At 68.5% G+C, this 57,671-nt stretch carries 42 protein-coding genes and 3 pseudogenes (2 of these 45 running past the window's edge); 22 read left to right on the top strand and 23 right to left on the bottom strand.

The features are described from left to right. The 3 genes and pseudogenes from HGB39_RS10595 to HGB39_RS10585 form a co-directional block, all read left to right on the top strand. A pseudogene (locus HGB39_RS10595) lies at positions 1-122 on the top strand (hypothetical protein) (its annotated part extends 1 nt beyond the left edge of the window); the annotation flags it as partial. A gap of 44 nt (positions 123-166) precedes the next feature. After that, entirely contained in the window at positions 167-4,678 is a 4,512-nt protein-coding gene (locus HGB39_RS10590) for a cation-translocating P-type ATPase (RefSeq protein WP_064080484.1), read from the top strand. A 32-nt stretch (positions 4,679-4,710) separates the two neighbouring features. Beyond that, positions 4,711-4,983, top strand: coding sequence for a hypothetical protein (locus tag HGB39_RS10585; protein ID WP_005253947.1), 273 nt, complete (start codon positions 4,711-4,713; stop codon positions 4,981-4,983). Positions 4,984-4,997: 14 nt separating this feature from the next. On the opposite strand, the gene HGB39_RS10580 is transcribed toward HGB39_RS10585, so the two are convergent. Together HGB39_RS10580 and HGB39_RS10575 are read right to left on the bottom strand one after the other, a co-directional pair. Next, positions 4,998-5,504: a WKL family lipoprotein gene (locus HGB39_RS10580; RefSeq protein ID WP_005253948.1), complete on the bottom strand. Its 507-nt coding sequence runs from the start codon at positions 5,502-5,504 to the stop codon at positions 4,998-5,000. Between the two features lie 113 nt (positions 5,505-5,617). Next, the gene (locus HGB39_RS10575) at positions 5,618-5,887 is read right to left on the bottom strand and encodes an ANTAR domain-containing protein (protein WP_005563493.1); all 270 of its coding nucleotides are present in this window, start codon (positions 5,885-5,887) and stop codon (positions 5,618-5,620) included. Between the two features lie 135 nt (positions 5,888-6,022). On the opposite strand from HGB39_RS10575, the gene HGB39_RS10570 reads away from it, so the two are divergent. From HGB39_RS10570 to recD, 4 genes are all read left to right on the top strand, one after another. After that, the gene (locus HGB39_RS10570) at positions 6,023-7,120 is read left to right on the top strand and encodes a GIY-YIG nuclease family protein (RefSeq protein ID WP_005563494.1); all 1,098 of its coding nucleotides are present in this window, start codon (positions 6,023-6,025) and stop codon (positions 7,118-7,120) included. A 118-nt stretch (positions 7,121-7,238) separates the two neighbouring features. Further along, complete coding sequence (gene recC, locus HGB39_RS10565; protein ID WP_005563495.1) at positions 7,239-10,499, top strand: exodeoxyribonuclease V subunit gamma; 3,261 nt, start codon at positions 7,239-7,241, stop codon at positions 10,497-10,499. Continuing rightward, on the top strand, positions 10,457-13,807 hold the full coding sequence (locus tag HGB39_RS10560; protein WP_005563497.1) for a UvrD-helicase domain-containing protein: 3,351 nt from the start codon (positions 10,457-10,459) through the stop codon (positions 13,805-13,807). Before recC ends, HGB39_RS10560 begins: the two co-directional genes overlap by 43 nt. After that, entirely contained in the window at positions 13,804-15,672 is a 1,869-nt protein-coding gene (gene recD, locus HGB39_RS10555) for an exodeoxyribonuclease V subunit alpha (RefSeq protein ID WP_054248544.1), read from the top strand. Before HGB39_RS10560 ends, recD begins: the two co-directional genes overlap by 4 nt. Here the strand turns inward: recD and HGB39_RS10550 are convergent. The 4 genes from HGB39_RS10550 to HGB39_RS10535 all read right to left on the bottom strand — a co-directional run bounded on the left by HGB39_RS10550 (position 15,590) and on the right by HGB39_RS10535 (position 17,876). Beyond that, positions 15,590-16,120 carry a DoxX family protein gene (locus HGB39_RS10550; protein WP_005573423.1) on the bottom strand — a complete coding sequence of 177 codons (531 nt, stop codon included), beginning with the start codon at positions 16,118-16,120 and terminating at the stop codon, positions 15,590-15,592. The genes recD and HGB39_RS10550 overlap by 83 nt on opposite strands. A 17-nt stretch (positions 16,121-16,137) precedes the next feature. Continuing rightward, positions 16,138-16,629 carry a DUF4188 domain-containing protein gene (locus tag HGB39_RS10545; protein WP_005573424.1) on the bottom strand — a complete coding sequence of 164 codons (492 nt, stop codon included), beginning with the start codon at positions 16,627-16,629 and terminating at the stop codon, positions 16,138-16,140. A 132-nt stretch (positions 16,630-16,761) separates the two neighbouring features. Then, positions 16,762-17,268 carry a pentapeptide repeat-containing protein gene (locus HGB39_RS10540; protein WP_005573425.1) on the bottom strand — a complete coding sequence of 169 codons (507 nt, stop codon included), beginning with the start codon at positions 17,266-17,268 and terminating at the stop codon, positions 16,762-16,764. 218 nt (positions 17,269-17,486) lie between these two features. Further along, positions 17,487-17,876 carry an excalibur calcium-binding domain-containing protein gene (locus HGB39_RS10535; protein ID WP_005253957.1) on the bottom strand — a complete coding sequence of 130 codons (390 nt, stop codon included), beginning with the start codon at positions 17,874-17,876 and terminating at the stop codon, positions 17,487-17,489. A 302-nt stretch (positions 17,877-18,178) separates the two neighbouring features. Between HGB39_RS10535 and HGB39_RS10530 the strand changes: the two genes are divergently transcribed. Further along, entirely contained in the window at positions 18,179-19,954 is a 1,776-nt protein-coding gene (locus HGB39_RS10530; RefSeq protein WP_054247217.1) for a TerD family protein, read from the top strand. Positions 19,955-19,961: 7 nt separating this feature from the next. On the opposite strand, the pseudogene HGB39_RS10525 reads toward HGB39_RS10530, so the two are convergent. Beyond that, a pseudogene (locus tag HGB39_RS10525) lies at positions 19,962-20,856 on the bottom strand (polysaccharide deacetylase family protein). Positions 20,857-21,174: 318 nt separating this feature from the next. Here HGB39_RS10525 and HGB39_RS38580 point away from each other — a divergent pair. The 6 genes and pseudogenes from HGB39_RS38580 to HGB39_RS10495 form a co-directional block, all read left to right on the top strand. Next, positions 21,175-21,342 (top strand): annotated as a pseudogene (locus HGB39_RS38580) (PucR family transcriptional regulator ligand-binding domain-containing protein); the annotation flags it as partial. A 493-nt stretch (positions 21,343-21,835) separates the two neighbouring features. Next, complete coding sequence (locus HGB39_RS38575; protein ID WP_240482889.1) at positions 21,836-22,630, top strand: PucR family transcriptional regulator; 795 nt, start codon at positions 21,836-21,838, stop codon at positions 22,628-22,630. A gap of 200 nt (positions 22,631-22,830) precedes the next feature. After that, positions 22,831-24,165, top strand: coding sequence for an MFS transporter (locus HGB39_RS10510; protein ID WP_005574211.1), 1,335 nt, complete (start codon positions 22,831-22,833; stop codon positions 24,163-24,165). A 64-nt stretch (positions 24,166-24,229) separates the two neighbouring features. Then, positions 24,230-25,450, top strand: coding sequence for a M24 family metallopeptidase (locus HGB39_RS10505; protein ID WP_005253963.1), 1,221 nt, complete (start codon positions 24,230-24,232; stop codon positions 25,448-25,450). A gap of 74 nt (positions 25,451-25,524) precedes the next feature. Further along, positions 25,525-26,352, top strand: a complete 828-nt coding sequence (locus tag HGB39_RS10500; RefSeq protein ID WP_005253964.1) for an IclR family transcriptional regulator — start codon at positions 25,525-25,527, stop codon at positions 26,350-26,352. Between the two features lie 75 nt (positions 26,353-26,427). Next, a complete protein-coding gene (locus HGB39_RS10495; RefSeq protein ID WP_064080483.1) occupies positions 26,428-29,856 on the top strand; it encodes a serine/threonine-protein kinase in 3,429 nt (1,142 codons plus the stop codon). Here HGB39_RS10495 and HGB39_RS10490 read toward each other — a convergent pair. The 10 genes from HGB39_RS10490 to glyA all read right to left on the bottom strand — a co-directional run bounded on the left by HGB39_RS10490 (position 29,802) and on the right by glyA (position 40,484). Beyond that, positions 29,802-30,530, bottom strand: a complete 729-nt coding sequence (locus HGB39_RS10490; protein ID WP_005572863.1) for a hypothetical protein — start codon at positions 30,528-30,530, stop codon at positions 29,802-29,804. The two genes, HGB39_RS10495 and HGB39_RS10490, sit on opposite strands and share 55 nt — an antisense overlap. 1 nt (position 30,531) lies before the next feature. Further along, positions 30,532-31,914 (bottom strand): L-serine ammonia-lyase, encoded by a 1,383-nt coding sequence (locus tag HGB39_RS10485; protein WP_005572862.1) that lies wholly within the window; start codon positions 31,912-31,914, stop codon positions 30,532-30,534. A gap of 4 nt (positions 31,915-31,918) precedes the next feature. Beyond that, positions 31,919-32,332 (bottom strand): glycine cleavage system protein H, encoded by a 414-nt coding sequence (locus HGB39_RS10480; RefSeq protein WP_005253968.1) that lies wholly within the window; start codon positions 32,330-32,332, stop codon positions 31,919-31,921. A gap of 153 nt (positions 32,333-32,485) precedes the next feature. Next, positions 32,486-33,187, bottom strand: coding sequence for an aminotransferase class IV (locus HGB39_RS10475; protein ID WP_005572861.1), 702 nt, complete (start codon positions 33,185-33,187; stop codon positions 32,486-32,488). Further along, positions 33,184-34,083, bottom strand: coding sequence for a dihydropteroate synthase (gene folP / locus HGB39_RS10470; protein WP_005572860.1), 900 nt, complete (start codon positions 34,081-34,083; stop codon positions 33,184-33,186). The genes HGB39_RS10475 and folP overlap by 4 nt, the downstream gene beginning before the upstream one ends. Before the next feature lie 81 nt (positions 34,084-34,164). Further along, a complete protein-coding gene (locus HGB39_RS10465; RefSeq protein ID WP_005572859.1) occupies positions 34,165-34,758 on the bottom strand; it encodes a sarcosine oxidase subunit gamma in 594 nt (197 codons plus the stop codon). Next, positions 34,751-37,615 carry a 2Fe-2S iron-sulfur cluster-binding protein gene (locus HGB39_RS10460; RefSeq protein WP_005572858.1) on the bottom strand — a complete coding sequence of 955 codons (2,865 nt, stop codon included), beginning with the start codon at positions 37,613-37,615 and terminating at the stop codon, positions 34,751-34,753. Before HGB39_RS10460 ends, HGB39_RS10465 begins: the two co-directional genes overlap by 8 nt. Next, complete coding sequence (locus tag HGB39_RS10455) at positions 37,612-37,890, bottom strand: sarcosine oxidase subunit delta (protein WP_005253973.1); 279 nt, start codon at positions 37,888-37,890, stop codon at positions 37,612-37,614. Before HGB39_RS10455 ends, HGB39_RS10460 begins: the two co-directional genes overlap by 4 nt. A 33-nt stretch (positions 37,891-37,923) precedes the next feature. Next, the gene (locus tag HGB39_RS10450; protein ID WP_005253974.1) at positions 37,924-39,159 is read right to left on the bottom strand and encodes a sarcosine oxidase subunit beta family protein; all 1,236 of its coding nucleotides are present in this window, start codon (positions 39,157-39,159) and stop codon (positions 37,924-37,926) included. Further along, a complete protein-coding gene (gene glyA / locus HGB39_RS10445; RefSeq protein ID WP_005572857.1) occupies positions 39,159-40,484 on the bottom strand; it encodes a serine hydroxymethyltransferase in 1,326 nt (441 codons plus the stop codon). Before glyA ends, HGB39_RS10450 begins: the two co-directional genes overlap by 1 nt. Positions 40,485-40,597: 113 nt before the next feature. Between glyA and HGB39_RS10440 the strand changes: the two genes are divergently transcribed. Further along, positions 40,598-41,269 (top strand): GntR family transcriptional regulator, encoded by a 672-nt coding sequence (locus HGB39_RS10440; protein WP_005253976.1) that lies wholly within the window; start codon positions 40,598-40,600, stop codon positions 41,267-41,269. Positions 41,270-41,334: 65 nt separating this feature from the next. Here HGB39_RS10440 and purU read toward each other — a convergent pair whose 3' ends face one another. The 4 genes from purU to HGB39_RS10420 all read right to left on the bottom strand — a co-directional run bounded on the left by purU (position 41,335) and on the right by HGB39_RS10420 (position 46,287). Continuing rightward, positions 41,335-42,183 carry a formyltetrahydrofolate deformylase gene (gene purU / locus HGB39_RS10435; protein ID WP_005572856.1) on the bottom strand — a complete coding sequence of 283 codons (849 nt, stop codon included), beginning with the start codon at positions 42,181-42,183 and terminating at the stop codon, positions 41,335-41,337. 128 nt (positions 42,184-42,311) lie between these two features. Then, the gene (locus HGB39_RS10430) at positions 42,312-43,205 is read right to left on the bottom strand and encodes a bifunctional 5,10-methylenetetrahydrofolate dehydrogenase/5,10-methenyltetrahydrofolate cyclohydrolase (protein ID WP_064080655.1); all 894 of its coding nucleotides are present in this window, start codon (positions 43,203-43,205) and stop codon (positions 42,312-42,314) included. Continuing rightward, positions 43,202-43,828, bottom strand: coding sequence for a cyclodeaminase/cyclohydrolase family protein (locus HGB39_RS10425; protein WP_064080654.1), 627 nt, complete (start codon positions 43,826-43,828; stop codon positions 43,202-43,204). The genes HGB39_RS10430 and HGB39_RS10425 overlap by 4 nt, the downstream gene beginning before the upstream one ends. Then, positions 43,825-46,287, bottom strand: coding sequence for a GcvT family protein (locus HGB39_RS10420; RefSeq protein ID WP_043793549.1), 2,463 nt, complete (start codon positions 46,285-46,287; stop codon positions 43,825-43,827). The genes HGB39_RS10425 and HGB39_RS10420 overlap by 4 nt, the downstream gene beginning before the upstream one ends. A 339-nt stretch (positions 46,288-46,626) precedes the next feature. Here HGB39_RS10420 and HGB39_RS10415 point away from each other — a divergent pair, with 339 nt between their 5' ends. Next, positions 46,627-47,427, top strand: coding sequence for an IclR family transcriptional regulator (locus HGB39_RS10415; RefSeq protein ID WP_043793547.1), 801 nt, complete (start codon positions 46,627-46,629; stop codon positions 47,425-47,427). Between the two features lie 8 nt (positions 47,428-47,435). On the opposite strand, the gene HGB39_RS10410 is transcribed toward HGB39_RS10415, so the two are convergent. Further along, positions 47,436-48,614 carry an NAD(P)/FAD-dependent oxidoreductase gene (locus tag HGB39_RS10410; protein ID WP_005573695.1) on the bottom strand — a complete coding sequence of 393 codons (1,179 nt, stop codon included), beginning with the start codon at positions 48,612-48,614 and terminating at the stop codon, positions 47,436-47,438. After that, on the bottom strand, positions 48,611-48,955 hold the full coding sequence (locus HGB39_RS10405; protein ID WP_005253983.1) for a bifunctional 3-phenylpropionate/cinnamic acid dioxygenase ferredoxin subunit: 345 nt from the start codon (positions 48,953-48,955) through the stop codon (positions 48,611-48,613). The genes HGB39_RS10410 and HGB39_RS10405 overlap by 4 nt, the downstream gene beginning before the upstream one ends. 198 nt (positions 48,956-49,153) lie before the next feature. On the opposite strand from HGB39_RS10405, the gene HGB39_RS10400 reads away from it, so the two are divergent. The 6 genes from HGB39_RS10400 to HGB39_RS10375 all read left to right on the top strand — a co-directional run. After that, complete coding sequence (locus tag HGB39_RS10400; protein ID WP_005573693.1) at positions 49,154-49,966, top strand: IclR family transcriptional regulator; 813 nt, start codon at positions 49,154-49,156, stop codon at positions 49,964-49,966. Positions 49,967-50,348: 382 nt separating this feature from the next. Continuing rightward, positions 50,349-51,521, top strand: coding sequence for an aromatic ring-hydroxylating oxygenase subunit alpha (locus tag HGB39_RS10395; RefSeq protein ID WP_005573691.1), 1,173 nt, complete (start codon positions 50,349-50,351; stop codon positions 51,519-51,521). Continuing rightward, positions 51,518-53,164, top strand: coding sequence for a BCCT family transporter (locus HGB39_RS10390; protein ID WP_005573689.1), 1,647 nt, complete (start codon positions 51,518-51,520; stop codon positions 53,162-53,164). The genes HGB39_RS10395 and HGB39_RS10390 overlap by 4 nt, the downstream gene beginning before the upstream one ends. After that, positions 53,161-54,681: an aldehyde dehydrogenase family protein gene (locus HGB39_RS10385; protein ID WP_005573687.1), complete on the top strand. Its 1,521-nt coding sequence runs from the start codon at positions 53,161-53,163 to the stop codon at positions 54,679-54,681. Before HGB39_RS10390 ends, HGB39_RS10385 begins: the two co-directional genes overlap by 4 nt. Before the next feature lie 55 nt (positions 54,682-54,736). Continuing rightward, positions 54,737-56,305 (top strand): APC family permease, encoded by a 1,569-nt coding sequence (locus tag HGB39_RS10380; protein WP_005253988.1) that lies wholly within the window; start codon positions 54,737-54,739, stop codon positions 56,303-56,305. Then, positions 56,302-57,671, top strand: the 5' portion of a protein-coding gene (locus HGB39_RS10375; protein WP_005573685.1) for a GMC family oxidoreductase. It continues 253 nt past the right edge of the window; only the first 1,370 of its 1,623 coding nucleotides appear in the window; its start codon is at positions 56,302-56,304; its stop codon lies off the right edge, out of view. Before HGB39_RS10380 ends, HGB39_RS10375 begins: the two co-directional genes overlap by 4 nt.

The following is a 57,671-nucleotide window of genomic DNA, read 5'->3' as shown; positions in this document are numbered from 1 at the left end:
TGCGAACCGTCGACGGCACAGTGCACGCCGTGTCAGGTGCTGCGAACGCGACGACCAGCGCGGTCGGTGCGGTCGGCGGCGCCGCGATCGGTGGTGTGGTCGGCGGAGTCCGCGGGGCGGCGCTCGTGCTGCGGCAGTTCGGCGTGGGTTCCAGGCAGTAGCTGCCGTGGGACTCGGTCGATACGTCCGTGCCGCTGCATCCCTGCCGGTGCGCGGCGCCGGTGTCGGACTCGGGGTGGCGTCTTACGGAGGCACGGTCGCAGCCGATCTGATATCCACCACCGCACGGACCGCGACGCAGATCGCCACCGAGGTGCTCGGGGGAACCCCGGCCCGCCGCACGAGTTCCGGACACGGCCGTGCCTGGATCGAGGTCCGCGGACTCGACGGACCTCGCGGGGACGACGTGGCCGCGACCGTTCTCGGCGCCGTCCGGGAAACCGCCGGTGTGGCGGGAGCCGAACTCAACCGCGCGCTGTCCCGGCTGGTGGTGACGGTCGACGAGCACGGACCGTCGGTGGCCGCGCTGTGTGCCGTGGTCGCGGGCGCGGAGGATGTCGCGCGACCGATCGCCCGCGGTGCCGTCCGCGACCGGCCCGGAGAACTTCCCGGCGACGACGTCGCACTCGCCGAACGCGCGCTCGCACTGGCCGCCGTCACGACGGGCCTGGTCGCGGCCGCCGGCGTTCGCCTGCTTCCGATGCCCGCCCTGCCGTCGGCGGTGCCAGCCGCCGCCGTCACGTTCGTCAACTATCAACCCCGATTGCGCAGCATGGTCGAGGACCGGCTCGGGCCGGACGCCGCCGAACTGCTGCTCGCCACCGCTCAGGCCGTCGGCGACGTGCTGCGGCGGGCACCTGCGTCACTCGCCGTGGACGTGGCATTGCGGTCGGCGATCACGGCGGAGGCGTGGTCGGGCCGGCGGGTGTGGCACCGCCGCGAACCCGAACTGGCCCGGGACCCCGCGGACGACACGGAGCGCCCCGCCCGCCCGCGCGGCGCATCGGGACCGGTGGAGCGGGACGTGGACCGGGCGGCGATCGCGCAGTGGGTGGGCGCGACCGCGGTGGGAGCGGCGACCCGAAGCGTCGCAGGCGCCGCGGACGCGGCCCTGGTCGCCGCGCCGAAGGCGGCGCGCACCGCACGCGAGGCCTTCGCCGCGACACTGGGCCGTGGACTGGCCGATCGCCACGCCGTGCTGGCCCTGCGTCCCGGCGCGCTCCGCTGCCTGGACCGGGTCGACGCGGTGGTCGTGGACCCGTCGGTGCTGCACACGGCCGAACTTCGGGTGAGGGGGATCCGTGCGGTTCGGGACGCCGACCGGACGAGAGTGTGGGAGGCCGCTCGATCTGCCGTGGAGGCCGGCGCCCTCGGGGTGGGCTGGCACGCGCTGACCGACCTTCCGGATGATGTCGCCGCGGCAGCCGTGGACGAAGATGCCGCCGTACTCGTGACCCCGGCGCACCATCCGAGCGCAGCGGCCGTGCTCGCGCAGGCGCGCTCGTCGGGCGCCCAGGTGGTGTCGGTGAACGTGGACACGCTCGGCGGACTCCGCTCGGCGTTCGACGATCTGCTGCCCTCGAGCGGGTCACTGGACGCGGACCTTCGCGACGCCGTCGCGCAGTTGCAGGCGAACGGCGCGACGGTCGCGGTGATCGCCGGCCGGGCGCCGCACGCCCTGTCGTCCGCCGACGTCGGGATCGGTGTCCTCGTCGACGACGCCCCGCCACCGTGGTGCGCGGACCTGCTGGTCGACGACCTCGTCGGAGTGTGGCGGGTGTTGCGGGCCCTGCCGGACGCGCGGACGGCGAGCCGGCGCGGCGTCGAGATCGCGACGGCGGCGTCGATGCTCGGTGCGCTCGTCATGCTGCCCGGAGTGCGTGGCCGCGGACCCGGACCCGTCACGGTCGGCGCGGCGGCAGGATTGTGGACGGGGCATTCCCTCGCGCGCAGTGTGCTGCGGGCCGAGGTTCCACCCGCCGCCCCGGTTCACGCCTGGCACGAGATGCCGGTGCCGGACGTGCGCCGCCTGCTGCCCCCGCGCGACGAAGAGGATGCCGCGGCGTCCCGGCGTCGCGCGGTGAATCTGGTGCTGACCCCGGTCGAGGCGATCGGGCGGCTCACGGCGTGGCCGGTCGGTCTGGCCTGGGATTTCGGCCGGGCGATGCGCACGGAACTGTCGGATCCGCTGACCCCCGTCCTCGCCACCGGATCGGCGGCGAGCGCCCTGCTGGGGTCGCCGATCGACGCGGTGCTCGTGGGGTCCGTGCTGGCGGGCAACGCCGCGCTGTCGGCCGTGCAACGCCTGCACGCGGAACGTCTGCTGAACCGGTTGCTGGCGGCGGGCGATCCGCCCGCGCATCGCGTCGCCGGGCCTCCGGAGCGCCGGGTGACCGAGCGGGTGGAGGCGTCGCGGTTGCGGCCGGGCGACGTGATCGAGATCGGTCCCGGCGAGGTGGTGCCCGCCGACGGCCGGCTCGTCGAGGCGTCGGGCGTCGAAGTCGACGAGTCCTCGCTCACCGGGGAATCGCTGCCGGTGAGCAAGCAGACGTCGCCGACTCCGGGCGCACCACTCAGTGACCGCGCCTGCATGGTGTTCGCGGGGACCACGATCCTCACCGGCACGGCGGCGGCGATCGTCACCGCGGTGGGCGACGCAACGGAAGCGGGACGCGCGGGTGCCCTCACCCCCGCGAGTGCGTCGCACGTGGGTCTGCAGGCGCAGCTCAGAAGCCTCACCGACCGGGTGCTGCCCGTCAGCGTGGGAGGCGGCGCGCTGGTCACCGCCGTCGGGTTCCTGCGCGGCACCGGACTGCGGCAGGCCGTCACGAGCGGCGTCGCGGTCGCGGTGGCGGCGGTTCCCGAGGGTCTACCGCTCGTCGCGACACTCGCGCAGCAGGCCGCCGCACGCAGACTGACGAGGTCGGGCGCACTGGTGCGGACGCCGCGGTCCGTCGAGGCGCTCGGCCGCGTCGACGTGGTGTGCTTCGACAAGACGGGCACCCTGAGCGAGAACCGACTGCGGGTCGTCACCGCCGTCCCGGAGGCGGGGTTCGATCGCGAGGACGTGCTCGTGTGCGCGGGCCGGAGCGCGGTGACCCCAGACGGCAGTCCGGCCGCACACGCCACCGACGCCGCGATCGCCGACGCGGCAGTGGACCTGCTACCGCAGGGGGAGGACCGGAGCAGTTACCTTCCGTTCCGGTCCGGACGGTCCTACTCCGCCTCGCTGTCCGGGACACACGTGTCGTTGAAGGGTGCGCCGGAGGTCGTGGTCGCGGCGTGCGCCGGAATCGACGCGGACGAGGTCCACGACACCGTTCTCGGCATGGCTGCCGACGGGTTACGCGTCATCGCCGTCGCCCGCCGGACCGTCACGCCCTTCCAGGCGCGTCGCGCGGCCGACGACACCGCGGTGCTCGACGATCTGTGCGGCAGTGGGCTGCAACTCGTCGGACTGCTCGGGCTGGCGGACACCCCGCGCCCCGAAGCGGCCGGACTGCTCCCGGCATTGGAAGGGCTACAGGTCGGGGTCCGGCTGATCACCGGCGACCATCCCGTCACGGCCACCGCCATCACGAAAGAGTTGGGACTGGCGGTGTCGTCCGAGCAGGTGATCAGCGGGACCGACTGGGACACCCTGTCGCACCGGGGGCAGGAGAATGCCGTCGAGAAGTGCGTCGTCTTCGCCCGGATGTCGCCGGAGAACAAGGTGCAGATCGTGCAGACCCTCGAGCGTGTCGGTCACGTCTGCGCGATGGTCGGCGACGGCGCCAACGACGCGGCCGCGATCCGGGCGGCCAGCGTGGGGATCGGTGTCAGCTCGCGCGGCAGCGACCCGGCCCGCAGCGCCGCGGACGTGGTGCTCCTCGACGGCCGCGTCGACGCGTTGCTCGACGCCCTCGACGAGGGCCGTCAGCTGTGGCGGCGGGTGCAGGCGGGAGTGTCGGTGCTGCTCGGCGGGAACGCAGGCGAGGTGGCGTTCGCCCTGATCGGCAGTGCGATCGCCGGACGGTCGCCGCTGACGGCGCGTCAGCTCCTGCTGGTGAACGTGCTCACGGACGCCCTGCCCGCGGCCGCGCTCGCGGTGAGTCCGCCCAACGAACAGGCCCGGGGAGAGGGTCGCGGCCCGGACAGTGCGGCGCTGTGGCGGACAGTCGCGATCCGCGGCGCCGCCACCGCGGCGGGCGCGACGACGGCGTGGGCGCTGGCGAGCGTGACGGGCAGGCAACGCCGGGCGTCGACGGTCGGGCTGGTGGCGCTGGTCGGCACACAGCTGGGTCAGACGCTCATCGATTCGCGGAGTCCGCTCGTGGTGCTCACCGCGGGCGGTTCACTCGCCGCACTTACCGTGATGGTCAGTACTCCCGGTGTCAGTCAGCTCCTCGGTTGCACCCCGCTCGGACCGGTCGGGTGGGCCCAGGCGCTGGGCTGTGCGGGTGCGGCGACCGCGGCGGCCGCGTTCGCACCGGGGCTGCTCGAAAAGCTTGTGGGCGATCAGTCGACGATCTCGATCACGCCCGCCCGCAGCAGCACGGCGTACACCTCCCGCAGCGGTGGGGTGAGCACGCGGGTGACCACCCCGGTCAACGGGTCCCCGGCTGCGGAGAAGACACCGGCAGCGGTCTGGGCGACGGAACTCAGCACAGCGGACACGGTCCGCGATCAAGGTGGCTGACCGGGAAACGGCACGGACAAGGGAGACGAACTATGGCCCAACGAACGTCGGAGGCGGAATCGCAGAGCGACGCCGTACAGCGGGTGCGGGAGGCCCACAGCTTCGCGGTGCAGCTACCGATCCTCGGCAGGGTGCCGCTGCCGCGTCCCGAGCAACTGGCATTCTTCGCGGCGATCGGCTTGCTCGCCGCAGTCGAGATCATCGAATGGCCGGTCGCCCTGACCATCGCGGCAGGGCACATCCTGATCACCGATCAGCACAACCGCGCCGTCCAGGAGATCGGGGAGGCCCTGGAAGGCGCGTGACGCGGAGGTCCGGATCAGGCGGGCGGACAGGCCGGTGACGTCAGCTGCGCGATCGCCACGATGGAACATGCCGTCGCCTTCGACAATCTCCACGTCCCGTTCTCGCCGGGCACGAAGATGGCGGGCAGGGTGTTCTGCTGCACCTGGCCGTTGATCGTCAGCTGCAGCTGCGCGCTGGCGCTGCCGTCACCGTTATCGATCACCGGGTCCAGTACCTGGACCTGCGCACCTGCCTGCTGGGCGGCGGCGGCGACCTGATTGAACAGGTTCGGGTCCTGCTCCGAACCCTCCACCATGGCGATCTTCTCCTCGAGGGGAGTGGCCGGGTCGAGGCCCTTCGCCAGCAGGGCGTTGAGGTCGGCCGCGGTCGGCAGTTCGAGTTCGGCGCTGGTCTCGGCGGCTGCAGTGGTCGTGGACGTGGTGGTCGCGCTCGGCCCGGAAGACTCGTCGGAACCACAAGCGGACATCGTGAGGGCTGCGGCGATCGCTACCGCGGCAACCGTGATTTTGCGGATCGTCAACTCAGTTACCTCTTCGTATCTCGGTGCGCTGGTCGTTCGGTCTCACATCGAGTCTGAAGGTTTGGGCAGCGTCGCGCCGTCGAAGCCAGAGAATTCTCAGACTTCGACCGAATTCAGGCCGCCGTGCCGAACGCGCCACGGTACGGAGTGGCGTGGCTCCACTGCAGAGCAGCAGCGGTGACGTCGGACGCGGGAAGGTCGTGGTGATGGGTCTGGATGAACGCGATCAGCGCGCGGGCGGTGCGGGCGAGGGCGACCTTGTGCCTGCGGGACGTCTCCGCGAGTTCGGTGAACGCGTCGTTCTCGGAACATCCGCGGTAAGCGATGAGGATGCCGACCGCGATGTCGACGGCCGTGCGGGTGGAGTAGCTGGGCGCTGTCATGAATGTTCTCCCAACCTGCGTCGCAATGGGTACAACTCCATCCTCCCGCACTCGGTAGGACGTCGAAAGGGTTCGAATCTCCTCGAGCCTTCCTCGTGCGAGTTCTTCACCCAGGTTTTCCCTTACGGTAGGGGCATGGCTACCGTCTGGACGATCCCGATCGACATCACTTCTCGCTGGCTCGACAATTCCGAGGTCCAGACTTTCCTCGCGTCCAACGACCTGGACAACGCGGCACCCGACCCCCGGGTGCGGTTCGCGCAGTTCGCGGACGTCACGAAGTCGCTGGAACGCCACATCGGGCACACCTTCTCCTCGGTGCAGGGCGCGGCCACCGCACTCTTCGACGGCATCGACGGCGGCGTCCCCGTCGCGTTGAAACTGGCGGCGCTGCGCCTAATCCTGAAAGAGGTGTATCAGACCCGTCACGCGCCGCAGCCGTTCCCGAAGCGGGTGGGCGAGGAACTCGGCACCTACGTCTACGCGCTCCTCGATCCCCGCAACAGGTCGGTGTTCTACGTCGGCGCCGGGCGGGGCACCCGGGTGTACGGCTACGTGTGGGAGGCGTTGGCCGAGAACGAGCACCGGCAGACGCTCGAGGATCCGGAGACCGACAGCGCCGAGGTGAAGGCCGCGACCATCGCCCGCATCCGCGAGATCTACGACTCCGGCCACGAGGTCGAGCACTACATCGTGGCGCATCGGATCGCCGACACCGGTGACGTCGCCGGCGCGGTGCGGGGCGGAATCGTAGGCGCGCTGGGGCTGAACGAGGGTGCGGTGCTCAGCAATCTCGCCGGTGGCGCGGGCGAGCATCGTGCGGTGCCCGTCGACGACCTCGTGTTGCAGTACGCAGCAGAACCCGTCCCGAACCTGCCGACTCCCTGCGTCGTCCTCGAGGTGCCCGCCACGTCCCGGCGCGGCGTGACGCCGGAGGAGGTATACGAACTGTCCCGCGGCGCGTGGGCGGCAGGCGCTGCCGTCCGCAACACCGACGACATCCCGGTGATCGTGTTCGCGGACAACATCGTTCGTGCCGCATACCGTGCCAAGTCCTGGTCCTCGGTCGCCCGACCGGGCGACGCGGCGCTGTGGCGGTTCACGGGCGAGCCCGACACCGAACTGGAGAGCCAATTCGTGAACAAGCGAATCGTCCCCGCCAAGGTCGGTCTGAAGAAGTGGCCCACCCACGGCTGGGTTCCGCACCTCACCCAGGCGCGCCCCGGCCGCTGACGTGAGTGGCGAAGCGTGCCCCGGCACACTTTGCCACTCACCTGCAGAGTGGGCCTCCCGAGTCGGTGGGTTGTGGTAAGTCTGAGCCGACCGGAGTTGGGGAGCGAAGGGAGGCCACGTGCTCGTACTGCATCGCGCCGAGCGTTCCACCACTCTCGCGTCGGCTCTCGGCGACGTGCTCGCGACCCCGCTGCCCGATCCGTTCGCCCGGGAGGTCGTCGCGGTCCCGGCGAAGGGGGTGGAGCGCTGGCTCACGCAGCGCCTCTCGACCGCGCTCGGTGCCCGGCCCGACGTCGGCGACGGGGTGGCCGCGAACATCGACTTCCCGTCCCCGACCCGGCTCGTCGACGAATGCCTCGCCGCCGCCACGGGGGTAACCGCCGACGACGACCCGTGGAATCCGTCCCGCGTGCTGTGGTCATTGCTCGGCGTCGTCGACGACTGCCTCGGTGAGCCCTGGTGTGCCGTCCTCGCGAAACACCTCGGCCACGGCCTCCCGGATCGCGACCCGGACGATCACCGGCCGGGCCGGCGCTACGCCACCGCCTCACACCTGACCGATCTGTTCCGCAGTTACGCCGCACAGCGGCCGGCGATGCTGGTCGACTGGGCCGGAGGCCGCGACACCGACGGTGCGGGTGGTCCACTCGACGACGACCTTCTCTGGCAGGCCGAACTGTGGCGGCGGCTGCGTGAGCGTGTCGGCAGCCCCGCTCCCGCCGAGCGGCTCGACTCCGCCTGCGCCCGGCTGCGCGAGGAACCGGACCTCGTCGAACTCCCCGCCCGACTGTCGCTGTTCGGTCCGACACGCCTCGCGACCGATCAGATCGAGGTCCTCGCCGCCCTCGCCGTCAATCGTGATGTGCACCTGTGGCTTCCGCATCCGAGTCCCGCGATGTGGTCGTCGCTGTCCACGGCAGCCAGCGTTCTCGCACGCGCCGACGACGACACCGCGCTGTCCGTCGCCCATCCGCTGCTGTCGAGCCTGGCGCGGGACGTCCGCGAACTCAAGTCGAGGCTGACCCGCCTCGACGTCGACGACCTCCACCACGAGGGACCTGCGCCCCGCGACTCCCTGCTGGGGTGCCTGCAGGCGGACGTCCGGGACGACCGGGCGCCCGCGCTCGCCGAGTGCACGGCCGACGCGTCCGTCCAGGTCCACGCGTGCCACGGCCCGGCCCGCCAGGTGGAGGTCCTGCGTGAATGCCTCCTGCATCTCTTCGAGGACGATCCGACTCTCGAACCGCGCGACGTGCTCGTCATGTGCCCCGACGTCGAGTCGTACGCCCCGCTGATCCGGGCCGCATTCGGGCAGGACGTGCTCGGGCATCCCGGCCATCGCCTCCGGGTCCGCCTTGCGGATCGTGCCCTGCACCAGACCAATCCGGTTCTCGCCGTGGTGTCGACGCTCCTCGAACTCGCCGACGCGAGGGTGACGGCGAGTCAGGTCCTGGACCTGTCGGCGGCCGCGCCGGTGCGCAGGCGGTTCCGGTTCGGCGACGACGACCTCGAACGGATCCGGGAGTGGGCGACCGCGACGGGCGCCCGCTGGGGAATCGGGCCGCGGCAGCGCGCCGCATTCGGTCTCGGCGAATTCCCCCAGAACACGTTCACCACCGCGCTCGACCGTATCCTGCTCGGCGCCGCGGCCGACGAGTCCGAAGGCGAATGGCTCGCCCTGGCCCTGCCGCTCGACGACGTCGACAGCAACGACATCGACCTCACCGGGCGGCTGGCCGAATTCGTCGACCGGCTCGACGTCGCGCTGCGCGGGCTCGGCGGGCCGCAATCGGTCGCGGAATGGTCGAGCGCGCTCACCCGCGCGCTCGACCTCCTCGTCGACGTCAGCGCCGCCGACACGTGGCAACTCGCGCAGGCGCGACGAGAACTCGGGGCGGCGATGGAACACGGTGGCGACGCGGTCCTGCGACTGTCGGACGTGCGCGCCATGCTGGCCACCCGGCTCGCGGGCCGCCCCACCCGCGCGAACTTCCGCACGGGCGAGCTGACGGTGTGCACGATGGTGCCGATGCGGTCGGTGCCGCACCGTGTGGTCGTTCTCCTCGGCCTCGACGACGAAGTGTTCCCGCGGGGTGTGAGCGTGGACGGCGACGACGTGCTGGCCCGTAATCCCCTTCTCGGTGAACGTGACCCGCGCAGCGAGGACCGGCAGTTGCTGCTCGACGCCGTGATGTCGGCGAGGGAGAAACTCCTGCTGTTCTACACGGGCGCCGACCCCGTCACCGGCATGTCGCGGCCGCCGGCGATCCCGCTGTCCGAGCTGCTGGACGCGGTGGCGGCCACCGTCGGGAGCGATGCCCTGCCCGGCATCGTGACCCGGCATCCGTTGCAGCCGTTCGATGCACGCAACTTCCGGCCCGGGCACCCGTTCAGTTTCGACCGGGCGGCGCTGGCCGGTGCCCGCGCCGCGCAGCACCCGCCCGAACCGGAGCCCGCGTTCCTGTCTGCGCCGTTGGTGCCGCCGCCGCTGGGGGACGTCGATCTCGCCGACCTCATCGCGTTTCTGGTCCACCCGACGCAGGCGTTTCTGCGGCAACGGCTCGGGTTACGGGTCCCCGATGTGGACGAGGACCTCGCCGACGCATTGGACGTGGCGCCCGATCCGCTGGCCCGGTGGGATCTCGGCCAGAGGATGCTCGTCGCGAGGCTGGCGGGAGTCGAACTGGCCGACTTCCGCGCCGCGGAGTGGCGCCGAGGGACGTTGCCGCCGTTCAAGTTGGGGGAGTCGGTGCTCGGGGGTATCGAGCACGCGGTCGAGTCGCTCGTCGCCGTCAGCGGGTCCGTGCACGTCGGGCGCGCGGAGACCGTGGACGTCGATGTCGATCTCGGCTCCGGACGGCGCCTCACCGGCACCGTCGGCGGTGTGCACGGGTCGGTGATCGCGAGCACCACGTATTCGAAGTTGGGGCCGAAACACCGTCTCGCCGCCTGGGCGCAGTTGCTGGCGGTCGCGGCGTCCGACAACGAGACCGAGTGGACTGCGGTCACGACCGGCCGCGGCGCGTACAGCCGTCCGGCGTGGCGGTCGACCCTCACCGCACCCGAGAACGCAGCGGAGGAGTTGGTGCGACTCGTCGAACTGCGCGATCTGGGGCTGCACGCGCCGTTGCCGATCGCCACGGGCGCGTCGGCGGCCTATGCCGAACGACGCCACGGCGGCAGCAGCATGGAGGACGCGATCGAGGCGGCCCGGAAGGAATGGAGCAGTGACTTCGGTGACTCACGCGACCGGCACATCACGTACGTGTACGGGGCTTCGCCCGGGCTCGACGTCCTCGGCGACACGGTGACCATCGAGAACTACGCCCGGCAGTTGTGGGCGCCGCTGCTCGCCGCCGAGACGTTGGCGCAGCCGTGACCGGCGCGCGAGGCTTCGACCTCCTCGGTCCGCTGCCGGAGGGCACGACGGTGCTCGAGGCGAGCGCCGGCACCGGCAAGACGTACGCGATCGTCGGTCTGGCCGCCCGCTTCGTCGCCGAGGGTGGCGTGGACCTGTCGCAGCTGTTGCTGGTGACGTTCAGCCGGGCGGCCACGCAGGAGCTGCGGGAACGCACCCGTGAGCGGTTCGGTTCCGCCGCAGCCGCATTGGCCGATCCCGCGGCGGCGCGACTGAGCGCGGATCAACTGATCCGGCATCTCGCCGAAGCCGACACCGACGAGGTGACGCTGCGCCGCCGACGCCTGCTGCAGGCACTGTCGGACTTCGACGCCGCCACCATCGTCACCACCCACAGCTTCTGCCAGCGCATGCTCGACGGGCTCGGCATCGCGGGCGAACGCGACCCCGACACGGTGCTGGTCGAGGCCGCCGACGACCTCACGACGGAGGTGATCGCCGACCTGTACCTGCGAGCCTACAGTCGGGTCGAGTCGGCGCCGTTCACTCCGGCGGAAGCCACCGCGGCCGCCCGGGCGGCCATCTTCGACCCGCAGGCCGTGCTCGCCCCGGAAGATGCGCGGGGCACCCCGGCGGGGGATCGGGTGGCGTTCGCCGAGGCGGTGCGCGCCGAAGTCGAGCGGCGCAAACGTGCGGTGGGTCTGCGTGACTTCGACGATCTCCCGATGCTGCTCCATCGCGTCCTCAGCGATCCCGAGCACGGTGCGGCGGCGTGCCGGCGAGTCCGCGAACGCTACGGCGTCGTGCTCGTCGACGAGTTTCAGGACACCGACCCGCTGCAGTGGGACATTCTGCGCCGAACGTTCCACGGCAGCGGAACTCTGGTCCTCGTCGGCGATCCGAAGCAGGCCATCTACGCGTTCCGTGGGGCGGAGGTGCTCAGCTATCTGGACGCGGTGCGGTCGGCGGACCGTCACCAGGAGTTGACCACCAACTGGCGCAGCGATCAGGAACTCCTCGACGGGCTCGAATATCTGCACGGCGGGGCCGCGCTCGGGCATCCCGAGATCGTGGTGCACCGCGTCGACGGTGCGAGACCGAAGTCGCGTCTGACGGGTGCCGTGCCGCTGCGGCTGCGGTATCTGCCGAGGACCGGCGCCGGGCCGATCAACAAGTCGGGATACCCCGCGGTGGGGCCGCTCCGTAAGCGGATCGCGGCAGATCTCGCCGCCGACATCGTCGCCCTCCTCGACGGTGGCGCGACACTCGACGTCGGGGGGAGCGCCCGACTCGTCGAACCGGGCGACATCGCCGTCCTGGTGCGCACCAACGCGCAGATCACACTGGTCCACGACGCCCTCGACCGGGCGGGTGTGCCGTCCGTGCTCGCCGGCGGGGCCAGCGTCTTCACGACTCCGGCTGCGCAGCACTGGCTCTGGATTCTGCAGGCCATCGAGCAACCGCATCGTTCCGACCGGGTGCGGCTGGCCGCGCTCACCCCGCTGCTCGGGCACACGGCCGAGGAACTCGACGCTCGCGGCGACGACATCGTCGCCGAGGTCGGCGGGCAGCTCCGTGAGCTCGGCGCGGTGTTCGCGCAGTCCGGTTTCGCGGCCCTGTTCGAACGACTGTCCGCGGTCGGCGCGCTGGAGGCGAGACTGCTTCGGGTGGCAGCGGGTGAGCGGGCACTGACCGATCTCCGGCACGTGGCGCAGTTGCTCAACAGTGCCGCCGTCGAGCAGTCGCTCGGTCTGACGGCCGTCACCCGCTGGCTCACCGAACGGATGAAGGATCCGTCCTCGGGTGGGGTGGACCGCAGCCGGCGACTCGACAGTGACGCCGCAGCGGTGCAGATCGCGACCGTCCACGCCAGCAAGGGCCTCGAATTCCCGCTCGTGTACCTGCCGTACGCCTGGGACGCCGCGAAGATCTCGAAACCGAGCAAACTGCTGCTGCACGACGACGACGGGCGACGCATCCTCGACGTCGGCGGTCCGGGCAGCCCCGGTTACGCGGATCGCAGGAACCGGCACGACGCGGAAGAGGCGGGGGAGGAGTTGCGGCTGCTGTACGTCGCCGTGACCCGGGCGATGTGCGGGCTCGTGGTGTGGTGGGCACCGGCGTTCACGACGGCGGGCGCACCGCTGCACCGGATGATCCTGGGGCGGCAGCCCGGGCAGCGGGAGGTCCCGCCGAAGGTCACCGTCCCCGAGGATCCGGTTGTCGCGGAACGGTTGTCCGCGTGGGGTACGGAAGCTCCGGAGACGGTGACCGTCGAGGCGGTGGGTTCCGACCCGATCGCGCGGGTCGGGTGGACACCACAGCGTGAGCCCAGCGGAGACCTGGAAGCCGCGCGCTTCCGGCGGCTGCTCGACACGCGCTGGCGTCGCACGTCGTATTCGGCGTTGACCGCGTCCGCGCACGACGCGCCCGCGGTGGGCAGTGAGGCCGAGGTCGAGGAGAAGACGGACGAACCGGCCGAACCTCCGTTGCAGGCGCCGGCCGACGTCACGGCGGGGGTGCCGTCGACGATGAACGAACTGCCCGGCGGCGCGACGTTCGGCACACTCGTGCACGCCGTCTTCGAGATCGTCGACACCGCGGCACCCGATCTGGAAGCAGAAGTCCTGCGGTGCTGCCGCGACGTGATCGCGTCGACGCTGTCGGACATCGACCCCGCCCAGCTGGGGACGGCGCTGCTGCCCGTGCTGCGGACTCCCCTCGGCGCGGGGGGCGAGCCGACTCTCGCCGACATCGCACCCGCAGACCTGCTGGCGGAGCTCGACTTCGAACTGCCGCTCGCCGGTGGCGACACACCCTCGCTCACCGTGATGCTCGACGGCGTCGGCAGGCTGCTGCGCACCCACCTTCCCGTCGACGATCCGCTGCGGTCGTACGCCGATGCCGTGCAGACACTCGAACCGACTCCGCTGCGCGGATACCTCACCGGCAGCATCGACGTCGTGCTGCGGTTGCCCGGACCGCGGTACGTCGTGGTCGACTACAAGACCAATCGCCTCGCGCAGGGCGACCTGACCACCGCGCACTACACCCGCGAGAGGATGGCCGCCGAAATGTTGCGGGCGCACTATCCGCTGCAGGCGTTGCTGTATTCCGTTGCGTTGCATCGCTACCTGCGCTGGCGGCAACCGGACTACGATCCGGCGGTGCACCTCGGTGGCGTCCGGTATCTGTTCGTTCGCGGAATGGTCGGCCCCGGCACCCCACCCGGCTGCGGAGTCTTCGACTGGGCGCCGCCCGCCGCGCTGATCACCGAGCTGTCCGATCTGCTGTCCGGGTCGGTCTCCGAGCGGGAGGGGACGCGATGACCGAGGTGCAGGTGGCGCAGCGCGGCAAGGGGATGCTGCGGGTGTTCAACGAGGCCGGTGTGCTGGCCGCCGCGGACGTGCACGTCGCGTTGCGGTTGTCGGCGCTCGGAGGCGAATCGTCGGAAGACGTCGTGCTGGCGACGGCGCTGGCGGTGCGGGCGGTGCGGTCCGGCTCGGTGTGCCTGGACCTGACGCGGATTCGTGAGGTGACCGTCGACGAGGAGTCCGAAGTCGATCTCGACGCACTGCCGTGGCCGGACGACGGCACCGTCGTCGAGGCACTGCGGCGGAGCCCGCTGGTCACGGGTGGTTCGGCGGGTCCGCTGCGACCGCTGCGGCTCGTCGACACGGCCGAGGGCGGGCTGCTCTACCTCGACCGGTACTTCCGGCAGGAAGCGACCATCCGGCGGGTACTCGACCACCGCGCTGTCGGGCATCCCCTCGTCGACGAGCAGTCGCTGCAGGAGGGGCTGGACGCGTTGTTCCGCGACCAGCACGACCACGGGGCGCCGGCCCCGGCTCCGGATCGGCAGCGGATCGCCGCCGCGGTCGCCGCCACACAGTGGACGTCGGTGGTGGTCGGCGGACCCGGAACAGGCAAGACGCACACCGTCGCCCGGGTGCTGGCGCTGCTGACCAGGCAGCCCGGGCCGGGCCTCCGGATCGCGCTCGCCGCACCCACCGGGAAGGCCGCGGCGCGGTTGCAGGAATCGGTGCGCGAGCAGTCCGACGCACTCGGGTTGCCGCCCGACCTGACCGCGATGACGCTGCATCGGCTGCTGGGCTGGCAGCGCGGACGTGGTAGCCGGTTCCGCTACAACGCGAACAATCACCTGCCCTACGACGCGATCGTGGTCGACGAGACGTCGATGGTGTCGCTGACGATGATGTGCCGTCTCCTCGAGGCCGTCCGCCCGGACACCCGCCTGGTGCTCGTCGGCGACCCCGATCAGCTGACGTCCGTCGACGCGGGCGCGGTCCTGGCCGATCTCGTGGCCCGGCCGGTGACGGGAACCGAGAATCCGGTGCTCGCCAGGATCGTCGGCGATGACCTGGAGGCAGCCGACGACCCGCTCGAAGCCGCCTTGAGTGCGGGAGAACGGGACAGATTGCGGGGCGGAGTGGTGCGGCTCAGCCGCGGGCGGCGGTTCGGCGGCGGCATCGCGCAGCTGGCCGTCGCGGTGCGGAAGGGCGAACCGGACGAGGTCATGGAGATCCTGTCGAGCGGCTTCCCCGAGGTGTCGTTCCACGGTCCCGAAGATCTGGACGCACTGCGGGCGGACGTGGTGGGGACGGCCGCCGCGGTCACCGGGTCTGCGGAATCCGGTGATGCCCTTGCTGCGCTGCGGCATTCGGAGGAGCACCGGCTGTTGTGCGCGCACCGCGAAGGTCCGTACGGCGTGCAGCGGTGGGCGCGGCAGGCGATGGAGTGGATAGGGGAGGCGACCGGGCAGCGACTGAACCCGGATCGCTGGTATCCGGGCCAGCCGCTGATGGTGACTGCCAATGATCACGAAACGAAGATCTACAACGGCGACACCGGGGTGATCGTGCGCCGCGACGACGACGAACTCGTCGCCGCATTCGTGCGGGGCAACGAACCGTTCCTGTTGCATCCGACGCATCTGTCCGCCGTGCAGACGGTGTACGCGATGACGATTCACCGCAGTCAGGGCAGTCAGTACGGCACGGTGTCCGTAGTTCTTCCCGGCGAGGCGTCGTCGCTGCTGACTCGCGAATTGCTGTACACCGCGATCACCCGGGCACGAAAGCACGTGCGGATCATCGGGTCCGAGGATGCAGTGCGGGCGGGAGTGCAACGTCGGGTGCTGAGGGCGAGTGGGCTTCGGAGGGCGATTCCGTAGCACGGCTCCGGAGGGAGGAGATCACGACGGCGAGAGTCGCGGACACGAAGACGACCTGCAGGAGTGTGCGGGGGATCAGCGCTTCGAACGGTCCCGTCGAGAGTCCCTCCACGGCGGCGCACACGTTCGCCGGGAACATCAGGATAAGCAGGGCGGTGAGGCAGCCCGCCGCCCACGGCGCGGTGCGTCGTATCAGCAGTCCCGCGGCGCCGGCCAGTTCGAGCAGGCCGGTCACGGTCACCAGTAGCTCGGGGTTCGGCAGCGACGGCGGGACCATGGCGACGAGTTCCGCACGCATCCCCACGAAGTGGGCCATGCCGGTCAGCGTGAACATGGCCGCGAGTCCGCCCCGCAGGGCAACAGGCCACGGCCGGAGCCGGCGCACACCCGCCGAACCTGCGACGAGGAGTGCCAGAGTGACGGCAACGAGGGCGATCAAGGGTTCCATGGTTTCTCCTGAATCGATCACTGTTCGTGGGCGTTGTTACTGCGGGACAGCCGGTCTCGGGCGCGGCTGAACTTCTGTGCGACGGGCACACGTGCGGTGGCGCGAGCCAGGCCCATCGCCGGCGTGCCGACGTAGATCGACTCGGCGCGGTCCACCGGATAGGTCTCGTGCCAGACGCCGACCGCACCGGGTGCCTTGCGGGCCCGCCGGTTGAATGCGGCCCAGGCCGGACGATGCTTCGCTTGGCTGTCACTGGCGTAGGCGTACAGCTTGTCGACGGAGTTCCAGTACTGGATCACTGTCGGGCCGCGGCCCTCGAACGTCAGGCGGTAGCCCATCAGACCCGAATCCGGGTCTTCGGACAGCTCACGCAGCATCCTCGGCATCGCGAGGAACGTGGGCAGCCACAGGTCCGGTCGCCAGGGTCGGTTGATGGTCATCCCGATCAGGAAGACCACCAATTCGCCGTCGTAGTGGTGCGTCGAACGGGTAGGGTCGATCGTCGTCATCGGATGCCTCCCAATGTTGGATACCGATACTATCTAATAGTGGATAGTGCGGGTATCCAATGTCAAGGGGTGTGGGCATACGAAAACCCGGACCGCGCAGTGCGCGGCCCGGGTGAATGGGTCAGGAGTGGTTTACGGAGCCGGAGCCGGAGCCGCAGGTGTCGGTGTCACCGGGACGACCGAGGCGAGTGCGCGCTCGTGGGCGTCGGTGGACCATTCGGGTTCGGTCGTGATGTTCATGTCCCCGACGATCGTGCCGAAGATGTCGATGTCCGTGCTGTACAGGATCACCGCGTTGCGCTGCGAATCCGTGAAGTTCGTTCCGGTGAGGTTCGCATCGCTCAGGTCGGCGTACGACAGATTCGCGGCGGCGAAGTTGGTGCCGGTGAGGTTCGCCCGTTTCATGTTCGCGCCCGACAGGTCGGCGAAGCTCAGGTTCAGGCCCGCCAGGTTCGCGGAACTCAGATCGGCGCCGGGGCAGGTCGTGCGATCGTCGGGATTAGGATTCGCCACAATCCTGCAGCCGTTGATCTCGGTGAGGACGTCCGCCGCGGCCGTTCCGGTGCCCGCAGTGAGTGCGGCACCCCCGGCCAGCGCGACCGCGCCCAGTGTCAGAGCCCTGAAATGTGTCCTGCTCATGCCGGACCGCCCCCTCGCGTAGAACCTCAACCGTCATCGCCGAACTTAGTGCCGAGCGCACTGCGCCGCACGGGGAATGGCGACACCTGCACGCAGGTGAGGCGTTGCGAGACATCGACGCACCCCTTCTCGGTGGACGCACCCGTTCCAGGGCTCGAAAAGGGGTGCGTGGGCGCAGAAGGGGTGCGTGTGTGGGAGGGCGGCGCGCCGGGGACGGACTACTCGCAGGCGATGCCGTCGTTGTCGCGGTCGAGGTGCGGCGCGTAGCCGTCCTGGCCGCGGTAGATCGGCGTCACGCCCGCATTGCGGGCCTCGGTGCAGTTCTTGTACCCCGCCCGCGGCGCGGGTGCCGGCGGTGCCGGAGCCACCTGCGGTGCGGGGGCTGCCTGCGGGGCCGGCGCGACCTGCGGCGCGGGTGCCGGTGCTGCCGGAGCGGCGGGCGCGGGCGGCAGGAGGGGGTTCACGGCGTCGGCCGAACCGCTCGGAATCAAGGACGCAATCTCCGGGGGGAGGAAATCGAAGATCGTCGCCGCCTGTGCGGAGGGCGCGGCCGCCATCGAAATGGCGGCGCAACCGAGGACGCTGAGAACTAACCGTCGAGCCTTCATGTTTACCTCGTTCAGGGGTGGGGTGGGGCTTCCACAGAATGGTCGAGAAATGCCACGACGGCCAATCCATCCGGTGTGACGAGGATAGTAGCCAATTGGTAACGGACTTCGAAAGCTGTTGAGGCGCAATGGACCTCTGTGTCATTCACTCGAATGACACAACCCTCGACCTGTACTTGAACAAAAAACTACCGAGAAATTCAGAATGGGCACGATATGTGCCGGATATTTCCGTGTCGTCGATCAGAACGGCGAGAACCGGGCTCTATAGTCGCTCTGTGCTGTCATCTGCCTCCTCGACCATGACCCGGCCGGCGCGATTGCCGACGGGGCACCGCTGGGTCGTCGTGGACGTCGAGACCTCCGGTCTTCGTTCGTCCACGCACAGAGTGCTCAGCGTCGCGGCGTTGGCGTTGCGTGAAGACGGTTCGGTGGAGCGTGAATTGGTGACTCTGCTCAACCCGGGCTGCGACCCGGGGCCGGTCCATATCCACAATCTCACGCCACAGCGTCTGGCGGGGGCGCCCCGTTTCGAAGAGGTCGCGAAAGATCTGCTCGAGCTTCTCGACGGTCGGACGCTGGTCGCGCACAATGCGTCATTCGATTACGGCTTCCTCGACGCCGAGGTACGGCGGGCGGGGATGACGATGCCGACACGGCAGAGGCTCTGCACCCTCGCCCTGTCGCGCCGCCTCGAGATCGACGTCCCCAATCACAAGTTGTCCACTCTGGCTGCGCACTGGAAGGTTCGTCAGAACCGGGCTCACGACGCTTACGACGACGCCCTCGTGCTGACGGAGGTCTTCGCGCACAGCGCCTCGCTGGCCGAGTCTCTCAGACTTCCTCTGCCGGTCGTCGGTTGCGCCGATCGGCGGGCGGTGTACCCCGATCGGGTTCCGCGCGTGGAGTCTCCGTGGCGGAATCCGGGTCGGCTGGATCCGGGGGCGGGACTGGTCCAGGGCATGAAACTGGTCATCAGCGGCAGTACGGATGTTCCCCGTCTTGCGCTCGCCGCACGGTTGACCGCCGCCGGCCTGGACGTCATGAATTCGGTCAGCCGTCAGACGAGTGTCGTCGTCTGCAACGACCCGCACTCGTCGAGTGCAAAGGTGCGCCGCGCGGTGGCCGACGGGATTCCTGTCCTGACCGAGCGGCAGCTCGGCGAGATGTTGCTGCACGTGACACCGGGTGAGCCGAAGGGGGCCGCGGCACCGTCCGAAGTTCAGTGGCCTCGACCTGCGACAACTGTTCCCTCCACGAAGCCTTGGCACGGAAGAAGAGTGCTCATCGTCGGTGGCTCGCATACGGACTCCGTTCTGATGCGCTCCCGCATCGTGCAGTTGGGTGCCAAGCCGTCGGTCAATCTCTCCGCAGGAGTCACCGATGTCCTCGTTCTCGACGGTGGTGAACTCGATCCCCGCATGGACCGAGTGTCGGCCCGTCAGTTGCCTCTGCTCACCGCCCCCGATGTGAACTCCGCACTCGAACCGGCGGCACCACCCGCGCGGGGGGCGCTCCGCGAGCCGATCCGACCGCCTTCTCAGTGGGTTGCGCCGTTGCTCGCTCGCGGAGAGGTGATCGACCTGCCACCACAGACGACATCGCTGACGGTCAACGCGTCTTGGCGCGCCCACACCGAGGACGATGCGTTCGACGTGGATGTGGTTGCGCTTCTTCTCGGCGAAGACGGCCGGGTCGGTTGCGACGAGGACTTCCTCTTCTACAACTCGCCGACGAGTTCGGACGGCACCGTGGAATTGTCCTGCGACGGCAGCAGCGAGCAAGGAGTGCGGATCGAACTGGCTGCCCTGCACTCCGACTACCAGTGCGTGTCCGTATCGGCGGCGATCGGCGGAGATCGCACCTTCGGTGAACTCGGTCCGATCTCGGTGACCGTCGACGCTCCGGACCACACAATCGCATCGTTCGTTCTGGACGCCGGCACGACCGAACGGACGATGCATTTCGCCGAGATCTACCGACGCGCCGGGCAGTGGCGTCTCCGCGCGGTGGGGCAGGGGTACGAATACGATCTCGCCACGCTCGCCACCGAGTACGGGGTGACGGTCGACGATTGAGGATCCCTCACCGTTCGGAACGAACAGTTTCGGGGGCCGGGGAAGTCCGCCGGAGCTGGACGTCGGGGAAGGTGGGGATTTCGAATCGGGTGTGTACGAAGGGTTCGGTGCAGACGCGCTGGGCGTGTGCCGCGATGTCCGCGAGGGTGGTCACCCACATCCCGTCCATCGCTTTGACGTTCTCGATGAGTCGTTCCAATGCGGCTGCCTTGGAGGGCGAAGCACCCGCCTTCGGCATGGTGGGCCTCCGCTTCGAGGGTCCACATCTCCAGGACCTTGGCGGGGCTTTCGATGACGCCGCTGCCGGTGACACCGGGGTAGAACGCATACTGTTCCCAGTCGTCGAGTGCCCAGTCGACGGGGATCTCGATCAGTGTTCGTTCCGACGCCGGGCTCGTCGCCATCAGGTAGGGCTTGTCGCCGTCGAGCAGGCTCGAGTCGTACAGAAACCCGCGATCGACGAGCAACTCGGGTGTGTGCCAGTTCATTTCCCACCAGGGTGCGCGATATCCGACGGGGCGGATGCCCGCGACCTCCTCGAGCGTGTCGAGCCCCCGGTCGAGGTAGCGTGCCTCGGTCGCAGGGTCGAGGCCCTTCATCGGTTCGTGTAGACACCCGTGGTGCCCCACCTCGTGACCGCCGTCGATGATGGCGCGGACCGTGTCGGGATAGCACTCGGCGGTGAATCCCGGCACGAAGAACGTTGCGCGAACGTCCTGACGTTCGAGTATTCGCAGAATGCGGGGGACACCGACGCGGGGCCCGTACGACTGGTGGCTCATCAGCGACATACAGTCCGCCGAAGTGGGATCGTGGGCGAGGACGCAGGATTCGGCGTCGACGTCGAAAGTGAAGGCGGCGGCTGCGGTGTGGCCCTGCGGCCAGGTGAAGTCGTTGTTCACGGTGTGCTCCTGGGGTGTCGGGAGGGTTCAGTTGCCGGCGAGGACGTCGGGGGAGTCGGTGGTCGCGGACGATCGTGTCGGGGGTTGGCCGGTGATGCGGTAGGGGCGGTGTGCTCGGGGGCCGAGGACTGAGTAGAGGGCGGCGGCAACTCCGCCACCGGCCAGCCAGGACAGGTCGAGCCCGCCGAGTGCGCGAGCCGCGAAGCCCTGGGTGAGGCTCGTGGCGCCGTACATGAACAGCCACGTTGCGGCGATTCCGGCGACGAAGCATCCCATCGTGGTCCAGTTGACGTCGCGCACCTTCTTCGCGGCGGCGAGTTGCTGCTGACCGGCGGGTTCGCACTCGCGTCTGCCGACCCGACCGGACTGCGGCGGTACGTGCGTGAACTGTCGGCCCGCCGTGTCGCCGGAGTGGCCATCGAGACCGGGTCGCAACTGCCGCTGATCCCGCCTGCGCTGGTCGAGGAGGGGTCGGAGGCGGGTTTGCCCGTCGTCGAACTGCGTGGTGTCGTTCCGTTCGTCGAGGTCGCCGAGGCGATCAACGGCCTGCTGGTCAACGAATCGGTGCAGCGACTGCGTCGTGGTGACGCGGTCGCGCACGCGTTGTCCGAGGAGTTGGCCCGCGGTGGCGGACCCGACGAGTTGCTCGAGGTGCTCGCGCGACTCTTGCCCGGTGACGTGACCCTGCTCGACGCGACCGGCGACGTGATCGCGGCCCTCGGGAACGAGATCACCGCCCCTGCCACCGGCTCGGGCGTGCTCGCCGTGCCGGTGTCCGTTCAGGGTGTCGGTGTGGCGACGCTCATGGTGTCTCCGGACGACCCGGCCGATCTCGTCACCGCAGAGGCGATCGTCGAGCGAGCACCGGCAGCGCTGGCGATCTCCCTCCTGCGATCGTTTCCTCCCTCGGCCGCGGTCCGCGGCTCGCAGGCCTTGCTGCGGATCGCCTGCCAGCCGAGTCCTGCCCCGGAGCGTCTCGTTGCGGCGGCGCGCGCGGCCGGGATGGCCGACGGAGCGTCATACGTCGGGGGTTGTCGGACGTTCGGTCGACGGTCCGGTATCGCTCGGCGCTGTCGATGCGGCACTGCACCGGTACGCGGCCGGAACGGTGTCGTCCATCGCCGGCGACGAGTTGCACGCAATCGTCGTGCTCCGGGCCGACGACCGAGTCGGTTCCTGCGCGTCGCTGGTCGAATCGCTGCGCGCGACACCGCAGGCGGAGTTGGCGCGGGTTGCGGTGGGTCCGGTGGTCATCGGTCTGATCGGGCTCCCCGAGACGCTGGCGGAGGCGCGGTTCGCGCTCGACCTCGCGGCCGATCTGGGTATCGCCGACACCATCGTGGACGCCGCGGAACTCGCTCTCGAACGCCTCGGCCGGCGAATCGGCGATCCGGCCCTGCTGACGTCGTTCGTCAGGGAACTGCTCGGGCCGCTTCTCGCGGTCGGGCCCGAACGTGCTCGCCGTCTGATCGACACGCTGGACGTCTACCTGCAGTGCGGGTGCAACAAGACCGAGGCGGCGGCCCGGCTGCATGTGCAGCGTCAGACGCTGTATCAGCGGCTCGATCAGATCTTCGCGCTACTCGGCGAGGATCCGACGGGTTCGCCGCGTCTCGCTGCCGTGCACCCCGCGACCCGCCTCTATCTCGGGCGGTGCGGTCGACGCGAGCGCGCTCTGACTTTCACGGGTGACCGGGAAAGCCACCTCCGAACTCAGCTGTTGCAACGGTGTTGCATTCCCGTGAACATCGCCGGGAACCGCGGATCGGGGTAGCGCAACTGCGCCCGTCCGTGTTTACTGCGGTGTCACCTTGGTTCACCCCTTGCAACCGCAGTCCGGTCATGAGAAGCAAAACATCGTTGACATGTGATGCTGAGCACAATATGGTCGGTGAACGAATTGTCGTTGCAATGAAAGCAACAAATGCCATTCGTCGCAGTCGGCAAGCGCCGACGCCCCGAGAAGGAGTGGGCATGGCCCAAAACCTCAATTCCCCCTCAGCCCCGCCGCAATCGGACGAGGACGGCGCGGTGAACCCCTCGCCCCGTGTTCTCCGGCGGGTCATCACGGCGAGCTTCATCGGCAACTTCGTCGAATGGTTCGACTACGCCGTATACGGCTATCTCGCAACGGTTATCGCGGTGGTCTTCTTCCCCGAGGCCGAGCCCACGACGGGTCTGCTGGCCACGTTCGCCGTGTTCGCCATCTCGTTCGTCATCCGCCCGATCGGCGGACTCGTCTGGGGGCACTTCGGTGACAAGATCGGACGTCGCACGGCGTTGTCACTGTCGATCCTCATCATGTCGGCGTCGACGTTCTGCATCGGCCTGATCCCCGGCTTCGATCAGATCGGCTACCTCGCACCGGTCCTGCTGCTGCTCGTCCGCATGGTGCAGGGATTCTCCGCCGCCGGCGAGTACGCGGGCGCCTCGGCGTTCCTCGCCGAGTACGCCCCGGACCGCAAGCGCGGGCTGTTCACGAGCGTCGTGCCCGCGTCCACGGCCGCCGGGCTGCTGTTCGGATCGTTGATCGCGGCACTGCTGACCGCGGTGCTGTCGACGGAACAGCTCGAGGGCTGGGGCTGGCGGCTGCCGTTCCTGCTCGCGGCGCCGATGGGCCTGATCGGCCGCTACATTCGGTTGAAGCTCGAGGACACCCCGAAGTTCCAGGAAATGGAACAGAAGGTGGAGTCCAACGCGCCGTTGTCGATCCTGTTCACCCACCATCGGCGCGCGATCGCCATCGCGTTCGGTGTCACCTGCCTCAATGCGGTCGGCTTCTACCTGATCCTCAGCTACATGCCGACGTATCTGTCGGAGGTGTTGAACGTCGGCCACACGGCCTCGTTCGTCGCCGCGTCGATCGCTCTCGCCTGCTACATCGTCTTCATCTTCGGGATGGGTGCGCTCTCGGACCGCTTCGGCCGCAAGCGAGTTCTCATTGCCGCGTCGGTCTGCTTCGCGGTGTTCACCGTCCCGCTGTTCAGTGCACTCGGCGCCGTCGGAATCGTCGGAATCGTCCTCATCCAGATCGTGCTGTGCGCGTTCCTCACCATGAACGACGGCACGCTTCCCACCTTCCTGGCCGAGATCTTCCCGACCCAGGTCCGCTACAGCGGTTTCGCGTTCAGCTTCAACACCGCCAATGCACTGTTCGGCGGCACCGCGCCGTTCGTCGCCACGTTGTTGATCGAGCTCACCGGCAGCACCCTCGCGCCCGCCTGGTATCTCGTCGCCGCGGCCCTCGTCGCCATGGGGGCCATGCTCATGGCCCGCGAAACCTCCCAGCGCCCCCTGGCCGACACCTGACCACCCGTAGATCCCACAGAAGTGCGGCATCACGCGATGCCGCCGGCAACTCGAAAGGAACATCATGAACTTGGAGCGCATCAAGAGCATCCCCAACGGCGAGAAGGTCGTTCCCACGTTCTCCCCGGTGGAAATGGACCGCAGGCTGGTCGCCCTGCGTAAGCACATGGCGGACAACGGGTTCGATGCCGTGCTCTTCACCAGCTACCACAACATCAACTACTACTCCGACTTCCTCTACACGGCGTTCGGGCGGCCGTACGCCCTGGTCGTCAGCCAGGACGGCTCGACCACCGTGTCCGCCAACATCGATGCCGGGATGCCGTGGCGGCGGTCGTTCGGCGAGAACGTCGTCTACACGGACTGGCGCCGCGACAACTTCGAGTACGCCGTGCAGCAGGTCTTGGCGAAGCAGGGCATCTCGCGCGGCACACTCGGTGTCGAGGACGACCACCTGACCCCCGACGTGCGGACCCGGATCGCGGCGGTTCTGCCCGGGATGACGTTCACCGACGTCGCGAAGGCCGCGATGTGCCAGCGCATGATCAAGTCGCCCGAGGAGATCGAACTGATCAAGCACGGGGCCCGGATCGGTGACCTCGGCGGCGAGGCGATCCGCGCGGCGATCACCGAGGGGGTCCCCGAATACGAGGTGGCGATCGCCGGCTCGAACGCGATGATCCGCGAGATCGCGGCCACCTTCCCGCACGCCGAACTGCGCGACACCTGGGTGTGGTTCCAATCAGGCATCAACACCGACGGCGCCCACAACTGGGCGACCAGCCGGCAGGTCGAGCGCGGAGACATCCTGTCGCTGAACTGTTTCCCGATGATCGCCGGCTACTACACCGCGCTCGAACGCACCCTCTTCTACGGGGAACCGTCGGCCGAGCACCTGCGCTTGTGGGAGGTCAACGTCGCGGTGCACCGCCGCGGACTCGAACTGATCAAGCCGGGCGCGGTCTGCAAGGACATCGCGGCCGAGCTGAACGAGATGTACGAGGCCGAGGGACTGCTGCCGAACCGCACGTTCGGGTACGGGCACTCGTTCGGCGTGCTCTCGCACTACTACGGGCGCGAGGCCGGACTCGAGCTGCGGGAGGACATCGACACGGTCCTCGAGCCCGGCATGGTGGTGTCGATGGAACCGATGATCATGGTGCCGGAGGGGCAGCCCGGCGCGGGCGGATACCGCGAACACGACATCCTGGTCGTCGGCGAGGCCAGCGCGGAGAACATCACCCGGTTCCCGTTCGGACCCGAGCACAACATCCTCGGCGTCTGACCGGGACACCGACCCTGCCACGGGTGTGGCAGGGTCGGCGGTGGTATAGGCGGAACCGAAGGAGCGCAACGATCATGAGTGTGGACGACGTCGATCGACTCGCGGACAACGGACCGGGCGAGCACGACGGTGACGCGAAACCGTCCCCGTCGGTCCTCCTCAACGGACTGCGGGTGCTCGAATCCTTCTCGATCGCGGAACCGGTCCTCGGCGTCACCGAGATCGCGCGCAAGGTCGATCTGCACAAGAGCAGCGTCTCCCGCATGCTCGCCACCCTCGAGAAAGCCGGCTACGTCGAGCGTGACGAGGGCACCGGACGCTACCGGCTCGGCCTCGGTCTCATCGCTCTCGCGGGGCCACTGCTGGCCAACCTCGACGTCCGCCGCGTGGCGCAGCCGGAACTGGAGGAACTCACCCGCCGCACCGGCGAGACCAGCGCGCTCATGGTGTGGAACGGGCACGAATCCGTCGTCGTCGAACAGATTCCCAGTCCCAAGCAGGTCAAGCACACCGCCGCGGTGGGCACCCGCTACGACACCTATGCGAGTTCGTCCGTCCAGGTGTTCCTCTCCGAGATGCCGCAGGCGGAGACCGAGCGGCTGTTCGACCGGCGTCTGCTCGTCGGACCCGACGAGCAGGAGTCACGCGGCGAGTACTTCGACGAGCTGAGTGACACCCGCGACCGCGGATACGCCGTCAACGACGGACGCACGTCGATCGAGGAGGTCGGCATCTCGGCGCCGGTCCGCGATCATCGCGGCGTACTGGTCGCGGCCGTCATGTTGTCCGCCCCACGGTTCCGGGTCCCCGAGTCCATGCTCGAGTCGCTCGGGCGGGCGGTCGCGGAATCCGGCAGGCGGGTGTCGGCACGACTCGGGGCACCCGTCGCGACCCGCGACTGACCGCATCGCCTCCGCTCGTCGGATGGACTCCGCGGACTATTCTGGGTGGAGCGTGTCAGAGGTGGTGCAGGGCCGATGACGAACGACGATCCGTGGGCAACCCAGCGCCAGCCGGAGATCACGACCGAGCTGGCCGCGGCAGGGTTCGACGATGCCGTGGAGATCGGCCGCGGCGGGTTCGGGGTCGTCTACCGCTGCCTGCAGGAGGACCTCGACCGCACGGTGGCCGTCAAGGTCCTGACGTCGAACCTCGACCCCGACAACGTGACGAGGTTCGTGCGCGAGCAACGGGCGATGGGCCGGACGTCCGGGCACCCGAACATCGTCGCCGTCTACCAGGTCGGTGTCACCCGGAGCAGGCGGCCGTTCCTCGTCATGCCGTACCACTCGTTCGGTTCCCTCGATGCGCAGATCCGTCGGTCGGGTCCCCTCGGGTGGCAGGAGGTGCTGCGGCTCGGGATCAAGATGTCCGGCGCCCTCGAGACCGCGCATCGCGGTGGGATGCTCCACCGCGACGTCAAACCCGCGAACATCCTGCTCACCGAATACGACGAGCCGCAATTGACCGACTTCGGCATCGCCCGCGTCTCCGGCGGATTCGAGACGACGGCAGGCTCGATCACCGGGTCCCCGGCGTTCACCGCGCCGGAGGTGCTCGAAGGAAGGCCACCGACGGTGGAGTCGGACGTCTACAGTCTCGGGTCCACCCTGTTCTGCGCGTTGACCGGGCATGCGGCGTACGAGCGCCGGAGCGGTGAGCAGGTCGTCGGGCAGTTCCTGCGGATCTCCAGGCAGGCGGTCCCCGACCTGCGGGATGCCGGAATCCCCGACGACGTGTGCAGCGCAGTCGAACATGCCATGGCCCGCGCGGTCGAGGACAGGCCGGGCGGCGCCGCCGACTTCGGCAACGAGCTCCGGGCGGTCGAGCGACGCAACGGTGTCGTCGTCGACGACATGTACATCCCGGTTCGGCGGGCACCCGAGCAGCTGCACGGTCGTGCCGGCGAATCCACCCGGTCCGGGGGCCCCGGGCTCCCGTACAACGTGCGGACGCCGCCGACCCCGCCCGCGCCGGTGACGAAGTTCCGCCCGCCCACCACCACCCGGCAGCTCGTGCCGCGCCGGCGGCTCCTCGCCGTCCTCCGCGCGGGCCGGGACCGCAGGCTGACGCTCGTCCACGCGCCGGCCGGGTTCGGCAAGAGCAGTCTGGTCGCCCAGTGGCGCGACGACCTGGTCGACGGCGGGACGGCGGTCGCGTGGCTGACCGTGGACCGGGACGACAACAACGTGATGTGGTTTCTCACCCACCTCGTCGAGGCGATCAGGCGGGTACGCCCGGAGGTCGTCACCGATCTGGGCCAGTCGCTCGAGGAGCACGGGGACGCGGTCGAACGGTTCGTCCTCACGTCCCTGATCAACCGGCTTCACGACAGCGGGGAGGCCCTCGTCGTCGTGATCGACGACTGGCACCGCATCACTGGCACCGGGCCGATCGACTCGATGAAGTTCCTGCTCGACAACGGCTGCCACCACTTGAAGATCGTCGTGGCGAGCCGGAGCCGGTCGGGGCTGCCGCTGAGCCGGATGCGGGTGCTCGACGAACTCAACGAAATAGCGTCCGACGACCTGTGTTTCGATTTCGGCGAATCGCAGAACTTCCTGTCGGACCGGGTGCAGGTTCCCCTGAAGGACACCGAGATCGAACAACTCCGCGAATCGACCGACGGCTGGATCGCGGCACTGCAGTTGGCCTCGTTGTCGTTGCGCCAAGCCGGAACTCCGGAGAACCTGATCGAACAGCTCCGGACGGGGACCGACGCGATCGGCGAGTATCTCGCCGAGAACGTGCTCGACGCCCTCGAACCCGACATGCTCGATTTCATGCTCGCCACGTCCGTCCCCGACAAGGTGTGCGGCGATCTGGCGTCGGCGCTGGGCGGCGTGCAGGACGGGCAAGCGAAACTCGAGCAGGTCGTTGCCCGTGACCTGTTCCTCGGCAGGACGGGCGACGACCGCCAGTGGTATCGCTATCACCACCTGTTCGCGCAGATCCTCCATCAGCGTCTCGAACGGGACCACCCCGGGCGCATCACCGATCTGCACCGCCGGGCCTACGACTGGTTCCGGAAACGGCACCTGCTGGGCGAGGCCGTCGACCACATCCTCGCGGCCGGTGAACCGCAGCGAGCGGTGGAACTGCTCGAGGAGGACGACCTCTACCTCCTCGATCGGTCACAGATGTCGACGCTGCTCTGCCTGATCGGGAAGCTGCCCGCCGACCTGGTGGACGCAAGCCCGCGGCTGCAGCTCACCATCGGATGGGCGAACTGCGAACTCCAGCGACTCGAACTCGCGCAAACCGCCCGAACCCGCGCGCTCGAGCAGATCGACAGCGGCGAGATGCCCGAGCGTCGCGCCGCCCAGCTCCGGGTGGAAGCGGATGTCCTGCAAGGCGACATCGAGGTGACCGCCGACCGCATCGAGGGGGTGCGAGAGCTCGTCACCGAATGCCTCGCCCATCCCACGGAATACCACCCCTTCGTGGTGTCGATGGCCGCTCTCATCGAGACGTTCGTGGACACGTGTGAATTCCGGTTCGAGGACGCCCACCGCAGGCAGAGCTGGGCGGCCCCGTACCACCGGCAGAACACGGGACCGTACTCCGTCGCCTACGGGTACTGTTTCGCCGGACTCGCGAAGTTCGAGCAGCTCGACGTCGGCGGTGCGATGGAGCTGTACCGCAAGGCATTCCAGCTTGTCCGGGAGGCGGAGAACACGCAGTCGCAACATGCGCGACTCACCCGCGCACTACTCGCCGAGGTCCATTACGAGCAGGGCCGGGTCGATGAAGCGGACGAGCTGCTCAACGAGACGTTCGACGCGGCCGCGCTCGGTGGCGCACCGGATTTCATGATCCGGCACTACTGCCTCAGGGCGCGGATCATGGCGGTGCGCGGCGATCGCGACGGCGCGGCACGACAACTCGACGAGGGGGTGCGGACGGCCGAGACGTTCTCCCTGCCCCGGCTGCGGGCCGCCGTCGACAATGAGCGGGTGCGGATCGGGCTGCCCCCGGCACCCGGGTTCGTGCCCGTCACACGCGAGACCCGGCGCACCCCGGCGAACGGCCTCGACCTGGCGACGGCACAACTCGAGGAAGAGGCGGCCATCACGTTGCTCGCGGCGCGGGGCGATCCGGCGGACGCGGATCTCGCGTGCGAATGGGCGAACGACTGGGTTCGGCAACTCGACGGGACCGGGCGGCACCGGGCCTGCCTGCAGGCGGTCCGGTTGCTCGTGTCGTGCCTGTGGGCGGCCGGACGCCGCGACGAGGCGCAGGCGATGCTGCTGCCGGCGGCGGTGGAGTGCGCCCGGCACGGGCTGAACCGGTTCCTACCCGACGGCGGCCCGAACGTCGTCGCGGCGCTGTCGGCGCTGCGGGAGAACGGTCATCCCGACCTGCCGCGGACGTTCGTCGACACTGTGCTCGCGGCCGCGCAGTAGTCATCCCGCGGGAGCAGGTGCGCGGCGGCCGTCCGCCACGGGGCGAGCAGTGTGTCGAAGTGTGCGCTGGTGAAATCGTGCCGCCCGACGAGATCCGACACGGCGTGCGCTGCTGCCGCGTCGCGCACCGCGGTCGCGATGTCCGCGCACAGTTGCTCGTCCTCGCGCACTGTCGCCTCGTCCATGAAGTGTCGTTCCCACGCGGCGTCCTGGGCGCGGTACCAGGATTTGATGCGGCCCGCTTCCCAGGCCGCATCGCGTGCGCAGGCCCAGGCGCCGAGCCGCCTGCGGCTGTCGGCGACGCTTGTCGTCCGCGTCAGTGCTCCGAAGTGCCCGTGCAGGAGGGCTGCCGCTTCCACGGCGTGTCGCACGACGTCCTGCCAGTTCGGGCCGAAACTCTGCTCGCATTCGTACTCGGTGACGGCGAACGTGTCGAGGGCGGACAGCGCGTCGTCCACGACGTCGACGTGGAGAAGGTACGAGCCGGGCAGCTCGCGCCGGCTGAGGAGCTGGAAGGCCACGAACGCGTCGCCGCGGACCGGTGCGCAGTGCACGAGGACGTCGAGCACCGACAGCCGGGTCTCGGGTGCGAAGTCGCCGCGCTTCGGAACCGGGTGCCGCCGGATGAAGTGCGCGGCGCGGGCGGGGAGAAGGCGAAGTTCGTCGGTGATCATGTCAGCACTCGACATAGTTGACCGGGACGTTGACGGCCAGACCACCGGTCGACGTTTCCTTGTACTTCGACAGCATGTCTGCGCCGGTCGAGCGCATCGTCTCGATCACCTGGTCGAGGCTGACCCGGTGGGTGCCGTCGCCGCGCAGGGCCATGCGAGCGGCGTTGATGGCCTTGCCCGCCGAGATCGCGTTGCGTTCGATGCACGGAATCTGCACCAGTCCTTCGATGGGGTCGCAGGTGAGTCCGAGGCTGTGCTCCATCGCGATCTCCGCGGCATTCTCCACCTGTTCGATTGTGCCGCCGAGGATCTCCGCAAGCCCGGCAGCGGCCATGGACGCCGCGGAACCCACCTCGCCCTGGCAGCCGACCTCGGCTCCGGAGATCGACGCGCGTTCCTTGTACAGCGATCCGACGGCGCCGGCGGCGAGGAGGAAGCGGATCGCGGTGTCGTCGGGATCCGACTTCCCGGCCGGGGTGTAGTGAACGGCGTAGTGCAGCACCGCGGGGATGATGCCCGCGGCCCCGTTGGTCGGCGCGGTGACGATCCGGCCACCGGATGCGTTCTCCTCGTTGACGGCCAGCGCGACGAGGTTGACCCAGTCCTCGGCGAATGCGGGATCACGGTGCGGGTCTTCCTTATTCAGGCGCAGGTACCAGTCCCGTGCGCGCCGGCGCACGCGCAGAGCGCCGGGAAGAATTCCGTCGCGCGCGATCCCGCGCTTCTCGCATTCCACCATGACGTCGCGGATATGCAGGAGCCGCTCGTAGATCTCCACGGTCGACCGCGTTTCGCGTTCGAACTGGAGCATCACGTCACTGATGGCGTAGCCGTGGCGGGCCGCGACGTCGAGGAGTTCCTTGGCGGACCCGAACGACAGACCGCCGGTGGCGGTGGCCGGCGGCTCCGCGCTCTCCGCTTCGGTGACGACGAAGCCGCCGCCGATGGAAAAGTAGGTTTCGCTGTGGATCTCGACGCCGGTGGCGGTGGACGCGGTTATTTTCATCCCGTTCGGGTGCAGCGGCAGGATGGTCAGCGGATGGAGGACGATCTCGTCCTCGGCGAGCGCGACCTCGTGGGATCCGCCGACCCTGATGTGCCGGGTACTGCGCATCTCCTCGAGACGTCGTTCCATCTCCTCGGTCTCGATCTTCTCGGGAAAGTACCCCTCGAGTCCGAGCAGCACCGCGGACATCGTTCCGTGGCCCGCTCCCGTGGCTGCGAGCGACCCGTACAGGTCGACGCGGATGTCCGCGACTGCGGGCAGGGCGTCGAGAGCGCGGAGGTCGGAGACGAACCGTGCGGCGGCGCGCATCGGTCCGACGGTGTGCGAACTCGAGGGGCCGATGCCGACGGAGAACAGGTCGAACACGCTGATGGTCATGGGATTACACCGCCTCACTGAGTTCGTGTGTGTATTGCGCGGGGGTGAGAAGTCCGTAGGCGGACGACGTCGGTGAGGGGAGGACGGCGAACAGCCAGCCGCGATGGAACGGGTCGTCGGCGACGAGTTGCGGGTTCGCGAGGGCGTCGTCATTCGTCATCGTGACGAGTCCGCTGATCGGCGCAAACACCGTGACGACGGTCCGCGCGGACGTCCAGACGAGCGCGCAGGGTGCGCCCGCTTCGATCGTGCTGCGCACTGCCGGAAGTTCAAGCCCGACCACCTCGATCTCGTCGAGTGCCGTGTCCGTGACCCCGGCCCGGAGCGGGTAGTCGGAGAAGCTCTGTCCCGGTGCGAGGGCCAACCAGCTGTGTGTCGCCGTGAACCGTCGATCCGAGGGAATCTTTCCAGCTCTCATGCCTTTTCCTTTGACAGTCGGGCGTTGTGGTCGCGGAGTCGCGCGTGTGATCCAATAGGTCTGATATTGATATATCAGTGTGTGCGATAACAGTAGGTCAGGTGCGGAGGCGGGTCAAGAGGTGGTGTGCACTACATCCGGAAACGACGCAGGCTACGGCCGGAGGGTCGCGGGCAGCACGCCTTTGAGTGAGCTCGTCACGGCGAGCGCCTCGGCGGCCAGGAGATCGCCCGGCGTGAGAATGCGTTCGCGCATCAGCCCGCGGTCGAGCTGCCAGGACCGCTCGACACCCGGCAGGCACCCCGACGCCAATGGTGGCGTCCACCAGACGCCGTCGATCCGGGCGGCGAGATTCGCGATCGTGGTCTCGGTGACGTGCCCGAGTTCGTTGACCAGCACGACGTCGCCGGCCCCGGGATGGCGGTGTCGTCTGCGGTCGTATCGCTCGCGCAACGTCGTCTTGTGTCCGAGGAGGACGTCCCGGGAGTCGACGGGCTCGTCGTCGAGCACGAGAGACACCGACGCGGGTGCGACCGGCGGCCCGAAGACGTCGACGTCCACACCGCCGTCGCGGTGCAGGCGCACGCGGACCCGAGCCGGCCCGACGCCGGACAGCCGCTGGGTGAGTCGGCGCCGGACGTCACGTTCCCGGAACTCGTACCCGAGCACGGCCGCGGAACGGGCCAGACGCCGCAGGTGACGCTCCGCGTGCCGCAGGCCGGTCCGCGGATCGTGAAACATCGTCTCCATCAGCTGGGCACCGGCACCGATCAGCTGTGCCTCAGCACTACCGATCGGCTGGACCCCAGCGGTATCGATGGTCGCGAGACCGGCGGCGGACACGGAGCTGTTCACAGTGCGGAGGCTCGATTCGACGCGGGACTGGAGTTTGCGCGACCAGGATATACGAGCGCGCGGAGCACGGACATCGCGTCCACGGTGGCGGCCACGTCGTGCACCCGGAGTACAGCTGCCCCGTTCTGTGCGGCGATCAGCGCAGCGGCCACCGAGGCGGCCTGACGGTGGTGGACGCTGCGACCGGTGATCGTGCCCAGCATGCCTTTCCGGGACAGTCCGGCCATCACGGGAACACCGAGATCCGTCATCTGCCGAAGTTCGGACAACAGTGCAAGGTTGTGGGCGAGGGTCTTGCCGAAGCCGAAACCCGGGTCGACCATGAGGTGCTCGAGGGGAATTCCCACTCCCCGGCAGGCGCCGACACGGTCGACGAGGAACCGGCGCACCTCGGACACGACGTCGCCGTACTCCGGCGACGTCTGCATCGTTTCGGGCTCGCCGCGCATGTGCATCAGGCACACGGGCACGTCGAGATCGGCGGCAGCCCGCAGCGCACCCGGAAGTCGGAGGGCACGAACGTCGTTGATCATCGACGCGCCGGCGGCGACCGCCTCCCGCATGACGTCCGGTCTCGAGGTGTCGACCGAGATCGGGACCGACGTCGACATCGCGAGTGCCGCGACTACCGGCACCACGCGCGCGATCTCCTCCGCGACGGACGGCGGGCGGGACCCGGGACGGGTCGACTCGCCCCCGACGTCGAGGAGGTCGGCGCCCTCCGCGACCAGAGACAGGGCGTGCTCGACCGCGGCCTCGGTGTCGAGGTATCGGCCACCGTCGGAGAACGAATCCGGGGTCACGTTGACGATGCCGCAGACCAGGGGAACATCGCGTGCGAGAGCCTCGAGCAGTCGGCCGGGGCCGGTGGCGGTGAGCGTCGGGAACGGAACCATTCGGGCGCACCTCCTTCCAGAAGGGGGGGGGGATCGGTCCGGTGGACGACGCCGTGCCGTCCACCGAACCGGCGCTGTCGCTTACACGGGGTCGACGCCGAACTCCTCGGCGGCGTCGATCAGCCACTCCGCGAGATACCGGGCGAACGACGACCGCACGAGGATCCGGTAGTCGGTTCCCCGGTCGTCGAGCGCGATCAGGATCACGCCCGCGAGGCCGAGCATGGTCTGCGCCGCAGTGCTGCGGACGAACACCGTGGGATGCAGATCCAGTGAGCAACCCTTCTCGAGGACGTCGCGGGCGTGAGTGCCGCGCAGCCGCAGGGTGGTTCGCTGTCCGGAGACGTCGATCGCGGCACCGCCGTGGGGGGCCGCCGCCGCCCGCAGGTCCGATTCGAGCGCGGGCGCCGGCTGTGACCGCGTGGTGACCAGCCACTCCTCGGGACCGAGCCAGACCGCGGTCATCGCGTCGGTGCCGGCGGACGTCGACGCCGCGGTGGGGAGGTCGAACCCGAGGACCGCCGCGGCGGCCGCGGCTCCCGGTCCGGCCGGGTCGACCCACAGGTCGACCATCGCGACGAACGGTTCCTCGGTGATGGTCACCGACTCGGGGAGTTCGGAGAATTTCTGGTCCCAACCGTGCAGGGGGCTGAGGGGGACGAGGGTGTCAGCCATCGCGGCGTGCTCCTTCGGGATCGACGAGGACGGAACCGGTGACCTCGACGGCGACCAGGGTTCCGTCCACCGGGACGTGCAGGGTGTCGCCGAGCCGGGCCCGGCCGCCCTTGACGAGGGCGAGCCCGAACGGGCGGCCGAGTTCGGCGCTGAGGTAGCTCGACGTGACGTGCCCGAGCATCGGCACCGGTGCGGGCGGCAGGATGCCGTCCAACGCCTCTTCGATGATCTGTGCGCCCTCGGGCAGCACGGTCTGCTTGTCGAGGGGCAGCAGCCCGACGAACTGTTTGCGCAGCGGGTTCTGGTTTTCGGCCCGGGTGAAGGAGCGCTTCCCGATGAAGTCGCGCTTCTTCTTCGACACGGCCCAGCTCATCCCGAGGTCCTGCGGGGTGACCGTGCCGTCGGTGTCCTGACCGATGATCGGGTAGCCCTTTTCGGCGCGGAGGACGTGCATGGTCTCGGTGCCGTACGGGGTGATGTCGAACTTCTCGCCCGCGGCGATCAGGCGCGCCCAGACCGCGGGAGCGTGCCAGCCGTCGACGTTGACCTCGAACGCGAGTTCGCCGGAGAAGCTGATCCGCGCGACCCGTACGTGGACGCCGCCGAGGGAGGTCTCGCGCCACGCCATGAACGGGAACGCGTCGTTGCTGACGTCGAGGTCGGGGAAGACCTCACCGATCACGTCGCGGGAGCGCGGCCCGACGACGGGGAACGTGGCCCACTGTTCGGTGACCGAGGTGAGCCGCACCCTCAGGTGCGGCCATTCGGTCTGCAGCCATTCCTCCATCCAGTCGAGGATCTTCGCGGCGCCGCCGGTGGTCGTGAAGACCTGGAATCGGTCGTCGTCCAGGCGCATCACGGTGCCGTCGTCGATGACCATGCCGTCGACACCGCACATGACGCCGTAGCGGACCATGCCGACCTTCAGGGTGCTCATCATGTTCGTGTAGATCATGTCGAGCAGCACCCCGGCGTCGGGGCCCTGGACGTCGATCTTGCCGAGGGTGGAGCCGTCGAGGATGCCGATGCTGCGGCGCACGGCGGCGCATTCGCGCAGCACGGCGGCGTCCATGTCCTCCCCGGGGAGGGGGTAGAAGCGGGGACGCTTCCACTGGCCGACGTCCTCGAACACCGCGCCGCGGCCGACGTGCCAATCGTGCAGTGCCGTCACCCGTTCGGGGTCGAAGAGGGCGCCGCGGCTGCGGCCGGCGAGGGCGGCGAACGCGACCGGGGTGTAGGGCGGCCGGAACGTGGTGGTGCCCAGTGTCTCGATCGGCCTGCCCAGCAGTTCGGCGGTGATGCCGGAGGAGATCACCCCGGACGTCTTGCCCTGGTCGTGCGCGGTGCCGATGGTGGTGTAGCGCTTGATGTGCTCCATCGACGTCATCCCGGCGCCGACCGCGCGGGCGAGGTCGGCGACCGTCGCGTCGCGCTGCACGTCGACGAACTGGGTGTCCTCACCGGCGACGTCCCGCACCCGCCAGAGCACCAGCGGAGTGGACTGTTCGATCGCGGGTGCAGGTTCCGGGTCGATCGTGCGTTCGGGAACGGTGAAGCCGAGATCGCGCATGATCGACTGGCCGGCGGTCTGCCCGTCGCGCAGGCACCCGTCCAGGTCGAACACACCGTTCGCGGACCCGGCGACGGAGACTCCGTCGAGGTCCTCGCCGGGTACGAAGGCACCGAGGTTCTCGTCGTAGCGGAGCTTGCCGCGGGCCTGGGAGAACAGGTGAACGGCCGGGTTCCAGCCGCCGCTGACCAGCAGGACGTCGCAGGCGAGGGGGACGCGGAACCGGTGATCGGTGTCCGTGCGGTGCGACACGACGGCGTGGCTGATCCGGCCGTTGCCGCGGGTGCCGGACACTACCGACGCCGTACGGATGGTGATGCCTCGCTCGTCGCACTCACGCTGCCAGCGGGCGGGTGCCTCGTCGCGGGCCTCGACGATCGCGTTGATGCGGACCCCGGCGTCGTGCAGGTCGATCGCGGCTTCGTACGCGCTGTCGTTGGTGGTGAACACGACGGCCTGCTCGCCCACCTTGACACCGTAGCGGTGCAGGAAGGTGCGGGCGCCGTGCGCGAGCATGATGCCTGGGCGGTCGTTGTCGGTGAAGACGACGGGACGCTCGTGCGCACCGGCGGCGACGAGAATGTGCCGGGCGCGGATCCGCCAGACCCGTTGGCGGCTCAGCGCCGCGGGAGCCTCGACACCGAGATGGTCGGTGCGACGCTGCAGCGCGAGGACGAAGCCGTCGTCGTAGTTGCCGAACGCGGTGGTGCGCTGCAGGTGCAGCACATCCGGGTAGGTCGCGAGTTCGGCGACCGCGGCCGCGACCCAGTCGAGGGCGGGGGCGCCGTCGATGAGGTCCGTGCTACCGAGCAGGTCTCCGCCGGCTTCGCTCTGCTCGTCGACGAGCACCACCCGCGCACCTGCCCGAGCCGCGGTGAGAGCGGCGGCGAGACCGGCCGGTCCGGCGCCGGCGACGAGGAGGTCGGTGTGGACGTGCTTGGCGTCGTACTTCGCCGAATCAGCGATCTCGGCGAGCCGTCCCTGACCGGGGATGCCGCGGGCGACGAGACCGTCGAACAACTCGATCGTGGTGGCGAGCAGCATCGGCTCGGGGAACGGCTCCTCGATCTGGACGAGGCCGCCGGTGTCCTCGGCCCAGGCCGCGGTGATGCCGCGGGGCCGGCCGAGTTTGATGCTGGTGGTGATCTGGTGGACGCCGTTCGCGAGCAGGGCCGAACCGAGGGTGTCACCGGGGTGACCGGTCAGTTCCCGGCCGTCGAACGTGAAGGTGTAGGAGGTGTCGCGGTCGAGGCGACCGCCCTGGCGGGTGCGGAAGGGTGCGTTCACGATATCGTCGGCTTCTGCTCGTCCAAGCGGTAGACGCTGTGGAATCGGTAGGTGGCGGTGTCGCGTACGGCGTTGAACCAGCGCCGGCAGCCGGCGCTGTGGTTCCACCGTTCCGCGAAAAGACCTTTCGGGTTCGCGCGGAAGAACACGAAATGTGCCCATTGTTCGTCCGTCAGCGATTCGGGGTCTTCGGGATACAGGACGTGGGCTTCGCCGCCGTAGTGGAACTCGGTTTCCTCACGGGACCCGCACCATGGGCATTCGATGAGTTGCATTGTGGCTCCTGAATTTCAGTGCGCGACGGGGGATCAGTGGGCGACGGCCGCGGCGCCGTGCTCGTCGACGAGGGCACCGGTGACGAACCGGTCGAGGCTGAACGGTGCGATGAACTCGTGCGGTTCGTCGTTCGCGATGGTGTCCGCCAGACACCAGCCCAACCCCGGGGTGGCCTTGAAACCGCCGGTGCCCCAACCACAGTTGAGATACACGTTGTCGTACGGGGTGCGTCCGACGATCGGGGAGGCGTCGGGGCACACATCGACGATGCCGCCCCAGGTGCGCAGCAGATGCGCGCGGGCGAACACCGGGAACAACTCCACCGCGGCCGCCATCTGCCGTTCGATGATGTGGAACGCGCCGCGCTGGCCGTACCCGTTGTAGGAGTCGACACCGGCGCCCATCACCAATTCACCCTTGTGCGCCTGCGAGACGTAGACGTGGATGGCGTTGGACATCACGATCGTCGGGTGCACCGGCTCGAGCAGTTCGGAGACCAGCGCCTGCAGCGGGTGGGACTGCACGGGGGTGGCGATGCCGAGCATGTCGGTGAGCGTCGAGGTGTGCCCGGCCGCGCACAGCGCGACCTGACCGGTGGCGATGTCGCCGCGGGTGGTGCGCACCCCGGTCACCTTGTTGCCGTCCGTGACGAACCCGGTGACCTCACAGTTCTGGATGATGTCGATGCCCGCCTCGTCGGCGCGGCGCGCGAAACCCCACGCCACGTAGTCGTGCTTGGCGATCCCGGCCCGCGGCTGATACGTCGCGCCGAGGACGGGGTAGCGGATGTCGCTCGAGATGTTCACCAGCGGGCACAGCTTCTTGACCTCGTCGGGTCCGACCCACTCGGCGTCGATGCCGTTGAGCTTGTTCGCCTCCACCCGGCGGACGCTGTCGCGGACGTCCTGCAGGCTGTGCGCGAGATTGAGGACGCCGCGCTGGCTGAACAGGATCGGGTAATCGAGATCGTCCTCGAGGCCCTCCCACAACTTCAGGGCGTGCTCGTAGATCTTGGCGCTCTCGTCCCACAGATAGTTCGACCGGATCAGCGTGGTGTTGCGGGCCATGTTGCCGCCCGCGAGCCAGCCCTTCTCCAACACCGCGACATTGGTGATGCCGTGATTCTTCGCCAGGTAGTGCGCGGTGGCGAGGCCGTGCCCGCCGCCGCCGACGATGACGACGTCGTACGACTTCTTCGGTTCCGGGTTGCGCCACAGGAAGTCGGGGTGGTCGGGCAGGTGCGCGCCGGGGGGCTGGGTGGCACTCATCAGTTCGCCTCCGTCAGGTCGGGGTAGAGCGGGAAACGCAGCGCGAGCGCGTCGACGCGGCTGCGGAGTTCGTCGAGCCCGGCCTCGTCGGTGGCCGGCCGCAGCGCGTAGCTGATGATGTCGGCGACCTCGGTGAACGCGTCCAGGTCGAAACCGCGGGTCGCGAGCGCGGGAGTACCGATCCGCACCCCGGAGCTGACCATCGGCGGACGCGGGTCGAACGGGACCGCGTTGCGGTTCACTGTGATTCCCACCCGGTGCAACCGGTCCTCGGCCTGCTTACCGTCGAGCTCGGACTTGCGCAGATCCACCAGCACCAGATGCACGTCGGTGCCGCCGGACACGACGTTGATGCCCGCCTCCCGCGAATCGTCCTGCAGCAGGCGGTCGGCGAGGATCTTCGCACCGGCGAGCGTGCGCTCCTGACGCTCCCGGAACTCGGGCTCGGCGGCGAGCTTGAACGAGACGGCCTTGCCGGCGATCACGTGCTCGAGCGGACCACCCTGCTGACCGGGAAACACCGAGGAGTTGAACTTCTTCGCCAATGCCTCGTCGTTGGTGAGAATGACACCGCCGCGCGGACCGCCGAGCGTCTTGTGCGTCGTCGACGTGACCACGTGGGCGTGCGGGACGGGGGAGGGATGCAGTCCGGCGGCGACGAGTCCGGCGAAGTGCGCCATGTCGACCATGAGGTACGCGCCGACCTCGTCGGCGATGCGACGGAACGCGGCGAAGTCGAGCTGGCGTGTGTAGGCGGACCAGCCGGCGAGGATCAGCTTCGGGCGGTGCTCCCGGGCCAGACGCTCCACCTCGTCCATGTCGACGAGATGGTCGTCCTCGCGGACGTGGTACGCGGCGACGTCGTAGAGCTTGCCGGAGAAGTTCAGCTTCATTCCGTGCGTGAGGTGACCGCCGTGCGCGAGGTCCAGGCCGAGGATGCCGTCGCCGGGCTTCAGCAGTGCCGACATCGCGGCGGCGTTGGCCTGCGCTCCGGAGTGCGGTTGCACGTTGGCGAATTTCGCACCGAACAGTGCGGTGAGGCGGTCGATGGCGAGCTGCTCGATGACGTCGACGTGCTCGCATCCGCCGTAGTAGCGGCGTCCGGGGTAGCCCTCGGCGTACTTGTTCGTCAGTACCGACCCCTGCGCCTGCATCACCGCGAGCGGGGCGAAGTTCTCGCTGGCAATCATTTCCAGGGTGCCCTGCTGTCGCTCGAGCTCGGCCGCGATCGCCTGGTGCACGGCGGGGTCGAGATCGGCGAGCGAATGAGTCAGCGTCGGGTTCGCTGCTGCCACCTCGGTGAGGTGTGCGGTGTCCACGGTCATGGTTCGCCTTTCTGGAAGGTCAGTTGACTTCGAACTGATATATCAACTGGAAAGTAGAGTAAGGTCAGCACCGGACAAAGGTCAATAGCTCCGGAAAATCAGGGAGACGGAACATGAGCCTGGCGCATTCATCGGTCGCGGACACGGCGTCGAACGGCGGCACCAACGCCGACCGCGCGTACGAGATCGTGCGCGAACGCCTGGTCATGCTGGACATCCGGCCCGGCGAACCGATCAACGACGACCGTCTCGCCGAGGAACTCGGATTCGGCCGGACACCGGTACGGGAAGCGCTCAAGCGCCTCGAGCGGGAACGCCTCGTCGTCGCCTACCCGCGTCGCGGCACGTTCGCCACCGCCGTCGACATGACCGACCTCGCCGACATCTCCGAGATCCGCAAGCAACTCGAACCCACCGCGGCGGCCCGGGCGGCCCGGACGGCGTCCCCGGACGCGCGAGCCCGGCTGACCGCGCTCGCCGACGAGATCGCCGAGATAGACGACAGCGAAGATCCGCGCGAAGTCCTGCGCAAGGACGTGCGCGTCCACCGCGAGATCTACCGGGCGTCCGGGAACCCTCACCTCGAGGACATCCTCGTCAGCCTCGACGCGCATGCCACCCGCATCTGGTGCCTCTTCCTCGACCGGCTGCCCGACGTCGCCAGCCACGTCCGCGAGCATGTGTCCCTGCTCCGGGCCATCGTCGACGGCGACGAGAGCACTGCCTCGTCCCTCACCCTCGCCCACGTCGCCGGTTTCGAGAAGGCCATCCGCGACCTGCTGTAGGCCTCCGGCCCGTGCGCCTTTCTGGTAGCGGGAGCTACCAAAAAGGCGCACGGGCGCGAAGCGCCTCAGCTGAAGACGACCGTCCGATGACCGTGCAGCAGGACGCGGTTCTCGCAGTGCCAGCGCACGGCCCGCGACAGCGCGAGGGCCTCGGCGTCCTGCCCGACCGTGGCGAGTCGCGCCGGGTCGAAGGAGTGGTCGATGCGGATGACTTCCTGCTCGATGATGGGACCCTCGTCCAGATCGGGTGTCACGTAGTGGGCGGTGGCCCCCACCTGCTTGACGCCGCGATCGAACGCCTGGTGGTAGGGCTTGGCGCCCTTGAAACCGGGCAGGAACGAGTGGTGGATGTTGATGGCCCGTCCGCGTAGCGCGCGGCACGCGTCGTCCGACAGCACCTGCATGTACCGGGCGAGGACCACGAGATCCGCGTCGAACTCCTCGACGAGTTCGAGCAGCCGGGCCTCGGCCTGCGGCTTGGTGGTCGGTGTGACCGGGACGTGGACGAACGGCAGCCCGGCGGCCTCGGCCATCGGTCGCAGCACCTCGTGATTGGAGACGACGGCGACGAGTTCGGCGCCGAGGTTGCCTGCTCGCCAGCGGAAGATGAGGTCGTTGAGGCAGTGACCCATCTTGGAGACCATCACGATCACCCGGGGCAGGTCGCTGCCGTTGAAGTTGAACGTCATGCCGAATTTCGCGGCGACGCTCCCGAATTCCGCCGTGAGGCGCTCGATGTCGACATCTTCCGCCGACACGAACGACGTGCGGAGGAAGAATGCGTCGCTCCGGGTGTCGTCGAACTGCTGATGCTCGGCGATATCGCAGTTCTGCTCGAAGAGAAAGGAGCTGACTGCGTGAACGATCCCGGGACGCTGAGCGCAGCTGAGCGTCAGGGTGAAGGTCTGGGTCATGTGGGTCTCCTCGATGCCGGACTGGTTATGGTGTCACTACTTAAGGTGTCAGTCCGAGCGAACTGATATATCAGAATGGGCCCATGCTATTTCAGGCTGGACGAGCGGGTCAAGGGGTGGAGACGGAGTCAGACGCTGCTACGGAACCCGGCGAGCAGGGAGTCCGATCGAGTCTGGGCGTACTGGGTCGCGGCGGCGTCGACCGTGTGATTGAGCAGCAACGCCGTGGTCACCGGTCCCACCCCGCCGGGGACCGGGGTCAGCGCGTCCGCCCGGCCGTCGACGGCCGCGGCGTCGACGTCACCGAGCAGTCGGCCGTCCGCGGTCGCGGTGGTCCCGACATCGATGACGACGGCGCCGTCGGCGACGTGGTCGGCGGTGATCAGTCCGGGAATGCCGACGGCGACGACGAGGATGTCGGCGTCACGGGTGCCGGCGGCGAGGTCGGTGGTGTGCCGGTGGCAGACGGTCACCGTCGCGTTGCGCTGCACGAGCAGATGCGCGACGGGACTTCCGACGACCGTCGATCTGCCGACCACCGCGGCCGTCCTGCCGTGCGGGGAGATTCCGTGGTGATCGAGGAGGGCGATCACGGCCTGTGCGGTGGCGGGCGCGAACGCGGGCAGACGCGCGACGAGGCGGCCGAGGCTGACCGGGTTCGCGCCGTCGACGTCCTTGGCGGGGTTGATCGCCTCCCGGAGGGCGTCGAGGTCGGTTCCGTCCGGCAGGGGTGTCTGCAGGATGATTCCGTGGACGTCCGGGTCGTGGCCGAGTTCGACGAGCGTGCTGCGGATCTGCTCGGTCGACGCCGCGGCGCCGAGATCGACGATGTCGCAGAGGATTCCGGTGCGTTTCGCGGCCGACGCGATGGAACGCACGTACCAGGCGGTCGATTCGTCGTCGGTGGCCTGCACGACCGCCAGCTTGGGCCGGACCCCGATTTCGGCGAGGGCTGCGGCGGCGACGGACGCGTCGTTGCGGATGGAGGTGGCGAGTTCGGCGCCACCGAGGCTTCTGGTCATGAACTCAGCTGCTTTCGTACTCGTGTCGTGACTGCGTCGGCACGCTCGACGATCGCGTCGACGCCGGACAGGCACTCGGTGAGGGCCCGGCGGGTGTCCGGATCGGTGATACCCGGCAGGTTCACCTCGATGTTCACCCGGGCGGTGGTGGCGGCTGCGCGGGCAGCCTCGGCGGCGGCCGCGACGTCGCTGACGACGGTGCGGTTCGCCACCGGCAGCAGGACGTCGGCGAGTGCGACGACGTCGCCTGCCGCGACCACCACCTCGGCGGGGACCGCGGCGGCGCCGGCGAGGGCGGTCGCGATCGCCGACGTGCGGGCACCCGTTTCGTCGTCCGTGTCCTGGGGGAGGCGGTAGGCGTCGATGACGGCCGTGAAAGCCGCCATGTCGTCATCGGCGAACTGCAGTGCCTTCTCGCGGAACGCATCTGCTGAGGCGCAGATGCGTTCGACGAGCATCCCGTGGTCGGCGTACCTCTTGCCGGTGGTGTAGCGGGCGACCATCGAGACCAGCGCGGCTGCCTGGCCGAGGTGGAGCGCACCGGTCGCGCCGCCGCCGGGCGCGGGGGTCCGAGCGGCGAGCGAGTCCAGGAATCCGGCGATCGTGTCGTCTCGGAGGGTCATGACCGGATCTTCTTCATCTCGGGGTCGACGAGCGGCTCGGCCACGACCGTTGCCGGGATGCGGCGTCCGAAGTACTCGATCTCCACCGCGGTGTCGACGGTCGCGTTCGCGGGAAGCCAGGCGTAGGCGATCGGCGCCCCCACCGTGTGACCGAACGCGGCGCTCGTGACGTACCCGGCGGGCTGTCCGTCGACGAACACCGGCTCGTGGCCGAGGACCACCGACGTGCGGTCGTCGATCATGAGGCACGCCAGGCGCCGCTCCACCGTCTCGTCGGAGACGCCGTCGAGCGCGTCACGCCCACGGAAGTCGCCCTTCTGCAGTCGGACCGCGAAACCGAGACCGGCCTCGTAGGGGTTGTGCTCGGTGGTCATGTCACTGCCCCACGAGCGGTAACCCTTCTCCATCCGCAGGCTGTTGAACGCGGCGCGGCCCGCGGCGATGACGTCGTACTTCTGCCCCTCCGCCCACAGCAGATCCCACAGTCGCAGACCGTTGTCGGCGGACGTGTACAGCTCCCAGCCGAGTTCGCCGACGTACGACAGACGCATCGCCGTGACGGGAACACCGCCGATGCGGACCTGCTTCGCGCGGAAGTACTTGAAGTTCTCGTTCGTGAAGTCGTCGGAGCTCAGCGCCTGCACCAGATCCCGGGCTCGCGGACCCCACAACCCGATCCCGCACGTGCCGCCGGTGATGTCCCGGATCTGCACACTGCCGTCGTCCGGAGATTGGCGGCGGAAGTAGTCGAGATCGAGGTTGCCGTTGGCGCCGACCTGGAAGACGGTGTCGGACAGTCGTGTGACGGTGAGGTCGCTGCGGACGCCACCGGTCTCGTCGAGCGCGAGCGTGTACGTGACGGACCCGACGGACTTGTCCATCTTGCCGGTCGTCAGCCGGTCGAGCAGGGCCAGCGCGCCGGGACCGCTGATCTCGAGCCGCTTCAGCGGTGTCATGTCGTACATCGCCACCGACGTGCGGGTGCGCCAGGCCTCGGCCGCGGCGATGGGGGAGTGGAACATCGCCGCCCACGGTTCCCGGGCCGGCGGCTGCCATTCGGCCGGAAGGTCCTGCACCAGATGGGCGTTGGATTCGAACCAGTGCGGGCGCTCCCAGCCGGAGCTCTCCAGGAACACGGCGCCGAGTTCCTTCTGGCGAGCGTGGAAGGGACTGACTCGCAGGTCGCGGGGAGACTCCTTGGGCTGCAGCGGGTGCAGCACGTCGTAGATCTCGACGAAGTTCTGCTGCGACGTCTCGCTGACGTAGTCGGGTGCGAGCTGGATCTCCTCGAAGCGGTGCACGTCGCAGCCGTGCAGTTCGACCTCGGAGCGGCCGTCGACGAGCAGTTGCGCGACCGCCCGGCCGACACCGGCGGAGTGTGTCACCCACACTGCCTCGGCGATCCAGAACCCGGCGACGTCCGGGGACTCGCCGATGAGCGGTCCGCCGTCCGGGGTGAACGAGAAGACCCCGTTGAAACCGGCCTCCAGTTTCGCGGATTCGAGGCACGGCAGCAGCAACTTGCTCTGCTCCCACGACGGCGCGAAGTCTTCTTCCGTGAACGGCAGCATCGACGGCATGTCGGACGCGGACACGTCGTCGCTCGCGTCCAGGTCGCGCAGGTTCACCGGCATCGGGCGGTGAGCGTACGTGCCGATACCGAGGCGGTCGACGTGCTCACGGAAGTACAGATCCTGGTCCTGGTGGCGCAGGATCGGGAAGCCCGCCTCGGCGAGTTCGGTGTTCCGGCCGACGAGTTCGGGAATCTGCTCGGTCTTCGCGTACTGGTGCGCCAGGGGAAGCAGCGGGACGTCCATGCCCACCATCGCGCCGATGTCGGGACCCCAGAAGCCCGCGCAGGACACCACGATGTCGGCGGGGATCACACCGTCGGCGGTGGCGACGCCGGTCACCTTGCCGCCGCTCTGTTCGATGCCGATCACCTTCGTCGAACCCTGGAACACGGCACCGCGGGCCTCGGCCCGCCGGGCCAGCGCGACGACGACACGGGACGCCTTCGCGAGGCCGTCCGTCTCCACGTACAGCCCGCCGAGAACCCGCTTCTCGTCCAGCAGCGGGTGCAGCTTCGCGCACTCGGCCGGGTCGAGGACGGCGCCCTCGATGCCCCAGGAGGTGGCCCAGCCCTGCTTGCGGTGCAGATCGGCGAGTCGCTCGGGGGTGGTGGCCACCTCGAGCCCGCCGAGCTGGTTGAAGCACCATTCGCCGTCCACGTCGAGTCCGACGAACTTCTCCACCGTGTACCGGGCGAATTCGGTCATCGTCTTGGACGCGTTCGTCTGGAACACCAGGCCCGGTGCGTGTGACGTGGAGCCTCCGGTGAGCGGCAACGGTCCCTGGTCGAGAACCGTGATCCGATCCCAGCCGCGAGCGGTGAGCTCGTCGGCCAGGTTCGCGCCGACGATGCCGGCTCCGATGATCACTACGCGCGGTGACCCCATAATGGTCCTCCTGGTTGGGTGGGTGCCTGTGTGTGGCGAGGTAGCGGGAGATTCGGTGTTCGGTGTTGGCTCGAACGGCGCCGGGAAGAACTGTGAATTGCGAAACGGATCGGACTGATCCAACCCGACATCGACAACTGATATATCAACACATTAGGTCGGGAAGAGTAAGGGGGTCAACCCCGAATTGCGGGTAATTCCACGATGATTGGTTGAGGAAATAGCAGCAATTCCGCGATCGACCGCGGAAATGTGCACCGTGCGCGACGGTGATGACGCGGAACCGGGTGTGGATGGAGGTAACCGTCGCACGGTGATGTCGCCTATCCTGAAGTCGCGATGACTGAATTGGACGATAACTCGAATGGAGATCGGAGCCGGCCGTCCGGCGCTGTGCAGTCAGTGGACCGCGCGCTGGCGGTACTCGAAATCCTGGCCAGGCTCGGTACCGCCGGCGTCACGGAAATCGCCGACGAGCTGGGTGTCCACAAGTCGACCGCGTCGCGCCTCGTCGCCGTTCTGGATTCGCGAGGTTACGTCGCCCAATTGAAGAACCGGGGAAAATTCCAGCTCGGCAATTCCATCGTCCGTCTGGCCCGCACCGCGTCGCCGGACGGCGATCTGGTGCGGCAGAGTCAGGAATTGTGCGCCGAACTGGCGGAAACTGTCGGAGAGAGCGTCAATGTGTCGATACTCGACGGCAATCGATCGGTGAGCATCGTCAAAGCGGACGGTCCGTCCGGCGTCGGTACCAATACCTGGGTGGGTCAGAGCAGCCCGGCACATGCGACGGCGAGTGGAAAGTTGTTGCTGACGGAATTGTCCGACAGCGAACTCGCGGAGCGGGTGGGAGAAACTCCGATTGCTCTCACGGAGAAAACTCTCACCGATGTGCCTGCGCTCGTGGAATCGCTGAAAACCATTCGCGAGCGGGGGTGGGCGGAATCCGAGGAGGAACTCGAACTCGGGCTGAACGCGGTGTCCGTCCCGATCCGGGACTACACGTCGAAAATGATTGCTGCTCTGAGTGTGTCCGGCCCCGCCTACCGGCTGCTGCCGGAACGGTTCGAGGACGTCGCCCGCGCCGCACTCGACACGTCCCAGCAGATCAGCAGCCGATTGGGCTATGCCGTCTCGTAGCGCCGGCATCAGGCCCGCGACCTGGCGAGTTGCTTCTTGTACCGGGTGAACAGCCGGGGACTGTTCATCGCGAAGACGCCGACGGTGTCGCCGTCCCGGTCGTAGGTGGCCACGAACGTACCGGTTCCGGGGTCGCCGTCGACGAATCGGACCTCGTCGGTGCTGTGTCTCGTCCCGGCGAACTGCAGCATCTTGCCGTACTGGTGGGACCAGAAGTACGGGATCGCGGCGGGCCCGGACGGTGTGGCCATGATCGTGTCGGCGACGGTGGCGGCCTGTGCGACGGCGTTGCTCCAGTGCTCGCTTCGGTGGTGCACCTGGTGGGCGTCGTCGAAAGTCCGTGCGCAGTCGCCGATCGCGTACACGCCGGGCACGTTCGTGCGGCACGACGAGTCGGTGAGGAAACCGTCTTCGATCATCAGTTCCGAATCGCTTGCCCATTCGACATTGGGGACGGCCCCGATTCCGACCACCACGGCGTCCGCGGGGAGGATCGTTCCGTCACTCAGTTGGACGGCTTCGACCGCGTCGTTACCGAGCAGTGCGGAGACGACTGCCCCGGTGAGGAGCCGGACGCCGTGTGCGGCATGCTGTCCTGCGCAGATCGCCCCGAGTTCGATGCCGAGCGGGCCGGCGAGGGGCGTGGGCGAGGCCTCGACGACGGTGACGTTCAGGCTCATGCCGGCCGCGCTGGAGGCCACCTCCGCTCCGATGAAGCCGGCTCCCACGATGACGAGGTTCTGCGCACGTGACAGCGAATCCCGCAGTGCGCGTGCGTCGTCGACCGACCTGAGCGTGTGCACGCCGGCGAGGCCGGAGTGTCCGGGCAGGGTCCGGGCGCGCGCGCCCGTCGCGACGACGACGGCATCGGCGTCGAAGTGGGACCCGTCGTCGAACGTGACGCGGTGGATCCCGTCGGGGGAGCGAACCAGACCGGTGGCCGTTCGGTTCATGCGCCATTCGACGTCGAGTGTGTCGTCGTCGCTGTTCATCAACAGGAGGTCCTCGTCGGTCAGGTCGCCGGTGAGAAATTCCTTGGACAGGGGCGGCCGGTCGTAGGGCAGGGACTGCTCGCTCCCGGCCACGACGAGGCGACCTGCGTATCCCTTCTCGCGCAGTGCGCGGACCGCCGACAATCCGGCGAGTGAAGCACCTAGTACCACAATGGAATTCGGGACAGTGTTCATCGGGCGTCGCCCTTCTCTTCGAGATGAAGCAGCACGGTGCCGTCGACGATCGACACATCGTGTGTGCGGACTGCGATCTTGGCCGGCGGACCCGACGGCACTCCGGTGCGCAGGTCGAAGCACGCTTCGTGGAGCGGGCACTCGACGGTGCAGCCTTCGACCCAGCCGTCGGCGAGGGAGGCGTCCTGATGGGTGCAGGTGTCGTCGATGGCATACAGACCGTCGGAGGTGTGGAAGACGGAGATGGCAGCCATGCCCGGCGGGGTCACCGTGACGACTTCGCCCACGGGCAGTGTCACGAGTTCGCACACGGGGAAGGCCGTGGCGCCGGGGTGGGTCACAACTGGGGAATCGTTATCGAGAATCACTCGATACCTCCGAAAGCGTCGGGGAGGAAGGACAAGTTGTGGAGCGGTTGTTGCGCTATGCGCGACGACTTGCAAGGTGTGCAACACAATGCTCTCCGGTGCTGCCCCACGGTGTCAAGCATTCGCGTGTAAAAACTGCGTTCCCGAAGTCGGTGGGCATAACCTCGGGGCATGAGTGAATCCGAGGCAACGGCGCCCGCGGCCCAGGGAACGGAAGGAAAGGCGAAGACCGTGCACGCGGTGGAACGCGCCATCGACGTACTCGAGATCGTCGCGGCAGAAGGCCGTGTCGGCGCCTCGGAGATCGCCGTGCGGCTCGGCGTGCACAAATCGACCGTGTCACGCCTGATCGCATCGCTGCAGCAACGAGGATTCGTGGAGGAAGCGGGTGTCCGCGGCAAGTATCAGCTCGGATTCGCGGTGGTGCGATTGGCTGAGGCCACGGTCGCGCAGAGCGGGCTCGTCGAGGTTGCGCAGCCGGAGTGCGACCGCCTGGCCGACGCCTTCGGGGAGACGGTCAACCTCGCCGTGCTGGACGGTGCGGCGACCCTCAACGTGCTCGAGGCCCGCAGTGATCGCCACGTCGCGCTGCGTACGTGGGTGGGTCAGGTGACCCCGGCGCACGCGACCGCGACCGGCAAGGTCCTGGTCTCGGAATTGACGTCCGGCCAGCTCCGGAGCCGGCTGGGGCCGCACTTGAGCCCGCTCACTCCCAACACGATCACCGACTTCCGGGCGTTCGACGTCGAACTCGAGCGCGTGCGGTCGCGAGGGTGGGCGTCCACGGCCGAGGAACTCGAAGCGGGGCTCAATTCCATCGCCGTGCCGGTGCGGAGCAAGGTCACCAACCGGATCGTCGCGTCGATCTGTGTATCCGGGCCGGAGTACCGCCTCGCACCCGAGCGGTTCGAGGCCGTGGCGCTCGAACTCGCCGACGCGGTCGCGCGGATCGAAGCGCAGCAATCCGTCGGAACGGGTGACTGAACGCCCGGAAGTGCTTCTCCCTCAAGGTGGGACGAACGGATAGTCCCGTTTGCCCGGGTTTCGGCCGTCTGCGGTTAACGCGGTGTTTCGGTCGTGTCGCGTCCGCGAAAGAAGTGCCGAATGTGATGTTTGACACGTCCGCGGGCCACAGTCTAAGTTGTGTAAATCGCATAGCGTTGCTGATGACGCAACAATGCTGACGCCGCGATGACTCGGCAGGAACGGCTGCCCGCTGTCCGAACGGTCGCCGCGGATCGGGCACACATGTCGTCACACTCGGCAACGACGCCCCTTGCGATCTGCGCTCCCTACGCACACAGACATCAGGTCACAGCTCGACCGACACGCATCTTTCCCGGCAACGAAAGAAACGGTGACATCTATGTCCGCTCCGGACGTCCAAGCCCCCGCTCCCGCCTCCGCGCCCGCACCGGCACTGATCCCCACCCTCGGTGGCCGGTACTACACCGACGCCGACATCTTCACGGACGAACAGGAGAACCTGTTCGAGGCGATGTGGTTCTGCGCCGTCCGCGCCGCCGATCTCGCCGACCCCGGAGCCTTCCGGAAGGTCACGGTGGGCCGGGAGAGCGTGCTCCTCGTCCGCGGCCGCGACGGGGAACTGCGCGCCTTCCTCAACATCTGCCGGCACCGCGGCGCCATGCTGTGTACCGAGGACGAAGGGCAGATCCGCAGAAACCTTCAGTGCCCCTACCACGCGTGGACGTACGGACTCGACGGCAAACTGGTGGCGGCCCCCAACATGGCCGCGCTGCGGGACGAGACCGGAGCCGACATCGACCGGGTGCGGTACGGACTGGTGCCGGTCGCGCTTCGCGAATGGCTCGGCTACGCGTGGGTGTGCCTGGCCGACGAACCGCCGTCGTTCGAGGACGAGGTCGTCGGCGCCGTCACCGAACGACTCGGTGATCCGGCGGCCATCGACCGGTACCAGATCGGAACCCTGGAACTCGGCCGCCGGATCGTCTACGACGTCGCGGCCAACTGGAAGCTGATCATCGAGAACTTCATGGAGTGCTACCACTGCGCGACCATCCACCCGGAGCTCACCGAGGTACTTCCGGAGTTCGCGGACGGCCTTGCCGCACAGTACTTCGTGGGGCACGGTGCCGCCTTCGGTGACGACGTCGAGGGATTCACCATCGACGGAAGCGGCGGATTCGACTCGTTGTCCGGCATCAGTCCCGACCAGGACCGTAAGTACTACGCCATCACGATCCGGCCGCAGGTCTTCGTCAACCTCGTGCCCGACCACGTCATCTTCCACCGCATGTACCCCGTGTCCGCGGATCGCACCGTCGTCGAATGCGACTGGCTGTACTCCCCGGAGGTCACCGCCTCGGGTCGCGACGTCTCCCGTTCGGTGGAGCTGTTCCACCGGGTCAACCAGCAGGACTTCGACGCCTGTGAGCGGACCCAGCCCACGATGGCGTCGAAGGCGTACCGGAACGGGGGTGTGCTGGTGCCAGCGGAACACCACATCGGCGAATTCCACGACTGGCTACTCGAAAGGCTGAGCGGGGATCCCCGATGACCTACGCCGGCGAGCAACCGAGGGTGACCGACTCTCCCAGGGTGAACGATGTCGATCCGCAACCCCGGCACCAGGAGCAGGAGCCGGCGGCGCCGTCCGGCGGCGAGGGGCGGCGGAGCGTCGACAAGGTGGTGTTCGGCACGGCCGCGGCGCTCGGCGTCGGACTCATCCTGTGGGGACTGCTGGCACCGGAGAACCTCTCGGTCGTGTCGACCGCGGCGCTGGACTGGCTGGTGGCCGACCTCGGTTGGCTGTTCATCGCCGCGTCGTCGGCGTTCGTCGTCTTCTCACTGTTCCTCGCGTTCTCCCGGTACGGCCGGATTCCGCTCGGCCGCGACGGTGAGAAACCGGAGTTCCGCACGGTGAGCTGGATCGCGATGATGTTCAGCGCCGGCATGGGAATCGGATTGATGTTCTACGGCGTCGCCGAACCGCTCGCCCATCTGGTGAGCCCGCCGCCGGGAACGGACGGCTCGGTGGGGTCGGCGATGGCCACGACGATGTTCCACTGGGGGCTGCATCCGTGGGCGATCTACGCGGTCGTCGGGTTGTCGATTGCGTACGGCTCCTACCGGCGCGGCCGCAAGCAACTCATCAGCGCCGCGTTCTTCCCTCTCCTCGGCCGCCGCTCGGAAGGCGCCGTGGGGAAGGTCATCGACATCCTCGCGATCATCGCGACGATGTTCGGCACCGCCGCGTCGCTCGGGCTCGGCGCACTGCAGATCGGTTCCGGCCTCGAGATCATCGGCTGGATGGACAACGTCGGCACGTTCGCGCTCGTTGCCCTCGTCGGGCTGCTGACATTCGCGTTCGTCGGTTCGGCGGTGTCGGGAGTCGCGCGGGGCATCCACTGGCTGTCCAACATCAACATGGTGCTGGCGGTGATTCTCGCGCTGTTCGTGTTCGTGCTCGGTCCGACCGTCCTCATCCTCAATCTGCTCCCCACCGCGATCGCGGACTATGCGGCGCAGCTCGCCACCATGTCGGGACGGACGGCCGCGAGTGCCGGCGACGACACGGCGTCCTGGTTGTCGTCGTGGACGATCTTCTACTGGGCGTGGTGGGTGTCGTGGACTCCGTTCGTCGGAATGTTCCTCGCCCGGATCAGCCGCGGCCGCACCATCCGGCAGTTCGTGATCGGCGTGATCGTCATTCCCACCTCGGTCAGCCTCGTGTGGTTCGCGGTGTTCGGTGGCGCAGGCATCGGACAGCAGCAGGACGGAGTCGACCTGGCGGCGCGCTCGTCGACCGAAGGCCAGTTGTTCGGGATGCTCGACCATCTGCCGCTGACCGGATTCGCCACCGTGCTGGTCATGGTGCTGGTCGCGATCTTCTTCGTGTCCGGCGCGGACGCCGCGTCGCTGGTGATGGGCACGCTGTCGCAGCGGGGTGCACGAGAACCGAGCACGTGGGTCGTCATCTTCTGGGGAACCCTCACCGGGGGCACCGCGGCACTCATCCTCTGGACCGGCGGCTCGGACGCCCTTCAGGGGCTGCAGACGATGACGATCATCGCGGCGGCGCCATTCCTTCTGGTGATGATCGGATTGTGCTTCTCGCTGTATCGGGACGTCTCCCGTGATCCGCTCATCGTCGGTACATCGAAAAAGTCTGCACACGAGAGGGTTTCGGACACAGTATGAAGATGTCGGCACTATCCGCGGATCTCGACGTCCCGAGGTTGTTCGGGAAGGTGAATTTCATCGCGGGGGAGTGGGTCGCGGCGACGTCGGGGCGCACCCGCGACTGCATCGACCCGGCAAGCGGGAACGTGATCGCCACGGTCGACGAGGCGTCGCCCGAAGACGCCGGGCGAGCCGTGCTGGCGGCCCGGGCGACCTTCGATGCCGGGGACTGGCCGGAGACGGCGGTCGCCGTGCGATCGTCGCTCCTGTCGCGCATTGCAGATCTCCTCGAGCGCGACAAGGAGGAATTGGCGCGGATCGAGACGCTGGACACCGGTAAGACTTTGGTGGAGAGCCGAATCGACATCGACGACGTCGTCTCGGTATTCCGGTACTACGCCCGGCTCGCCCTCGTCTCCAGCGACCGAGTGGTCGACGTGGGTGACCCCGCGGTCGTCTCCCGGGTCGTTCGCGAACCGATCGGGGTGTGCGTCCTCATCGCACCCTGGAACTACCCGCTGCTCCAGATCTCCTGGAAGGTGGCACCCGCGCTGGCCGCCGGTTGCACGATGGTGCTCAAGCCCAGTGAGGTCACGCCGCTGAGCACGATCGCGTTCGCCCGGCTGATCGAGGAGGCGGGTGTGCCCGCCGGTGTCGTCAACCTCGTGCAGGGCAGCGGCGCCGACCTCGGCCCCGCGCTGACCGATACCGGTGACGTCGACTTCATCTCGTTCACCGGTGGACTCGCGACCGGCACCACCATCCTGGAGACGGCCGCGAAGCACGTCACGAAGGTCGCCGTGGAACTGGGCGGGAAGAACCCGCACATCGTGTTCGCGGACGCCGAATGGGAGTCCTCGGTCGACCAGGTGCTCACCGGCGTCTTCCTGCACTCGGGGCAGGTGTGCTCGGCCGGGACGCGGCTGATCGTGGAGGAGTCGATCGCCGACGACTTCGTCGCCGCCCTCGTCTCACGCGCCGAGGCCATCCGCGTCGGCCCGGGGCTCGATCCCAGCAGTGAGACCGGGCCTCTCGTGTCGGCGGCGCAGCGCGACAAGATCGAAGACTATGTGGCACTGGGTATCTCCGAAGGTGCGACGCTCCGGACGGGTGGCTCCCGGCCCGCCGATCCCGCGCTCGACGGCGGCAGCTACTACCTGCCCACCATCTTCGACCACTGCGACCGCTCCATGCGGATCGTGCAGGAGGAAACGTTCGGGCCCATTCTCACGGTCGAGAGATTCACCACCGAGGAGGACGCGGTCCGGCTCGGCAACGACACCGAGTACGGCCTCGCCGCCGGAGTCCGGACGTCGGACGCCGCCCGGGGCGAACGGGTGGTGCGCCGCCTGCGCCACGGGACCGTGTGGCTCAACGACTTCGGCTACTACACGGCGGCGGCGGAATGGGGCGGATTCAAGAAGTCCGGCAACGGCCGCGAACTCGGACCTGCCGGGCTCTCCGAATACCAGGAAGTCAAACACATCTGGAACAACACGACCTCGCCTGCCGCGGGTTGGTTCACCGCGACCTGACGTGCCCCGGCAGGGCGCGCGAGCAGGCCCACTCAACTTCTCAGGAAGTGATCGAATGACCAGTACCGACAATACGACCGGCGATCACGACAGTGGACTCGAGGATTTCGGCTACAAGGAGTCCCTCGATCGCAGTATCGGCAAGTTCGCGAGCTTCGCCGCGGGCGTCAGCTACATTTCCATTCTGACCGGCACCTTCCAGTTGTTCTACTTCGGATTCGGCACCGCAGGCCCCGCCTACCTGTGGTCGTGGCCGCTGGTGTTCGTCGGCCAGCTCGCCGTGGCACTGTGCTTCATGGAGCTGGCCGCCAAGTATCCGATCGCCGGCTCCGTGTACAACTGGGCGAAGACGCTCGGCAGCAGAATAGTGGGGTGGTCCGCGGGCTGGCTGATGCTCACCGCGTCGATCGTCACCCTGTCGGCCGTTGTGCTGGCGCTGCAGCTCAACCTGCCGCGGCTGTGGAGCGGCTTCCAGATCGTCGGTGACGGGACCGGAGAACACGACTTCGCCACCAACGCCGTCATTCTCGGGACCGTGATGATCGGCTTCACCACCGTCGTCAATGCGCTCGGTGTCCGTCTCATGGCGATGATCAACAGCGCCGGTGTGTTCATCGAAATCATCGCGGCGGTGCTGATCGCGATCATCCTCGCCGCCAACATGACCCGCGGCCCGCAGGTGTTCTTCTCCACCCACGGGTACGGCGCAGGCGAAAGCGGTGGATATCTCGGCGCGTTCCTGGTGGCGACGCTCGCGTCGGGCTACGTGATGTACGGCTTCGACACCGCGAGTTCGCTGGGCGAGGAGACGGTCGAACCCCGCCGCACCGCCCCCAAGGCGATTTTCCGCGCAATCCTCGCGTCGTTCGTGATCGGCGGCGCGATCCTCGTGTTCGCCGTGATGGCGGCACCCGACCTCGACGATCCGAAGATCGGCGCGTCGGACGGCAGCCTGCAGTACATCGTCGAGCAGGTGATGTGGGGGCCGCTGGGCACGATCTTCCTGGTGTGCATCGTGATCGCGGTGACCGTCTGCTCGCTGGCGGTGCATACCGCCGCCATCCGGCTGACCTTCGCCATGGCCCGCGACAACGCACTCCCGTTCGGCGAGCGGCTCGCCCGCGTGCACCCGAGAACGCGGACACCCGTCGTGCCCGCGGTGACGATCGGGGTGGTGGCCGCGCTGATCCTGGTGGTCAACATCGGCCAGCCGCACATCTTCACCGTGCTGACCTCCATCGCGATCATCATGATCTACCTGGCCTACCTGATGGTGACCGGACCGATGCTGAAGAAGAGGCTGCGGGGTGAGTGGCCGCCGCGGGACCTGAAGGAGGGCGGCTACTTCACGATGGGCAGATGGGGACTACCCGTCAACATCGTCGCGCTCGTGTGGGGAATCGGGATGGCCCTCAACCTTGCCTGGCCGCGGGAGGCCGTGTACGGCGAACCTTGGTACAACACCTGGGGCGCCTTCGTCTACATCGGCGTCATCCTCGGGTTCGGCCTGCTGTGGTACCTCACCACCGGCCGGCACCACATCGGAACGTTGACGTCACACTGCGCGGCGGTGGTAACGCCCGCGCCGGAATCCGAACCGAACGACAAGGAGCTCGCCCGATGACCGACGGCGAATCGAAGAGCACTGCAGGGGAATTCGACTACGTGATCGCGGGCGGCGGCAGCGCGGGATGCGCTCTCGCGGCGCGTCTCAGCGAAGACCCGTCGGTGACGGTGTGCCTGCTCGAGGCGGGCCCGTCCGACGTCGGGGACCGCGCGATCCTCGAGCTGTCCCAGTGGATGCATCTTCTCGACTCCGGGTACGACTGGGACTACCCCGTCGAGCCGCAGGAGAAGGGCAACAGCTTCATGCGGCACGCCCGGGCCAAGGTTCTCGGCGGCTGCTCGTCCCACAACTCGTGTATCGCATTCTGGCCGCCCGCCGAGGCACTGGACGACTGGGAGGCGATGGGGGCGTCGGGCTGGGGTGCGCGTGACATCCTCCCGTACGTCAGCCGGCTGGAAAGCAACGACGCCCCCGGCGACGGCCACGGCCGCAGCGGGCCGGTGCGGCTGCGCGACGTCCCGCCGAACGACCGGTGCGGCCGAGCGGTTCTCGACGCCGCCGCCGCCGTGGGACTGCCGACCGTCGCGTTCAACCGCGGCGGAACGGTGCTCAACGGCGCCGGGTGGTTCCAGATCAACGCGTCCGAGGACGGCACCCGGATGTCGTCGTCGCACGCCTACCTGCACCCGATCCTCGGAACCCGGCCCAATCTCGAGGTTCGGACCGGCTGCTGGGTGAGCGAGATCCTGTTCGACGAACAGCAGACGGCGACGGGCGTCCGGTACCAGCGTCCCGACCTCACCGGCTACGACACGGTGTCGGCACGACGGGAGGTGGTGGTGACGGCCGGGGCCATCGACACCCCGAAGTTGCTGATGCTGTCGGGTATCGGTCCGGCGGAGCATCTCGCGGAGTTCGGGATTCCCGTGCGCGTCGACTCGCCCGGAGTCGGCTCGAACCTCGACGATCACGTCGAGGGGCTCGTGTTCTGGGAGGCGTCCCAGCCGATGGTCACCGAATCGACGCAGTGGTGGGAGATCGGCCTGTTCGCAACCACCCGGGAGGGCCTGAACCATCCCGACCTGATGATGCACTACGGCAGCGTCCCGTTCGACATGAACACCCTGCGGTGGGGTTACCCGACCACCGACAACGGATTCTGCCTGACACCCAACGTCACTCAGGGCCGCTCCCGCGGAACGGTCCGGCTGCGGTCGCGGGACTTCCGGGATCGCGCAAAGGTCGATCCACGGTACTTCACCGACAGCGAGGGCCACGACGACCGGGTGATGCTGTCCGGGGTGAAGCTGGCCCGGAAGATCGCCGAGCAGAAGGCGCTACGCGGGTGGATTGCCCGCGAACTGGCGCCGGGACCCGATGCGGTGACCGACGCCGAGATCCTCGACTACATCCACAAGACCCA

The sequence above is a fragment of the Rhodococcus opacus genome (genome assembly GCF_012396235.1).
Taxonomy (GTDB): Bacteria; Actinomycetota; Actinomycetes; order Mycobacteriales; family Mycobacteriaceae; genus Rhodococcus_F; species Rhodococcus_F opacus.
The sequence above is the reverse complement of the archived record's forward strand: the minus strand, read 5'-3'. Positions and strand labels throughout refer to the sequence as shown.

What these genes read in the sequence shown, in the direction of transcription:
- HGB39_RS10550 (WP_005573423.1), bottom strand. Translation starts at nt 16,120, where the DNA reads ATGGAACCCTTGATCGCCCTCGTTGCCGTCACTCTGGCACTCCTCGTC.
- HGB39_RS10505 (WP_005253963.1), top strand. Translation starts at nt 24,230, where the DNA reads ATGAACTTGGAGCGCATCAAGAGCATCCCCAACGGCGAGAAGGTCGTT.
- folP (WP_005572860.1), bottom strand. Translation starts at nt 34,083, where the DNA reads ATGGTTCCGTTCCCGACGCTCACCGCCACCGGCCCCGGCCGACTGCTC.
- HGB39_RS10395 (WP_005573691.1), top strand. Translation starts at nt 50,349, where the DNA reads ATGTCCGCTCCGGACGTCCAAGCCCCCGCTCCCGCCTCCGCGCCCGCA.
- HGB39_RS10510 (WP_005574211.1), top strand. Translation starts at nt 22,831, where the DNA reads ATGGCCCAAAACCTCAATTCCCCCTCAGCCCCGCCGCAATCGGACGAG.
- HGB39_RS10425 (WP_064080654.1), bottom strand. Translation starts at nt 43,828, where the DNA reads ATGACCCTCCGAGACGACACGATCGCCGGATTCCTGGACTCGCTCGCC.
- HGB39_RS10390 (WP_005573689.1), top strand. Translation starts at nt 51,518, where the DNA reads ATGACCTACGCCGGCGAGCAACCGAGGGTGACCGACTCTCCCAGGGTG.
- HGB39_RS10545 (WP_005573424.1), bottom strand. Translation starts at nt 16,629, where the DNA reads ATGACGACGATCGACCCTACCCGTTCGACGCACCACTACGACGGCGAA.
- recD (WP_054248544.1), top strand. Translation starts at nt 13,804, where the DNA reads ATGACCGAGGTGCAGGTGGCGCAGCGCGGCAAGGGGATGCTGCGGGTG.
- HGB39_RS10380 (WP_005253988.1), top strand. Translation starts at nt 54,737, where the DNA reads ATGACCAGTACCGACAATACGACCGGCGATCACGACAGTGGACTCGAG.
- HGB39_RS10400 (WP_005573693.1), top strand. Translation starts at nt 49,154, where the DNA reads ATGAGTGAATCCGAGGCAACGGCGCCCGCGGCCCAGGGAACGGAAGGA.
- HGB39_RS10490 (WP_005572863.1), bottom strand. Translation starts at nt 30,530, where the DNA reads ATGATCACCGACGAACTTCGCCTTCTCCCCGCCCGCGCCGCGCACTTC.
- HGB39_RS10450 (WP_005253974.1), bottom strand. Translation starts at nt 39,159, where the DNA reads ATGAGTGCCACCCAGCCCCCCGGCGCGCACCTGCCCGACCACCCCGAC.
- HGB39_RS10485 (WP_005572862.1), bottom strand. Translation starts at nt 31,914, where the DNA reads ATGACCATCAGCGTGTTCGACCTGTTCTCCGTCGGCATCGGCCCCTCG.
- HGB39_RS10465 (WP_005572859.1), bottom strand. Translation starts at nt 34,758, where the DNA reads ATGGCTGACACCCTCGTCCCCCTCAGCCCCCTGCACGGTTGGGACCAG.
- HGB39_RS10530 (WP_054247217.1), top strand. Translation starts at nt 18,179, where the DNA reads ATGACCCGGCCGGCGCGATTGCCGACGGGGCACCGCTGGGTCGTCGTG.
- HGB39_RS10585 (WP_005253947.1), top strand. Translation starts at nt 4,711, where the DNA reads ATGGCCCAACGAACGTCGGAGGCGGAATCGCAGAGCGACGCCGTACAG.
- glyA (WP_005572857.1), bottom strand. Translation starts at nt 40,484, where the DNA reads ATGACCGTGGACACCGCACACCTCACCGAGGTGGCAGCAGCGAACCCG.
- HGB39_RS10500 (WP_005253964.1), top strand. Translation starts at nt 25,525, where the DNA reads ATGAGTGTGGACGACGTCGATCGACTCGCGGACAACGGACCGGGCGAG.
- HGB39_RS10415 (WP_043793547.1), top strand. Translation starts at nt 46,627, where the DNA reads ATGACTGAATTGGACGATAACTCGAATGGAGATCGGAGCCGGCCGTCC.
- HGB39_RS10440 (WP_005253976.1), top strand. Translation starts at nt 40,598, where the DNA reads ATGAGCCTGGCGCATTCATCGGTCGCGGACACGGCGTCGAACGGCGGC.
- HGB39_RS10495 (WP_064080483.1), top strand. Translation starts at nt 26,428, where the DNA reads ATGACGAACGACGATCCGTGGGCAACCCAGCGCCAGCCGGAGATCACG.
- HGB39_RS10385 (WP_005573687.1), top strand. Translation starts at nt 53,161, where the DNA reads ATGAAGATGTCGGCACTATCCGCGGATCTCGACGTCCCGAGGTTGTTC.
- HGB39_RS10430 (WP_064080655.1), bottom strand. Translation starts at nt 43,205, where the DNA reads ATGACCAGAAGCCTCGGTGGCGCCGAACTCGCCACCTCCATCCGCAAC.
- HGB39_RS10535 (WP_005253957.1), bottom strand. Translation starts at nt 17,876, where the DNA reads ATGAAGGCTCGACGGTTAGTTCTCAGCGTCCTCGGTTGCGCCGCCATT.
- HGB39_RS10575 (WP_005563493.1), bottom strand. Translation starts at nt 5,887, where the DNA reads ATGACAGCGCCCAGCTACTCCACCCGCACGGCCGTCGACATCGCGGTC.
- HGB39_RS10480 (WP_005253968.1), bottom strand. Translation starts at nt 32,332, where the DNA reads ATGAGAGCTGGAAAGATTCCCTCGGATCGACGGTTCACGGCGACACAC.
- HGB39_RS10570 (WP_005563494.1), top strand. Translation starts at nt 6,023, where the DNA reads ATGGCTACCGTCTGGACGATCCCGATCGACATCACTTCTCGCTGGCTC.
- purU (WP_005572856.1), bottom strand. Translation starts at nt 42,183, where the DNA reads ATGACCCAGACCTTCACCCTGACGCTCAGCTGCGCTCAGCGTCCCGGG.
- HGB39_RS10410 (WP_005573695.1), bottom strand. Translation starts at nt 48,614, where the DNA reads ATGAACACTGTCCCGAATTCCATTGTGGTACTAGGTGCTTCACTCGCC.
- HGB39_RS10455 (WP_005253973.1), bottom strand. Translation starts at nt 37,890, where the DNA reads ATGCAACTCATCGAATGCCCATGGTGCGGGTCCCGTGAGGAAACCGAG.
- HGB39_RS10420 (WP_043793549.1), bottom strand. Translation starts at nt 46,287, where the DNA reads ATGGGGTCACCGCGCGTAGTGATCATCGGAGCCGGCATCGTCGGCGCG.
- HGB39_RS10540 (WP_005573425.1), bottom strand. Translation starts at nt 17,268, where the DNA reads ATGAGCAGGACACATTTCAGGGCTCTGACACTGGGCGCGGTCGCGCTG.